The sequence below is a fragment of the Streptomyces sp. NPDC051310 genome, from assembly GCF_044455245.1.
Lineage (GTDB): Bacteria > Actinomycetota > Actinomycetes > Streptomycetales > Streptomycetaceae > Streptomyces.
On record NZ_JBITEO010000015.1, the window covers coordinates 1 to 57,671 of the forward strand.

Annotated in this window: 42 protein-coding genes, 6 tRNA genes and 1 riboswitch; of the genes, 19 read left to right on the forward strand and 29 right to left on the reverse strand. The window is 73.4% G+C overall.

Going from position 1 to position 57,671, the window contains the following annotated elements:
• Positions 1-457 precede the first annotated feature (457 nt).
• Positions 458-997: a MarR family winged helix-turn-helix transcriptional regulator gene (locus ACIA79_RS21760; protein ID WP_031069284.1), complete on the reverse strand. Its 540-nt coding sequence runs from the start codon at positions 995-997 to the stop codon at positions 458-460.
• Positions 998-1,116: 119 nt separating this feature from the next.
• On the opposite strand from ACIA79_RS21760, the gene ACIA79_RS21765 reads away from it, so the two are divergent.
• A complete protein-coding gene (locus ACIA79_RS21765; RefSeq protein WP_399430000.1) occupies positions 1,117-2,400 on the forward strand; it encodes an MFS transporter in 1,284 nt (427 codons plus the stop codon).
• Here the strand turns inward: ACIA79_RS21765 and ACIA79_RS21770 are convergent.
• Both ACIA79_RS21770 and ACIA79_RS21775 read right to left on the reverse strand, forming a co-directional pair.
• On the reverse strand, positions 2,397-4,085 hold the full coding sequence (locus tag ACIA79_RS21770) for a SpoIIE family protein phosphatase (protein ID WP_399430001.1): 1,689 nt from the start codon (positions 4,083-4,085) through the stop codon (positions 2,397-2,399). The genes ACIA79_RS21765 and ACIA79_RS21770 overlap by 4 nt on opposite strands.
• Positions 4,086-4,246: 161 nt before the next feature.
• Positions 4,247-5,647: an NAD(P)/FAD-dependent oxidoreductase gene (locus ACIA79_RS21775; protein WP_399430002.1), complete on the reverse strand. Its 1,401-nt coding sequence runs from the start codon at positions 5,645-5,647 to the stop codon at positions 4,247-4,249.
• 350 nt (positions 5,648-5,997) lie between these two features.
• On the opposite strand from ACIA79_RS21775, the gene ACIA79_RS21780 reads away from it, so the two are divergent.
• Together ACIA79_RS21780 and ACIA79_RS21785 are read left to right on the forward strand one after the other, a co-directional pair.
• Positions 5,998-6,843 carry a TetR/AcrR family transcriptional regulator gene (locus ACIA79_RS21780; RefSeq protein WP_399430003.1) on the forward strand — a complete coding sequence of 282 codons (846 nt, stop codon included), beginning with the start codon at positions 5,998-6,000 and terminating at the stop codon, positions 6,841-6,843.
• Positions 6,844-7,570: 727 nt separating this feature from the next.
• Positions 7,571-9,487, forward strand: a complete 1,917-nt coding sequence (locus tag ACIA79_RS21785; protein ID WP_399430004.1) for a sigma-70 family RNA polymerase sigma factor — start codon at positions 7,571-7,573, stop codon at positions 9,485-9,487.
• A gap of 521 nt (positions 9,488-10,008) precedes the next feature.
• Here the strand turns inward: ACIA79_RS21785 and ACIA79_RS21790 are convergent.
• Complete coding sequence (locus tag ACIA79_RS21790; RefSeq protein WP_399430005.1) at positions 10,009-12,102, reverse strand: asparagine synthase-related protein; 2,094 nt, start codon at positions 12,100-12,102, stop codon at positions 10,009-10,011.
• A gap of 562 nt (positions 12,103-12,664) precedes the next feature.
• On the opposite strand from ACIA79_RS21790, the gene ACIA79_RS21795 reads away from it, so the two are divergent.
• The 4 genes from ACIA79_RS21795 (at position 12,665) to ACIA79_RS21810 (ending at position 17,863) form a co-directional block, all read left to right on the forward strand.
• Entirely contained in the window at positions 12,665-14,095 is a 1,431-nt protein-coding gene (locus ACIA79_RS21795; protein ID WP_399430006.1) for an MFS transporter, read from the forward strand.
• 165 nt (positions 14,096-14,260) lie between these two features.
• On the forward strand, positions 14,261-15,478 hold the full coding sequence (lhgO, locus tag ACIA79_RS21800; RefSeq protein ID WP_399430007.1) for an L-2-hydroxyglutarate oxidase: 1,218 nt from the start codon (positions 14,261-14,263) through the stop codon (positions 15,476-15,478).
• A 247-nt stretch (positions 15,479-15,725) separates the two neighbouring features.
• Positions 15,726-16,499 (forward strand): tRNA (guanosine(46)-N7)-methyltransferase TrmB, encoded by a 774-nt coding sequence (trmB, locus tag ACIA79_RS21805; RefSeq protein WP_399430008.1) that lies wholly within the window; start codon positions 15,726-15,728, stop codon positions 16,497-16,499.
• 44 nt (positions 16,500-16,543) lie between these two features.
• Positions 16,544-17,863, forward strand: a complete 1,320-nt coding sequence (locus ACIA79_RS21810) for a PrsW family intramembrane metalloprotease (RefSeq protein ID WP_399430009.1) — start codon at positions 16,544-16,546, stop codon at positions 17,861-17,863.
• A 19-nt stretch (positions 17,864-17,882) separates the two neighbouring features.
• On the opposite strand, the gene ACIA79_RS21815 is transcribed toward ACIA79_RS21810, so the two are convergent.
• The 5 genes from ACIA79_RS21815 to ACIA79_RS21835 all read right to left on the reverse strand — a co-directional run bounded on the left by ACIA79_RS21815 (position 17,883) and on the right by ACIA79_RS21835 (position 22,568).
• Positions 17,883-18,851, reverse strand: coding sequence for an aldo/keto reductase (locus ACIA79_RS21815; protein WP_399430010.1), 969 nt, complete (start codon positions 18,849-18,851; stop codon positions 17,883-17,885).
• Positions 18,852-19,197: 346 nt separating this feature from the next.
• The gene (locus ACIA79_RS21820; protein ID WP_399430011.1) at positions 19,198-20,292 is read right to left on the reverse strand and encodes a M23 family metallopeptidase; all 1,095 of its coding nucleotides are present in this window, start codon (positions 20,290-20,292) and stop codon (positions 19,198-19,200) included.
• Between the two features lie 11 nt (positions 20,293-20,303).
• Positions 20,304-20,439: riboswitch (cyclic di-AMP (ydaO/yuaA leader) on the reverse strand.
• A gap of 226 nt (positions 20,440-20,665) precedes the next feature.
• Positions 20,666-21,835 carry a PP2C family protein-serine/threonine phosphatase gene (locus tag ACIA79_RS21825; RefSeq protein WP_399430012.1) on the reverse strand — a complete coding sequence of 390 codons (1,170 nt, stop codon included), beginning with the start codon at positions 21,833-21,835 and terminating at the stop codon, positions 20,666-20,668.
• 142 nt (positions 21,836-21,977) lie between these two features.
• Positions 21,978-22,051: transfer RNA gene (locus ACIA79_RS21830), tRNA-Met, on the reverse strand.
• A 58-nt stretch (positions 22,052-22,109) separates the two neighbouring features.
• Positions 22,110-22,568, reverse strand: coding sequence for a carboxymuconolactone decarboxylase family protein (locus ACIA79_RS21835; RefSeq protein ID WP_399430013.1), 459 nt, complete (start codon positions 22,566-22,568; stop codon positions 22,110-22,112).
• A 47-nt stretch (positions 22,569-22,615) separates the two neighbouring features.
• On the opposite strand from ACIA79_RS21835, the gene ACIA79_RS21840 reads away from it, so the two are divergent.
• The gene (locus ACIA79_RS21840) at positions 22,616-24,085 is read left to right on the forward strand and encodes a PLP-dependent aminotransferase family protein (RefSeq protein ID WP_399430014.1); all 1,470 of its coding nucleotides are present in this window, start codon (positions 22,616-22,618) and stop codon (positions 24,083-24,085) included.
• A gap of 47 nt (positions 24,086-24,132) precedes the next feature.
• Here the strand turns inward: ACIA79_RS21840 and ACIA79_RS21845 are convergent.
• From ACIA79_RS21845 to ACIA79_RS21870, 6 genes are all read right to left on the reverse strand, one after another.
• Positions 24,133-24,205 (reverse strand) — tRNA-Lys (locus ACIA79_RS21845).
• Positions 24,206-24,306: 101 nt separating this feature from the next.
• Positions 24,307-27,375 carry an FG-GAP-like repeat-containing protein gene (locus ACIA79_RS21850; RefSeq protein ID WP_399430015.1) on the reverse strand — a complete coding sequence of 1,023 codons (3,069 nt, stop codon included), beginning with the start codon at positions 27,373-27,375 and terminating at the stop codon, positions 24,307-24,309.
• Between the two features lie 277 nt (positions 27,376-27,652).
• Entirely contained in the window at positions 27,653-30,892 is a 3,240-nt protein-coding gene (locus tag ACIA79_RS21855; RefSeq protein ID WP_399430016.1) for an FG-GAP-like repeat-containing protein, read from the reverse strand.
• Positions 30,893-31,197: 305 nt separating this feature from the next.
• Positions 31,198-33,417 carry a DEAD/DEAH box helicase gene (locus tag ACIA79_RS21860; protein WP_399430017.1) on the reverse strand — a complete coding sequence of 740 codons (2,220 nt, stop codon included), beginning with the start codon at positions 33,415-33,417 and terminating at the stop codon, positions 31,198-31,200.
• A 276-nt stretch (positions 33,418-33,693) separates the two neighbouring features.
• Entirely contained in the window at positions 33,694-34,314 is a 621-nt protein-coding gene (locus ACIA79_RS21865) for a hypothetical protein (protein WP_399430018.1), read from the reverse strand.
• 321 nt (positions 34,315-34,635) lie between these two features.
• On the reverse strand, positions 34,636-34,986 hold the full coding sequence (locus ACIA79_RS21870) for a metallopeptidase family protein (protein ID WP_399430019.1): 351 nt from the start codon (positions 34,984-34,986) through the stop codon (positions 34,636-34,638).
• Positions 34,987-35,055: 69 nt separating this feature from the next.
• Between ACIA79_RS21870 and ACIA79_RS21875 the strand changes: the two genes are divergently transcribed.
• From ACIA79_RS21875 to ACIA79_RS21895, 5 genes are all read left to right on the forward strand, one after another.
• Positions 35,056-36,642 (forward strand): metallophosphoesterase, encoded by a 1,587-nt coding sequence (locus tag ACIA79_RS21875; RefSeq protein WP_399430020.1) that lies wholly within the window; start codon positions 35,056-35,058, stop codon positions 36,640-36,642.
• Positions 36,643-36,723: 81 nt separating this feature from the next.
• Positions 36,724-36,796, forward strand: a tRNA-Glu gene (locus ACIA79_RS21880).
• A gap of 39 nt (positions 36,797-36,835) precedes the next feature.
• Positions 36,836-36,910 (forward strand) — tRNA-Asp (locus ACIA79_RS21885).
• Positions 36,911-36,932: 22 nt separating this feature from the next.
• Positions 36,933-37,006: transfer RNA gene (locus tag ACIA79_RS21890), tRNA-Phe, on the forward strand.
• Positions 37,007-37,165: 159 nt separating this feature from the next.
• Positions 37,166-37,486, forward strand: coding sequence for a hypothetical protein (locus ACIA79_RS21895; RefSeq protein ID WP_399430021.1), 321 nt, complete (start codon positions 37,166-37,168; stop codon positions 37,484-37,486).
• Positions 37,487-37,555: 69 nt separating this feature from the next.
• Here the strand turns inward: ACIA79_RS21895 and ACIA79_RS21900 are convergent, their stop codons facing one another.
• Genes ACIA79_RS21900 through ACIA79_RS21910 form a run of 3 tightly spaced genes read right to left on the reverse strand, consistent with a single transcriptional unit; the run spans position 37,556 to position 39,506 of the window.
• A complete protein-coding gene (locus ACIA79_RS21900; RefSeq protein ID WP_399430022.1) occupies positions 37,556-38,383 on the reverse strand; it encodes a cytochrome c biogenesis CcdA family protein in 828 nt (275 codons plus the stop codon).
• The gene (locus ACIA79_RS21905) at positions 38,380-39,081 is read right to left on the reverse strand and encodes a DsbA family protein (protein ID WP_399430023.1); all 702 of its coding nucleotides are present in this window, start codon (positions 39,079-39,081) and stop codon (positions 38,380-38,382) included. Before ACIA79_RS21905 ends, ACIA79_RS21900 begins: the two co-directional genes overlap by 4 nt.
• A 56-nt stretch (positions 39,082-39,137) precedes the next feature.
• Complete coding sequence (locus ACIA79_RS21910; RefSeq protein WP_399430024.1) at positions 39,138-39,506, reverse strand: hypothetical protein; 369 nt, start codon at positions 39,504-39,506, stop codon at positions 39,138-39,140.
• A 95-nt stretch (positions 39,507-39,601) separates the two neighbouring features.
• Between ACIA79_RS21910 and hrpA the strand changes: the two genes are divergently transcribed.
• The 3 genes from hrpA (at position 39,602) to ACIA79_RS21925 (ending at position 44,190) form a co-directional block, all read left to right on the forward strand.
• Entirely contained in the window at positions 39,602-43,576 is a 3,975-nt protein-coding gene (gene hrpA / locus ACIA79_RS21915; RefSeq protein WP_399430025.1) for an ATP-dependent RNA helicase HrpA, read from the forward strand.
• A 111-nt stretch (positions 43,577-43,687) separates the two neighbouring features.
• A tRNA-Asp gene (locus ACIA79_RS21920) sits at positions 43,688-43,762 on the forward strand.
• A 209-nt stretch (positions 43,763-43,971) separates the two neighbouring features.
• Positions 43,972-44,190: a DUF6274 family protein gene (locus ACIA79_RS21925; RefSeq protein WP_399430026.1), complete on the forward strand. Its 219-nt coding sequence runs from the start codon at positions 43,972-43,974 to the stop codon at positions 44,188-44,190.
• Positions 44,191-44,522: 332 nt separating this feature from the next.
• Here ACIA79_RS21925 and bldC read toward each other — a convergent pair whose 3' ends face one another.
• On the reverse strand, positions 44,523-44,729 hold the full coding sequence (gene bldC, locus ACIA79_RS21930) for a developmental transcriptional regulator BldC (RefSeq protein ID WP_003949541.1): 207 nt from the start codon (positions 44,727-44,729) through the stop codon (positions 44,523-44,525).
• A 468-nt stretch (positions 44,730-45,197) separates the two neighbouring features.
• Positions 45,198-46,043 (reverse strand): hypothetical protein, encoded by an 846-nt coding sequence (locus ACIA79_RS21935; RefSeq protein WP_399430027.1) that lies wholly within the window; start codon positions 46,041-46,043, stop codon positions 45,198-45,200.
• Between the two features lie 153 nt (positions 46,044-46,196).
• On the opposite strand from ACIA79_RS21935, the gene ACIA79_RS21940 reads away from it, so the two are divergent.
• Entirely contained in the window at positions 46,197-47,279 is a 1,083-nt protein-coding gene (locus ACIA79_RS21940; RefSeq protein WP_399430028.1) for a Leu/Phe/Val dehydrogenase, read from the forward strand.
• A gap of 325 nt (positions 47,280-47,604) precedes the next feature.
• Positions 47,605-47,856: a DUF3073 domain-containing protein gene (locus ACIA79_RS21945; RefSeq protein WP_031071635.1), complete on the forward strand. Its 252-nt coding sequence runs from the start codon at positions 47,605-47,607 to the stop codon at positions 47,854-47,856.
• A gap of 57 nt (positions 47,857-47,913) precedes the next feature.
• Here ACIA79_RS21945 and purM read toward each other — a convergent pair whose 3' ends face one another.
• The 4 genes from purM to ACIA79_RS21965 all read right to left on the reverse strand — a co-directional run bounded on the left by purM (position 47,914) and on the right by ACIA79_RS21965 (position 52,427).
• Positions 47,914-48,987, reverse strand: a complete 1,074-nt coding sequence (purM, locus tag ACIA79_RS21950; protein WP_399430029.1) for a phosphoribosylformylglycinamidine cyclo-ligase — start codon at positions 48,985-48,987, stop codon at positions 47,914-47,916.
• Positions 48,988-49,031: 44 nt separating this feature from the next.
• Entirely contained in the window at positions 49,032-50,558 is a 1,527-nt protein-coding gene (purF, locus tag ACIA79_RS21955; protein WP_399430030.1) for an amidophosphoribosyltransferase, read from the reverse strand.
• Between the two features lie 160 nt (positions 50,559-50,718).
• Complete coding sequence (locus ACIA79_RS21960) at positions 50,719-51,570, reverse strand: META domain-containing protein (RefSeq protein ID WP_399430031.1); 852 nt, start codon at positions 51,568-51,570, stop codon at positions 50,719-50,721.
• A gap of 50 nt (positions 51,571-51,620) precedes the next feature.
• A complete protein-coding gene (locus ACIA79_RS21965) occupies positions 51,621-52,427 on the reverse strand; it encodes a sterol carrier family protein (protein ID WP_399430032.1) in 807 nt (268 codons plus the stop codon).
• 98 nt (positions 52,428-52,525) lie between these two features.
• On the opposite strand from ACIA79_RS21965, the gene ACIA79_RS21970 reads away from it, so the two are divergent.
• A complete protein-coding gene (locus ACIA79_RS21970) occupies positions 52,526-52,927 on the forward strand; it encodes a nuclear transport factor 2 family protein (protein WP_399430033.1) in 402 nt (133 codons plus the stop codon).
• On the opposite strand, the gene ACIA79_RS21975 is transcribed toward ACIA79_RS21970, so the two are convergent.
• The 5 genes from ACIA79_RS21975 to purS all read right to left on the reverse strand — a co-directional run bounded on the left by ACIA79_RS21975 (position 52,924) and on the right by purS (position 57,643).
• Positions 52,924-53,787, reverse strand: coding sequence for a M23 family metallopeptidase (locus ACIA79_RS21975; protein WP_399430034.1), 864 nt, complete (start codon positions 53,785-53,787; stop codon positions 52,924-52,926). The genes ACIA79_RS21970 and ACIA79_RS21975 overlap by 4 nt on opposite strands.
• A 44-nt stretch (positions 53,788-53,831) precedes the next feature.
• Positions 53,832-54,335, reverse strand: a complete 504-nt coding sequence (locus tag ACIA79_RS21980; RefSeq protein ID WP_399430035.1) for an ArsR/SmtB family transcription factor — start codon at positions 54,333-54,335, stop codon at positions 53,832-53,834.
• A gap of 136 nt (positions 54,336-54,471) precedes the next feature.
• Positions 54,472-56,721, reverse strand: coding sequence for a phosphoribosylformylglycinamidine synthase subunit PurL (gene purL / locus ACIA79_RS21985; protein WP_399430036.1), 2,250 nt, complete (start codon positions 56,719-56,721; stop codon positions 54,472-54,474).
• Positions 56,718-57,398 carry a phosphoribosylformylglycinamidine synthase subunit PurQ gene (purQ, locus tag ACIA79_RS21990; RefSeq protein ID WP_399430037.1) on the reverse strand — a complete coding sequence of 227 codons (681 nt, stop codon included), beginning with the start codon at positions 57,396-57,398 and terminating at the stop codon, positions 56,718-56,720. Before purQ ends, purL begins: the two co-directional genes overlap by 4 nt.
• Complete coding sequence (gene purS / locus ACIA79_RS21995) at positions 57,395-57,643, reverse strand: phosphoribosylformylglycinamidine synthase subunit PurS (RefSeq protein WP_023587565.1); 249 nt, start codon at positions 57,641-57,643, stop codon at positions 57,395-57,397. The genes purQ and purS overlap by 4 nt, the downstream gene beginning before the upstream one ends.
• Positions 57,644-57,671: the final 28 nt, after the last annotated feature.

The following is a 57,671-nucleotide window of genomic DNA, read 5'->3' on the forward strand; positions in this document are numbered from 1 at the left end:
GGACGCTTCCTTTGTACTCACCCTCTCGGGCTTTCCTCCGGGCGCTTCCCTTCGGTCTTTCGTGTTTCCAGCTTAGCAGATCCGTTTTCCGTTTCTGCCACCCGCTGGAGCGGGCTGCCGGGCCGTTCTTCGCTTTCGCGTTTCCCTTTCCGGCGGTTCCGACTCTATCAGATCCTTTCGGGCCTGATTCCCAGTCAGCGGGTTTGTCCTCCCGACCCGTTGGGCCGTTCCGACGTTTCAAACTCTAGCGGATTTCCCGGGAGGCTCATAATCGAGCCTTCGAAATGAATTTCGGCATGCCGAAATTCGTCCCGGTCGGGAGATCGTGCAGGGTTTGGGTGCCGCGTTCGCGGCGGGATGGCTGTCGCAGAACCGTTCCGGCTCCGTGACAACTCGAAGAACCTTACGGATCCCCGGGGGCCGTGTCAAGGCCCTTGGTGACGGGCCGTTCGGCTCGCTAGTCGAGGTCCGTCAGGCGGCCGCCCGCGTCCGGCTGGGCGTGTTCCACCCGGCGCAGGAGGCGGATCAGGAGTTCGCCGAGGACGGCGCGCTCCTCGCTCGACAGGTCCTGGAGGAGGTCCTCCTCGAAGGCGGTCGCCATGCGCATCGCTTCGAGCCACTTGGCGCGGCCCTCGTCCGTCAGCTCCACGATGACCCGTACCCGGTTGTTCTCGTCGCGGTCGCGGGTGACCAGCCCCTCGCCCGCCATGCGGTCGATGCGGTGGGTCATGGCCGCAGGGGTCAGCCCGAGGCGCTTGGCGAGTTCGCCGGGGCCCAGGCGGTACGGGGCGCCGGAGAGGACGAGGTGCTTGAGGACCTCCCACTCGGCGTTGCTGATGCCGAGCTCGGCGACCTGGCGGCCGTACGCCACGTTCATGCGGCGGTTCAGCCGGCCGAGCGCCGAGACGACCTTCTCGACCTGGGGGTCGAGGTCGCGGAACTCGCGCTGGTAGGCGGCGATCTGCTCGTCGAGGCTCGGCTCCTGCGTTGCGGACATGCGCAGGAGTATCCCACGGAAGCCGCTTGGCGTTGAAGTCCTTCGGTGTGTAGAGTTAAGTATCGAACTTTAGGATTGAAGTCTTCTGAGGTAAGACCTCCGAACCGAAGCAGGTGAGTGTGACCGAGGCGATGGGCGCGGCGATGCGCCGGATCCAGGCGGGGAACGTGCTGAGCGCGTTCGGGCTGGGGTTCACCGTTCCGTATCTCTATGTGTACGTGGCTCAGGTGCGGGACCTGGGCGCCGGCACGGCGGGGGCCGTGCTGGCGGTCTTCGCCATGGCCGCTCTCGTGGTCCTGCCCTTCACGGGACGGGCGATCGACCGGCGGGGGCCCCTCCCGGTGCTGGTCGTGGCCGCGCTGCTGGCCTCCGCCGGGGCGCTGGGCATGGGCCTGGCGGACAGCGTGCCCACCGTCGTGCTGGCCGCGGCCCTGCTGGGCGCCGGTACGGCCGTGATGCAGCCCGCGCTCGCGACCATGATCGTCTGGTGCTCGTCCACGGCCACCCGTACGCGTGCCTTCGCCCTCCAGTTCTTCCTGCAGAACCTGGGGCTCGGCATCGGCGGACTCATCGGCGGGCAGCTCGTCGACGAGAGCCGGCCCGGCAGCTTCCTGCTGCTGTTCTCCATCGAAGCCGCGATGTTCCTCGTGCTGGCCGCCATCGCTGCCACCGTGCGCATGCCGCGCACGCCGTCGATCACCGATCCGCGCCCGGAGAGCAAGGGGAGCGTGCGGGCGCTGCTCGGGCACCGGGCGATGGTGCAGCTGTGCGTGCTGGGCTTTGTGCTGTTCTTCGCCTGCTACGGCCAGTTCGAGTCGGGGCTCGCGGCGTACGGCACCGAGGCCGCCGGGATCGAGCCGTCGACTCTCGGCATCGCGCTGGCGGCCAACACGGCGGTCATCGTGGTCGCCCAGTTCCTGGTGCTGCGCTTCGTGGAGCGGCGCCGGCGGAGCCGGGTCATCGCGAGTGTCGGGCTGATCTGGGCCGTGGCGTGGCTCTTCGCGGGGTACGCCGGGCTCGGGCACGGCAGCCAGGCGATGGCCACGGCGGCGTTCGTCACCACGTACGGCCTGTTCGGGCTGGGCGAGGCGATGCTGTCGCCGACCGTGGCGCCGCTGGTCGCCGATCTGGCGCCGGAGTCGATGGTCGGGCAGTACAACTCGGCGTTCGCCCTGGTCAAGCAGCTCGCCCTGGCGGTCGGGCCGGCCGTGGGCGGGCCCATGGGGGCCGCGCTCCACGGGCCGTACATCGTGACCTTCGTGCTGTTCTCGCTGGGCATCACGCTGCTGGCCCTGCGGCTCGGCGCGAAGCTCACGCCGGCGCAGGACCACCCGTACCCGGTGGCGACGTCCCGGGTCGTCGCCCGGCACCGGCCGGAGCAGCCGGTCGAGGCGGCCGCCTAACCGGGCAGGGCGAACTCGCACCAGACCGCTTTGCCGCCGCCCGGCGTGCGGCGGCTGCCCCAGGACGAGGCGATCGTGGCGATGATCGAGATGCCACGACCCGCCTCGTCCTCCGTTTCGGCGCGGCGGCGGCGCGGCAGGTGGTCGTCCCCGTCGGTCACCTCGATGATCAGGCGCCGGTCCGTGCGGCGGAGCCGCAGGCGCATCGGCGGGGTGCCGTGCTGGAGGGAGTTCGCCACGAGTTCGCTGGTGGCCAGCACCCCCAGGTCGCGCAGCTCCACCGGGAAGCGCCAGCTGGACAGGACACCGGAGGCGAAGGCACGCGCGCGGGGCGCCGCCTCCACGCCGCCGAGCAGGTCGAGCGCGGCGTTGTGGAACAGCTCCGCGTCCGGGCCCGTACGGGTGGGGTGCTGCAGGACCAGGACGGCGACGTCGTCGTCGTGCTCGGCGGTGACGCCCAGAGAACGCAGCAGCCGGCCGCAGACGACCTGGGGGCTGCCGGTCGCGCCGGACAGGGCGCGCTCCAGGGCGGCGACGCCTTCGTCGATGTCCTCCCGGCGCCGCTCGACCAGCCCGTCGGTGTAGAGGACGGCGGTCGAGCCGGGCGGCAGGGCGATGGTGCCGGAGGTGTGCAGCCAGCCGCCGGTGCCCAGGGGCGGGCCGGTCGGCTCCTCGGCGCGGCGGACCGTGCCGTCCTCGTCCCTGACGAGGATCGGCAGGTGGCCCGCCGACGCGTAGACGAGACGGCCCTCGTTCGGGTCGTGGACGGCGTAGACGCAGGTGGCGATCTGGCTGGCGTCGATCTCGGCGGCGAGGCCGTCGAGGAGCTGGAGCACCTCGTGGGGCGGCAGGTCCAGGCGGGCGTAGGCCCGTACGGCGGTGCGCAGCTGGCCCATGACGGCCGCCGCCCGCACGCCGCGGCCCATGACGTCGCCGATGACGAGGGCGGTGCGTCCGGCGCCCAGCGTGATCACGTCGTACCAGTCGCCGCCGACGGCCGCGTCCGTGCCGCCCGGCTGGTAGGTGGCGGCTACCCGCAGGTCGTCGGGCTGTTCGAGCTCCTGGGGGAGGAGGGACCGCTGGAGGGTGACGGCGGTCTCGCGGTGGCGGCGCTCGCTGGCGCGCAGCCGCTCGGCGGCGTCGGCGTGGTCGGTGACGTCGGCGGCGTGGACGAGCACCCCGCCGCCCTCGTGCCCGGGCGTGTCGACGGGGAGGCAGGTGACCGTGTACGAGCCGCCGTGCGTGCGCCGGGACTTGACCGTACGGGGCTTCCCGCTGCGCAGCACCTGGTCCATGAGCGGCAGCAGGCCCAGCTCGGAGAGCTCGGGGCAGCCCGCCGCGAGGGCACCGGGCGGGCGGTGACCGAAGGCGGCGGCGTAGGCGTCGTTGACGTACGCGATGCGGTGCTCGGAGCCGTACGTCAGGGCGACCAGCCCGGGGAGGCGGCCGATGATCTCCCGTACGGAGAAGTCCTCCAGGGCGGGGACGTCCTGGGGGACGCCGGCGGGGGCGTCGCCGGGCCGGGGGTCTGGCTGCTGACCGGGCTCACCCCGGCCGGACTCACCTCGCGCCGCGGGGACGGAGCCGTCCCCGCGCTGCGCCGGCGAAGCCCCAGGGTCGGTTCCGCGCGCGGCGGCGCGGCGCTGCGTACCGGGGAGCCGGGCGCTCCAACGCGTGAAGTTCACGGATCTGTATGCCTCGTGGTGTCGTAGCCGTGCGGAGTCGCAGGGTGCTGAGTCGCTGGTTCGCTGGGTCACTCTGTGCAGGTGTGAGCCCACCTATGGTCACACGTCCAGTGTGACCGAGCGCACTGACAAGGGCGTCGGCCGATGCGTCATCCCATACGTCAGTCGGACTTCGGGGCGCCGTCCGCGGTTCCGCCTTCGGCCATGTCCTTGGGGTCGGACGAGGGCGGTGGCCCCGCGGCGAGTTCGAACTCGGCGCGCGGATGCTCCAGCGACCCCAGCGAGACGATCTCGCGTTTGAAGAGCCCGGCCAGCGTCCACTCGGCGAGGACGCGTGCCTTGCGGTTGAACGTCGGCACGCGGCTGAGATGGTACGCGCGGTGCATGAACCAGGCGGGGTAGCCCTTGAGTTTCCGGCCGTAGACGTGGGCGACGCCCTTGTGCAGGCCGAGCGAGGCGACGGACCCCGCGTACCGGTGGGCGTACTGCTCCAGTGGCCTGCCCTCGAGGGCGGCGACGAGGTTCTCGGCGAGGACCTTGGCCTGACGCACGGCGTGCTGGGCGTTGGGGGCGCACTCCTTGCCGCTCTCCGCAGCGGTGACGTCGGGGACGGCTGCCGCGTCCCCGGCCGCCCAGGCGTGTTCGACGCCGTCGACGGTGAGGTACGGGGTGCACACGAGGCGGCCGCGTGCGTTGCGGGGGAGGTCGGTGGAGGCGAGGACGGGCGCCGGTTTGACGCCGGCCGTCCACACGACCGTACGGGTGGGCAGGCGGGTGCCGTCGCTGAGGACGGCGACGCGGTCCTCGCAGGATTCGAGGCGCGTCTCCAGGCGTACGTCGATGTTCCGGGAGCGCAGTTCGCGGACGGTGTACCGGCCCATGTCCTCGCCCACTTCGGGGAGGATCCGGTCGGTGGCCTCCACGAGCACCCACTTGAGGTCCTCGGGCTTGATGTTGCGGTAGTACCGGGCGGTGTAGCGGGCCATGTCCTCCAGCTCGCCGAGGGCCTCCACGCCGGCGTAGCCGCCGCCGACGAAGACGAAGGTGAGGGCGGCGTCGCGGATCGCCGGGTCACGGGTCGAGGAGGCGATGTCCATCTGCTCGATGACGTGGTTGCGCAGCCCGATGGCCTCCTCGACGGTCTTGAAGCCGATGCCGTAGTCGGCGAGCCCGGGCACCGGGAGGGTGCGGGAGATGGATCCGGGCGCGATGACCAGCTCGTCGTAGCGGATCTCCACGGGGACGGCGTCCGTCTCCTCGGTGGCGAGGGTGGCGACGGTCGCGGTGCGCTTGGAGTGGTCGACGGCCTTGGCCTCGCCGATGAGGATGTGGCACTGGTCCAGGACGCGGCGCAGCGGCACGACGACATGGCGGGGCGAGATGTTGCCGGCCGCCGCCTCGGGGAGGAAGGGCTGGTACGTCATGTACGGGTCGGGTGTGACCACGGTGATCTCGGCGGTTCCGCTTCTCAGCCGGTCCTTGAGGCGCCGCTGGAGGTGCAGGGCGGTGTACATCCCGACGTAGCCACCGCCGACAACGAGAATGCGCACAGGTTCGGTCACCCTCCCATGACGCAACGCCCTTCGGGGTTTGTCCACAGGCCCGGCAATTCGTGTGACGGGCGAGTGCAGGGGGCACGGGGTGGCGGTGATGGCGGGGAAGTCAAAAGGTGCGCAGGTCAGGCGGCGGAGAAGGGGTGGCGGGAGGGGTCGGAATCGGGAGTGTTCCGGTCCTTGCTCCGATCGGGGGGCGCACCGTACGGAACTGCCCCTTCTGAATTGACTCCGACTCAACTATGTTCGTATGTCGTCGGGGAGTCCGGGCGTCGCGCATGACCTGAGCGCGGCGGAGCCGGCCCCTGATCGTCAGGGCGGGGAGTCTCCGGGGGGAGACGTCATTACCGGGGGAACACATGCATGTTCAGGATTCGCATTGGCAGACCGTCGTCACGCCGCCGGCCGGCGGGACGGGCGGTAACGGGGTCGGCACGGTGAGCGGCACGGGCACCGGGCTCGCCGGGGCTCACGGCACCATGAGGCCCGTGGCCGGCGCTGCCGGGCGCACCTCGCCGCTGCGCGTGGACGCGCAGCGCAATCTGGAGCACGTCCTGCGGGCGGCCCGTGAGGTGTTCGGCGAGCTGGGGTACGGCGCGCCGATGGAGGACGTGGCGCGCCGGGCGCGCGTCGGCGTCGGCACGGTGTACCGGCGCTTCCCGAGCAAGGACGTACTGGTGCGGCGCATAGCCGAGGAGGAGACCTCCCGGCTGACGGAGCAGGCCCGTACGGCGCTGGGCCAGGAGGAGGAGCCGTGGTCGGCGCTCTCCCGGTTCCTGCGCACCTCGGTGGCCTCGGGTGCGGGGCGGCTGCTGCCGCCGCAGGTGCTGCGGGTCGGCGTGGACGGGGACGACGCTTCCCCGGCCGACGTGCTCGACGCCTCGCGCGTGCCGCAGCAGCGCGGGGTCGCGGCCGCCGCCGAGGGCCTGGCCGCGGGCGAGGCCGGGGCGCGCATGGTCGCGCCGCGGGCGGTGCCGGTGGCCGAGCAGGACGACGCGGGCGCGTCGGAGCTGCTGGAGGTCGTGGGCCGGCTCGTGGACCGGGCCCGGGAGGCGGGCGAGCTGCGCGGTGACGTGACGGTGGCGGACGTGCTGCTGGTCATCGCGACGGCGGCGCCCTCGCTGCCGGACGCGGCGCAGCAGAGTGCGGCGTCGGCACGGCTGCTGGACATCCTCCTGGAGGGCCTCCGCTCCCGTCCCGCGTGACCGCGCCGGCGCGTGAAGGCGTGTGAAGGCGCGTGAAGGCGCGTCGGAGACGCGGAACGACACTCGGCCGGGCCGCCGCCGTCTAACCCGAAAGGGTGATGCGGCGCGCCCGGATCCGGGAAACCTCCCCGGATGAGTGGTTGACGGGCCAACAACCCCGGGCGGACCGGGCCGCTGTGGCACGCTTGCCCGGTGTTCCGGTCCGAGCAGCGATACGGGGGCTTCCGCCATGAGCGGTGAGGGTCGCGACGAGCCGCTCGGCGGTGCCGGGACCGGCGAGACGCGTGGGCTGTCGTCCCGCAGGGTGCCGAGCCAGGGCGGACCCGCCGCGAGCGGCACCGCCCCGGCGGGCAGCCCGTGCGGGGCCCGGGACGCGGGGCCTCCGGAGACAGGAGCCTTGGACCCGAGGGCCTCGGAAGCAGGGGCACGGGACGCGGAGGCTCGGAACGCGGGGGCCCCGTCGGCACGAGCCCCGGGCGCGGCTGCCCAGGACGCAGGAGCCTGGGACGCGGAGATTCAGGGGACAGGAGCCTCAGACCCGGGGGCCTCGGAAGCAGGGGCACGGGACGCGGAGGCCCCGGAAGCAAGGGCGCGGGCCGCAGGAGCCTGGGACGCGGAGGCTCCGGCCGCAGGAGCCCCGGATACGGACGCCCAGGACGCAGGAGCCTGGGGTGCGGGGGCCTGGGGCACAGGGGTTCAGCAGGTCGGGGGCGAGGCCGACGCGGGCGTGCCGGCGCAGCGCACGGGGGGGTCCTCCGGGTCCGTACTGCCCCCGCCGGTCGAGCTGCCGCCCCCGGACGCCGTCCTGGTGCGGCGGATGCGGGACGGCGACGACGACGCCTACGAGGAGCTGTTCCGGCGGCACGCGGAGGCGGTGCGGCGGTACGCGCGCACGTGCTGCCGGGACGGGCACACGGCGGACGACCTGACCGCCGAGGTGTTCGCGCGGACGCTGCAGGCGGTGCGCGGCGGCGCGGGGCCCGAGCACGCCGTACGGGCCTACCTGCTCACCACCGTGCGGCGCGTGGCGGCGGCCTGGGCGCGGACCGCCCGGCGGGAGCATCTGGTCGAGGACTTCGCGGTGTTCGCCGCCCAGGCGACGCGTCCCCCGGAGGTGTCCGGCGAGGGCACGGTCGAGGTGGGCGCCGACGTGCGCGCGATGCACTCGGCCGAGCGGTCGCTGGCCATGCAGGCGTTCCGGTCGCTCCCCGAGCGGTGGCAGGCGGTGCTGTGGCACACGACCGTCGAGGAGGAGTCGCCCAGTGAGGTGGCGCCGCTCTTCGGGCTGACGGCCAACGCCACCGCCGTACTGGCCAGCCGGGCCCGGGAGGGCCTCAAGCAGGCGTACCTGCAGGCGCACGTGAGCCGGGCCCTCACCTCCGGGGGCGATTGCGCGCGGTACGCCGACCGGCTGGGCGCGTACGCCCGGGGCGGGTTGCGCACACGTGCCGAGCGGGGGCTGCGCAAGCACCTGGAGGAGTGCGCCGCGTGCCGGCTGGCGGCGGGCGAGCTGCAGCAGGTCAACGCCGGGATCCCGGCGCTGCTGCCGGTCGCCGTCATCGGCTGGTTCGCGGCCGGGGCCTCGCTCAAGGCGGCCGGCACGGTGGCCGCCGGCGGTGCGGCGGGCGCTGTGGGAGCCGCGGGTGCGGCCGCCGCCGGTTCCGCGGGTGCCGCGGGTGCCGGGGGCGTCGGAGGGTCCGCCGGGGCGGGAGCGGGTTCCGCGGGCGTCGGAGGGTCCGCCGGGGCGGGAGCGGGTTCCGCGGGCGTCGGAGGGTCCGCCGGGGCGGGGGCCGGCGGTGCCGTCACCGAAGGGCTGGGCGTACCGGCGAAGGCCGGGATCGCGGCGGCGGTGGCCGTGGCGGCGACCGCGGGGCTGGTGTGGGCGCTCGCGGGCGACCCCCGGCCCGCATCGCCCGAGCCACAGGCGAGGCCGCCGCGGGCCGAGCCTGCCGTACCGCGGGAGGAGCCGCCCCGGCCCGGCCCGTCCGAGGCGGCCCCGGCCCCGTCGGCCTCCCCGTCACCGACCGCCGCACCGGCCGCCCCGCCGCCCGCCGCAAGCCGCAGCACGGCCCCGTCCCGGACACCGGCGCCCGCGACCACCCCCGCGGATCCGGCGCCTCCGCCCGCGCCCGCCCCCACCCGGAGGCCGGCGCCGCCCCCCGCACCGGCATCCCCCTCCACGCCGGCTCCGCCGCCCCCGGCCAGCACCTACCAGGTCAACACCTTGCGGTACGGGCTGTTCGGCGACCACACCGCTCCGGAGGTGCGGCTGCACGAGTCCGGCTGGCTGTGGCAGCGCTGGGGCATGTCGATCGGCGGCGAGCGGTACGGGCACGGCGTGACCGTGCACGCGAGGTCCTCCGTCACCATCGACCTCAACCGCCGCTGCTCCACGTACGACGCGTTCGTCGGCGTCGACGACATGGCGCTGGGGCTGGGCGGGGCGCGGTTCTCCGTGTACGGGGACGGGGGCGTGCGGCTGTGGCGGTCGCCGGTGGTGCGCGGCGGTGAGGCGGCGGTGCCGGCACACGTGGGGATCGCCGGTCACCGGACGATCCGCCTGGTCGCCGAGCCGCACACGGCGGCGCCCCTCGGACGGGCGGCCCCGGTCGGCTGGGCCGAGTCACGGATCGGCTGCGGCTGAACCGCCGCTCCAGGAGCGCGCAGGTCGCGGGTCGGGGCAGGCCGGGCGCAAGCCGGCAGACCGGGAAGCGCAAGCGGGACCCAGGCTTGCGGCCGCGGAGGCGCCAACCGGGCGCGGGCCGACGGACGGGAAGCGCAGGCGGGCGCAGGTCGCCGGTCCGGGAAGCGCAAGCCGGACCCGGACCAGCAGCCGGGAAGCGCAAGCCGGACCCAGGCCCGGCAGACCCGCAAGCGCAAGCCGGACCCGGACCACCAGACCCGCAAGCGCAAGCCGGACCCGGACCACCAGACCCGCAAGCGCAAGCCGGACCCGGACCACCAGACCCGCAAGCGCAAGCCGAACCCCGACCACCAGACCCGCAAGCGCAAGCCGAACCCCGACCACCAGACCCGCAAGCGCAAGCCGAGCCCCGACCACCAGACCCGCAAGCGCAAGCCGAGCCCCGACCGCCGGACCCGCAAGCGCAAGCCGAGCCCCGACCGCCGGACCCGGACCGCCGGGACCGGGAGCCCAGGCGCCGCCTATGAGGAGCGCAGTGTCGGGCGTGGCGGGACGCCCGCGGCGACCGCGCGCTGGCGCGGGGCCGCGGTGCCGGTCCAGCAGGTGCCCCGGCGGGCGAGCAGGCGCCGCAGCCACAGCTCGGTGGAGACGAGGTCGGCCAGGCCGTCCAGCGGCAGCGGCTCGCCCTCGGACGCGGCGCGCAGGGCCTTGCGGACGACCCGCGCCTCGATCAGCCCGGCGTCGGCGAGGAGCGGCGCGTCGAAAAGGGCCATCAGCTCCGGCAGTGCAAGGCGGAGGCCCGCGCGGGTGGCGGCGGCCGACGACGCGTGGGAGGGCGCGCCCCAGCCGGGCGGGAGGTCGTGGATGCCGGCGCCCGCGAGGACGGCGCGCAGGATCGCGGCCCGAGCCCCGGGCTGGACCCGCAGCGACTCGGGCAGGTCCCGGCAGGCCCGTACGACCTGGTTGTCGAGGAAGGGGGCGTGCAGCCGCTGGCTGCGGATCTCGGCGGCCTGTTCCCGGATGCGGTGGTCCGCCGCGTGCCGGGCCAGGGCGGCACGCGCGCGTGCCTCGCCCGGGCGCTGGACGGACGTCGGGCGGGTCGCCGCCTGGCCCAGGCGAACCGATACTTCGACGAGCGCCTCGCCGGTCAGCCAGCGGGCGGCGGGGCCAGGCCGGGACCAGGTGAGCGCGGAGAGGGAAGCGTCCAGGGGCCCCGGCACCGGCGGGTCCGTGCGGTTGGCCGCCAGCAGCCGGTCGGCGGCCGTCTCCAGGCCGGTCCGGTACGGCGTGCGCGCCAGTCTGCGGGCCGCCCGGTAGACGGTCAGCGGCACCAGCAGGGAGCCCGCCGAGGGGCCGGTGGCCTTGGCGAGGGCGGTGACCGGGCGCAGCAGGTGGCGGCGCCGGCGGTCCATCAGGAGGTCGGCGAGGCGGGCGGGGTGGGCGTCCAGGACCTGCCGGGCGCCGTGCCCGGTGAAGTGGTCGGCGCTGCCCGCGGCGAGGCGCCGCCGGTGGCGCTCGGCGGCCACCAGCGAGGGGCCGGGTTCGTCGGTGAGCGGGCCTTCGAGCGTGGCGTACGGGAGGGCTTCCTCGCCCGCGGCGACCACGACGTGGTGCAGCCGGGGATCCTCGGCGAGGAGCCGCGCCCGCTCCAGTTCGTCGTCCCGGCCGCCGGTGGCCAGGTCGTTGAAGGTGACGGCGAGGAGCCGCTCGCCCGCGCCGGTGCCGTGGCCCAGGACGGTGCCGGGCGCGCCGGGCAGCCCCGCCGCGAGCAGCGCGAGCGTGCTGGACGCGCTGCCGCCGGACAGGTCGGCGCCGATCCCGGGGGCGGGCGCCCCGCGGGCGGCACGGCGTTCGGCAGGGCCCATCCCGGGGACGGGGCCCGGGTCGGGCGGCAGGGTGTCGGGGGCGTGGCGGGGCGCGGTGAGCCGGGCCCGTACCGCCTCGACGAGCGCGTCGCGGACGCCCTCCACCGCCCGGTCCGGGTCGATCTGCGGTCCGGCGACGGCGAGCGAGGCGACCGGTTCGTACCCGGTGATCTCGCGGGAGCCCTCGCGCAGTACGAGAGCGTGCCCGGGCGGGACGCGTTTGACGCCGACGTACGGGGTGGAGTCGCGCAGCGCCTCCGGGGTCTCGGGGCAGGCGAGGAGCGCCGCGAGGTGGCCGATGTCGAGCTGGGCCTCGATGAGGTCGGCGAGCGGCAGGGCGGCGGTCGCGTACGCCGTGCCGTTCGCCCACGGGGTGTGGAAAACCGGCCGCGCCCCGGCCAGGTCACCGGCGACGATGATGCGCCGCCCGGTCTGCACGACGGCGGTGTAACTGCCCGGCCAGGCGGTGAGGTGCCGCATCGCGCCACCGCGCGCCGCGAACAGGCCGACCCTCAGCTCCTCGTCGCTCGCTGCGCAGCAGCCGAGGACCGCGAGGCGGGTGAAGGAGTCCACGGTGACGACGCGCACCTCGTCGGGACGCCAGTCGCCCACCGCCCACAGCGGATCCGGGTCACCCCACAGGAGTTGGGCGCCGACCGGGTGCACGGTGCGTCCGTCGTCGTCGGAACCGACCGCCCCCGCCGTACCGAAGCTCGCGGCGATACTGCTCCATCCCACCAGCCACCGCATCGCCGCCTCCACCGCCTGTGGACAACCTCAGCCTTCGATGAAGGACATGCTGCCACGACAACGGCGCGCAGGAGGGCTCCCGGGACGCGCGCACGAAAGAGGAACGCGCCCCTGGCATTGGCCATATGACGACGGTTCGGCCGGCCGAACGATGGGCATCATTCAGCCAATCTGAACCGTCCGACAGACGTGCACGACCTCCAGCCCGGGAGGCGCCCTTCGCCTCCCGGACCGGTCCGCCGCCCGCGGGGATTGAGGCGGCGGTGTCCCCCAGCCCACTGGTTCCAGTACGCAGTGGGCCGACCCACGCAGGACTCATGGAAGCGCTCCCCCACCGGCCGGGCCAGAGCGCACGGACAGGCGCACGGCCACACGGCCGGAGCACGGGGGCGGGGTGGCGGGCGCGCGCCCGTGGCGCGACATCCACCCGTACGGGCAACAATCTCGCCATACGGAACACCGCCTCTTAACGGTCGGGATCCGGCGAACTACGCTGGGTTTACGAATGCCGCGCGCCTATGCCTGGCGTCGTGGCGGCCGTCTGGGTGTCGAGGGGTGGCGCATGTCCAGGGAGCAACGCGGGCCGAACGAGAAGCTCGGCACCGTTCTCGCCCTCGCGGGAATAAGCAACGCCGGCCTCGCCCGGCGGGTCAACGACCTCGGAGCGCAGCGGGGACTGACGCTCAGGTACGACAAGACGTCGGTGGCCAGGTGGGTTTCGAAGGGCATGGTGCCGCAGGGCGCCGCGCCGCACCTGATCGCGGCCGCCATCGCGCAGAAGCTCGGCCGCCCGGTGCCGCTGCACGAGATCGGCCTGGCGGACGCGGACCCGGCACCGGAGGTGGGACTGGCCTTCCCGCGCGACGTCGGCGAGGCGGTGAAGTCGGCGACGGAGCTGTACCGGCTGGATCTGGCCGGGCGACGGGCGGGCGGCGGCGGGATCTGGCAGTCCCTGGCCGGTTCGTTCGCCGTCAGCGCGTACGCGACGCCCGCGTCCCGCTGGCTCATCACCCCGGCCGACTCGTCGGTGGAGCGCTCGGTGCCCCCCGGGGAGGGGCAGGACGGGGCGGCGCCCGCCCGTGTCGGCCACAGCGACGTGGCGAAGCTGCGCGAGGCCGCCGAGGACGCGCGGCGCTGGGACTCCAAGTACGGCGGCGGCGACTGGCGTTCGTCGATGGTGCCGGAGTGCCTCCGGGTCGACGCGGCGCCGCTGCTGCTGGCGTCGTACTCGGACGAGGTGGGCCGGGCGCTGTTCGGGGCGACCGCCGAACTGACCCGGCTGGCCGGCTGGATGGCGTTCGACACGGGTCAGCAGGAGGCGGCGCAGCGGTACTACATCCAGGCGCTGCGGCTCGCGCGGGCCGCAGCCGACGTGCCGCTCGGCGGGTACGTGCTGGCGTCGATGTCGCTCCAGGCCACCTACCGGGGTTTCGCCGACGAGGGCGTGGACCTGGCGCAGGCGGCGCTGGAGCGCAACCGGGGGCTGGCCACGGCGCGCACCATGTCGTTCTTCCGCCTGGTGGAGGCGCGCGCGCACGCCAAGGCGGGTGACGCGGCGGCCGCCGGGGCGGCGCTCAAGGCGGCGGAGGGGTGGCTGGAGCGGTCGCGGGAGGGCGACGCCGACCCCACCTGGCTGGGCTTCTACTCGTACGACCGGTTCTGCGCGGACGCCGCCGAGTGCTACCGGGACCTGAAGGCGCCGCGGCAGGTGCGCAGATTCACCGAGCAGGCGCTGTCACGGCCGACGGAGGAGTACGTGCGCTCGCACGGCCTGCGGCTGGTGGTGAGCGCCGTGGCCGAGCTGGAGTCCGGGAACCTGGACGCGGCCTGCGCGGCGGGCACGCGCGCGGTGGAGGTGGCCGGGCGCATATCGTCGGCGCGTACGACGGAGTACGTCCGGGACCTGCTGCACCGGCTGGAGGCGTACGGCGACGAGCCGCGCGTGGTGGAGCTGCGCGAGCGCGCGCGACCGCTGCTCATGGCTCCGGCGTGAGCACCGGTGGCGGCGCGGCCCCCGGCGCCCGCGGGGCGTCCGGCGGACGCGCCGGCGCGTCCGCCCGCGGCGGCGTGACCGCCGCGCGCGACGTGACGTTCGCCTCCTCAGGTTTGCGCGCATTGTCAGTGGGCCAGTGCACTATCTGGGGTGGGAGGTGGCACGGTGTCCGCGTACGGCGTTGAGGGTTCGGCCCGGTTCGACTGTGACGTGCTCGTGATCGGCGGCGGGATCGTCGGGCTGTCGACGGCGTACGCGATCACGCGCGCCGCGCCCGGGACGCGGGTGGTGGTGCTGGAGAAGGAGACCGGCCCCGCGCGCCACCAGACCGGGCGGAACAGCGGCGTGATCCACAGCGGCATCTACTACCGCCCCGGCTCGCTCAAGGCGCGGTACGCCGTCCGCGGGGCGGCCGAGATGGTCAAGTTCTGCGCCGAGTACGGCCTGCCGTACGAGGTCACGGGCAAGCTCATCGTCGCCACCGAGCGGGACGAGCTGCCCCGGCTGCACGCCCTGGTCCAGCGCGGCCGGGAGAACGGCATCCCGGTGCGGGAACTGGGCCCGGCACAGATCACCGAGTACGAGCCGCAGGTGCGGGGCCTCGCCGCGATCCACGTCGGCACCACCGGCGTGTGCGACTACGGGGCGGTGGCGGCACAGCTCGCGGAGTCCTCCGGAGCGGAGATCCGTTACGGCGCGGAGGTCGCCGCCGTGGACCGGCGCCCGTGGGGCGTCGCCGTGCGGACGGCGGCCGGGGCGGTCGTCCGCGCCCGGGCGATGGTGAACTGCGCGGGGCTGCACTGCGACCGGGTCGCCCGGCTGGCGGGCGACGAGCCGGGCGTACGGATCGTGCCCTTCCGGGGCGAGTACTACGAGCTGGAGCGCCCGGAGCTGGTGCGGGGCCTGGTGTATCCGGTGCCGGATCCGGCCTTCCCCTTCCTCGGGGTGCACCTGACCCGGGGCATCGACGGCGGCGTCCACGTCGGGCCGAACGCGGTCCCGGCGCTGGCCCGCGAGGGGTACGGCTGGTCCACGGTCCACCCGCGCGAGCTGGCCGGCACCCTGACGTGGCCGGGGTCCTGGCGGATCGCCCGCCGCCACTGGCGCTACGGGGCCGGCGAGCTGCACCGGTCCGCCTCCAAGCGCGCCTTCACGGAGGCGGTGCGGCGCCTGCTCCCCGCCGTCGAGGCGCGCGACCTGCACCGCGCCCCGGCGGGCGTGCGCGCCCAGGCCGTCCTGCGCGACGGCACGCTGGTCGACGACTTCCTGATCCACGAGGCGCCGCGCACCGTCCACGTCCTGAACGCCCCGTCCCCGGCGGCGACCGCCTCCCTGCCGATCGGCCGCGAGGTGGCCCGGCGGGCGCTGGCGCACCTGGAGTAGAGCGGCCGGGCGGGACACCGCCGCGGCGGTCCTGACGGCCGCCCGCCGCGCGGGCCTGGAACCTGCCGCCGCGGCTCTCGAACCCGCCGCCGTGCGGTCCTCGAACCCGCCGCTGCGCGGGCTTGGCCCTGCCGGTGCGCGGGCCTGGCACCGCCCCCGGAGCGCTCGGCTCCGCCCCCGGAGCAGTTTTCGGCTCCGCCGTCGGGCCTGCCGCCGCGCGGGCCGGGGGCCGTAGAATCGGGGCATTGTGTCTGAGATCCGAGAAACCGCCGCGTCCCACCGGCCCAAGGGTGCGCCCCGCTTCCCCGAGGGCCCCGCGCCCGACCCCGCCGGGTCGCACTTCGAGCGGCGGATCCGCAGCTTCCAGCCCCGGCGCAGCCGCGTCACCCCCGGGCAGGCCGACGCCCTGCGGCGGCTGTGGGGCAGCTGGGGGCTGGACATCGACGGGCAGCGCGTCCTCGACACGGACGAGATGTTCGGCGGGCTTCCGGTCGTGCTGGAGATCGGCTTCGGGATGGGCGAGGCCACCGCGCAGATGGCCGCCGACGACCCGGGGACCGGCATCCTCGCGGTCGACGTGCACACGCCGGGCCAGGGCAACCTCCTGGCGCTCGCGGACAAAACCGGCCTGACGAACGTACGGGTGGCCAACGGTGACGCGATCATCCTGCTGCGCGAGATGCTGGCGCCCGACGCCCTCGACGGCGTCCGCGTCTACTTCCCGGACCCCTGGCCCAAGAAGCGGCACCACAAGCGGCGGCTGATCCAGCCCGAGTTCCTGACCCTGGTCGCGTCCCGCATGAAGCCCGGGGCGGTCCTGCACTGCGCGACCGACTGGGAGCCGTACGCCGAGCAGATGCTGGACGTGCTGAGCGCCCACCCCGACTTCGAGAACACCCAGCCCGACGGCGGATACGCGCCACGGCCCGCGTTCCGGCCGCTGACCCGGTTCGAGGGCCAGGGCCTGGACAAGGGGCACGTGGTGCACGACCTGCTGTTCCGGCGCCTGTCCCGAGCGTGACCATCCCGTCGCGTGCTGTCAGTGGTCCTCGTTAGTGTCATGGTGTGACCCACTCGTTCCCGCGCCCCGCACCGCAGCCGCCCGTCCCGGCGTACCGCAGCGACCCGGCGTTCGATGCCGTGCCGGAGCGCGCCCGGCACCGCTACCGGCCCCGGCGGCTGTGGCGCAGCCGGGTGGTGCGGCTGGGCACGGTGTCCACCCTGCTCGCGCTGTGCGGGCTGGTGATCCTCGCACTGGTGCGGGAGCAGACCGGCACCGAGGGGTTCCTCGTGGGCCTCGGGCTCGCCATGCTGCCCGTGCCGCTGCTGCTGGGGGCGTTCCGCTGGCTGGACCGGGTGGACCCGGGCCCATGGCGGAACCTGATCTTCGCCTTCTCCTGGGGCGCCTGCGCCGCCGCGCTCGTCGCGATCATCGCGAACACCTTCGCGCACCGGTGGATAGCCACCGCCACCGCCGACCCCTCGGCGGCGGACACGCTCGGGGCGACCGTCATAGCCCCGGTCGTGGAGGAGAGCGCCAAGGCGGCGGGCGTGCTGCTGCTCTTCCTCTTCCGCCGGCGGGACTTCGGCGGGATCGTCGACGGGGTGGTCGTCGCCGGCTTCACCGCGACCGGCTTCGCCTTCACCGAGAACATCCTGTACCTGGGCAACGCCTTCGGTGAGGACCAGGAGATCGGGACGTCGGGCTTCGCGTCCGTCACCGCGGCGACCTTCTTCGTACGGATCGTGATGTCGCCCTTCGCGCATCCGCTGTTCACCGTCCTGACGGGGATCGGGTGCGGCATCGCGGCGCTCACCGCGCGCCGCAAGCGTGTCCGCCGCGCCGTGCTGCCGCTGCTCGGGCTGGTGCTGGCGATGGGCGTGCACGCGCTGTGGAACGGCTCGGCGGCCCTGGGCCCGTGGGGGTTCTACGCGGTGTACGGGGCGTTCATGGTGCCCGCGTTCGGGCTGCTGACCTGGCTGGCGATCTGGACGCGCCAGCGGGAGCTGCGCACCATATCCGGCGAGCTGCCCGCGTACGCGGCGGCGGGCTGGATCTCGCCCGCCGAGCCGCTCGCGCTGTCCTCGATGCGGGCGCGCGGCCTGGCCCGGTCGTACGCGGCACGCTCCTTCGGCTCGCCGGCGGCCCGCGCGGTGGGCGAGTACGAGTCGTTCGCGACGTCGCTGGCGTTCCTGCGGCACCGGGCCCGCCGGGGGGCGGCCGACCCGGACTTCGCGGCCCGTGAGCAGGAACTGCTGTACCACCTGTGGCAGCGCAAGGAGGTGGCCGGCCCGGCCCTCACGTACGCGGCGCGGGCGACGGGCCGGGTGTGGACACCGCCTCCGCACCGGGACTACGCGGGCTACAACCCGTACCGGTCGTAGCCGGTCCCGGTCCCGGTCCCTAAAGGCTGCCGGCGGGCTCCTCCGTGGCGGAGGCGTCGGTGAGCGCGGCCAGCTCCTCCTGCGTCAGCTCCACGCCGGCGACCGCGAGCAGCGGGGGCAGCTGCTCGGCGGTGCGCGCGGAGGCGAGCGGCGCGGCGACGGTCGGCCGTGCGAGCAGCCACGCCAGGGCCACCGTCGCGACCTCGACGCCGCGCCCCTCGGCGACGGCGTCCAGGGCGGCGAGCACCGCACGGCCGCGTGCGGTCTCCAGGTGCTTGCCCGCGCCCGCGGCCCGGGCGCTGTCGACGTCCGCGCCCGGACGGTACTTGCCGGTGAGGAACCCGGAGGCGAGCGCCCAGTAGGGCACGGCGGACAGACCCGCCCGCTCGGCGGTGTCCCTCAGCGGTCCCTCGTAGGTGTCGCGGGAGACGAGGCTGTAGTGCGGCTGGAGCGCGACGTACGAGGCGAGGCCCTCGCGGGCGGAGAAGTCCAGGGCCTCCTGGAGCCGCTCGGCGGAGATGTTGGACGCGGCGATGGCACGGACCTTGCCGTCCCTGACGAGCTGGTCCAGCGCGGGGACGAACTCCTCGACCGGCACGCTCGGGTCGTCGTAGTGCGTGTAGTAGAGGTCGATGTAGTCGGTGCGCAGCCGGCGCAGGGACTCCTCGGCCGCCGCCTTGATGTTCGACGCGGCGAGACCCTTGTACCGAGGGTGGGAGCCGACCTTGGTGGCGATGAGGACGTCGGACCGGTTCGCGCGGGCGGCCAGCCAGTCGCCGATGACCGTTTCGGACTCGCCGCCCTGGTGGCCCGGGGCCCAGGACGAGTACGTGTCGGCGGTGTCGATGAAGTTGCCGCCGGCGGCCGTGTAGGCGTCGAGGACGGCGAAGGACTGCGCGGCGTCCGCGGTCCAGCCGAAGACGTTACCTCCGAGCCCGAGGGGGAAGACGTGGAGGTCGGAGGTGCCCAGCGTGCGGAGTGAGGTCATGCGTGGCTCAACGCCCCTCGAGGAGGCGGCTATTCCGGCCGTCGCACGCCCGGACGCGGGCAGTCTGCCGCAGCGGCACAGGGGCAGCCGGCAGCCCTGGCGTCGGGGGGTGCACCGCCAGGACTGCCGGGGTCTTCGCGGACGGCCGGCTCCACGGAGCCTCGGCCTCCCGATGCCCGCGCGGACGGCGCCTCTGCGGACGGCGCCCGCGGGGAAGGTGTCCGCGGGCAGGGTGTCCGCGCGGAAGCTCCCCGGCCGGACAGCGCCCGGCCGGGCCGTTCCCGCGCCACGAGCTCCCTGGCAGCTGGGCCCCGCGCAACGAGCTGCCGCGCCGACGCGGTCGGCATCAGACGGTCAGGCCCTTGCCGCGCAGCCATGCCAGCGGGTCGATGCCTTCGCCGCTCGCGGTGTGCACTTCCAGGTGCAGGTGCGGACCGGTCACGTTGCCGGTGGCGCCGACACGGCCGATCGTCTCGCCGGTGGCGACCTTCTGGCCGGCGCCGACCGTCATGGAGGAGAGGTGGCAGTACCAGACCTCGGTGCCGTCCTCGAGCTCCAGGACGATCCGGTAGCCGTACGAACCGGACCAGCCGGCCGACTTGACGGTGCCGCCGTGCACGGCCTTGGCCGGCGTACCCGTCGGGGCCGCGAGGTCGAGCCCGGTGTGGTAGCCGGAGGACCACATCGAGCCGGCCTGGCCGTAGGTCGAGGTGATCGTGTACGAGGAGGTCGGCAGCGCGTAGCTCGCGGCGAGCTTCGCCAGCCGCTCGGCCTCCGCCTTGGCGGCGGCTTCGGCCTCGGCCTTCGCCTGCGCTTCGGCGGCTTCCTTCTCCGCGGCGGTCTGCTGGGCCTTGGCCGCGGTGGCGGCCTGCTCGGCGGCTGCCTTCTCGGCCGCGGCCTTCGCCGCGGCGTCGGCGGACGCCTGCTGCTGCTCGGCCTGCTGGAGGATGCGGGCGCGCAGCGCCTCGCCGGCGTTCGCTCCGCTGTCGGCCTGGTCACCGGTGCCGTCGCCGGCGGTGAGGGAGGCGGCGGTGAGCGGCGCCGCGTTCACGGGAGCGTCGCCCGGGGTGTCGCCGTCGTCGGACATCAGGGTGCCGATACCGGGCATGGACTCGGCGTCCGGCAGGCTGTCGGCGATCGCGCCCGGCAGGTCGGGCAGGGATATCGAGACCGGGGGCTTGTCCTGCGCGGTGGCCATGCCGCCCGCGCCGACCGCCGCGATCACGCCCACGCCGAGGACGGTGGAGCTGCGGGCCAGCCCGCCGCGCTGCTTGACGACCCGGTGGCGGCCCCGGACCGGACGGACGGTGTCCTCGGTCGGGTTCCACTCCTCCCACGGACCGTCCGCGGGAGCACCGGAACCGAACGAAGCGGCGGCGTAGGGAGCCGAGGGGGCCGAGGGAGCCGACGGCGCTTCGGGGGCAGGCCTGTTGGACGCCACGGGGGCGCACTCCTTTCCTTCCTTCTCGCCTACCGGGTTAGCTGACGGGTTCGGAGCAGGAAGGTCTCCTACGGGCCGGCGATGCGGCCCGATTCACCCCAAGTGGTGGTTCCCCGGTTCCCATGCGGAATTCGGCGCGCGCGCACGGTGCCGTCGCTCTTGCGTCGGCTGGGACGACCGCGCTGCGTTATCGAACGTTAATAGACGCGGGGCCGCGTTTCCAAGCTGTTCCTACTGATCATTAACTTCCACCGGCCGGACGTACCGCCCCACAGGCGGGCAGATGCGGCAACTTGACGGCCCCTCAGGCCCCGCGCGCCTCATCACACTTTCCGACTCCACGTCAAATGCTTTGCGGAGCGGTATGCACCGGTCACGCTCGGTGCTCGGCGGCGTGCGCCGACGGCCTGTTCACGGCCAGCAGGGCCAGGTCGTCGGTGGCCCCGCCGCCGGTGTGCCGCCGTACGTCCTCGACGAGCGCGTCCAGCAGCTCCTCCGGCCCCTCGAAGTCCCGCCCCGCCAGCCCCACGGCCGGGTCGTAGAAGGCACCGGTGGCGTCCCTCGCCTCCGACAGCCCGTCCGTGTAGAAGAGGAGCGTCGCTCCGGGCGGGTACGGCACCTGCTCCGCGCGGTCGGGCCAGGCCCCCAGGTCGGCCATGCCCAGCGGCAGCGCCGGCTCGGCCGGCTCCAGCGGCTCCAGGCTCCCGCCGGCGTACAGCAGCAGCGGGTCCGGGTGGCCGCGGTTGACCATGCGCACCACCCCCTCGCCGCGCGGCACCTCGGCCAGGACGGCGGTGGTGAACCCCTCGAAGGCGTCCAGCCCGTCCCGCCGCGTGCCCTCCCGGGCGAGCGCCCGCTCCAGCCGCTGCGTCACGCCCTCCAGGGAGCTCTCCTGCTCTGCCGCCTCCCGGAAGGCCCCCAGCACGACCGCCACCGCCTCGACCGCGCCCATGCCCTTCCCCCGTACGTCCCCGACCACCAGCCGCACCCCGTAGGGCGTGTCCTGCACGGCGAACAGGTCGCCGCCGATGAACGCGTCCGCCTGCGCCGCCTCGTACCGCGCCGCCACGCGCAGTCCGCCGATCCGCTCGGCCGGCGTGGGCAGCACCGCCCGCTGCGCGGTCTCGGCGATGCCGCGGGCGGAGGCGAGCCGCTCACCGCTGCGCCGGACGACCCGGTTGATGAGCAGCGCGAGCCCCGAGACCGTGATCAGGGTGACGGTCTCGGTGATCGCCGGGGCCTCGTGCAGCACGCCGCTGTGGAGCCGCGGCCCGACGACGGCCAGGACGGCGGCGAGCCCCGCCACCAGGGTCGTACGCGCGGTGAAGAAGGGCGCGGCGACGAGCGGGGCGGCGGCGAACAGCGGCACGGCGGTGAACGCGGGCGGCGTGGCCAGGTCGTACCCGATCCCGCCGACGATCATGAGGGCGGGGACCGCCCGGAGGAAGCGGCGCACCCGTGCCCGCCGGGGGTTGCGCACCCAGGTGGAGTCCGCGGTCGCGCCCCTCGTGCCGGTACCCCCGGTGCCGCCGTTGTCGCCCACGGCTACGGACGGTAGGCGGGGCCCGCGCACGCCGTCCGGAGCCGCGCCGCACCGCCGTACGCCATCGGCCGACCGGGCGAGCGCACTCGGCCCGGGAACGACGAAGACCCGGTGCGCAAGGCACCGGGTCTTCGTCGATCAGTAGCGGGGACAGGATTTGAACCTGCGACCTCTGGGTTATGAGCCCAGCGAGCTACCGAGCTGCTCCACCCCGCGTCGGTGAACACCACCTTACGCCATCGGAGCGGAGATCATCACCACGGACCGCCGGGCGCTACGCGGCGCCCGGGATCTTGGCCGTGCTGAGGGCGATCCGGTTCCAGGTGTTGATCGTGAGGATGAGGGCCAGGAGCCGCGCCAGCTCCTCCTGCGCGAAGTGGGCCGCAGCGCGCGCGTAGACGTCGTCCGGCACCCCGGACGACGCGACCAGCGTGACGGCCTCGGTCAGCGCGAGGGCCGCCCGCTCGCGCTCGGTGAAGAAGTGCGCGGCGTCCTCCCAGACGGCGACCATGTGCAGCCGCTCCTCGCTCTCACCGGCCTTGCGGGCGTCGCGGGTGTGCATGTGCAGGCAGTACGCACAGCCGTTGAGCTGCGAGGACCGGATCTGGACGAGCTCCACCAGGGTGGGGTCGAGGCCCTCGCGGGCGGCGGTGTCGAATCCGATCAGGGCCTTGAAGGCCTTCGGGGCGGCCTGGGCGAAGTCGAGCCGGGAAACCGTGTCCGTGTTCGTCATGCCGTCGAATCTAAGGACCGGAAAGACCGGCTGTAGGGTGCACTTCCATGCCGGAATCATGGGTCAATTCCGCCGAGCGCACCGGGTCCGACCTGCATCTGGAGCTGCCGGCGGGCGGTAGCCGCCGGGCCGCGGTGAGCGCCGCGCTGCGCGACGCCGTCCGCAGCGGCAGGCTCACCCCCGGCACGCGCCTGCCGCCGTACCGCTCGCTCGCCGCCGACCTCGGGCTCGCCCGCAACACGGTCGCGGACGCGTACGCCGAGCTCGTCGCCGAGGGGTGGCTCACCGCCCGCCAGGGGTCCGGCACCCGCGTCGCCGGACGGGCGGCCGTACCGGCGGGAACGGCCAGGACCACGGGAGCGGCCACAGCGGCCGCCGGACCGGCGGGACCCGGGCGGACGATGGGCGAGGCCGGCCCGCCCGTCCGCCACGACCTGCGCCAGGGATCCCCCGACGCCTCGTCCTTCCCCCGCACCGCCTGGCTCGCCTCCGCCCGCCGCGCCCTGAACGCCGCTCCGCACTCCGCCTACGGCCCCGGCGACCCCCGGGGCCGCATCGAGCTGCGCACGGCGCTCGCCGCCTACCTGGCCCGCGCGCGGGGCGTGCACACCTCGCCCGAGCACATCGTCATCTGCTCGGGGTTCGCCCACGCGCTGCGCCTGCTGTTCGGCGACCGGGTGCTGCGCGGCCCGCTGGCCGTCGAGTCGTACGGACTCGGCTTCCACCGCTCGCTGCTGGAGGCCGCCGGGACGCCCACCGTCCCCCTCGCGCTGGACCAGGACGGCGCCCGCACGGAGGAGCTGGCGGACCGCCCCGGCGTACGGGCCGTACTGCTCACGCCCGCCCACCAGTTCCCCACCGGCGGCCCGCTGCACGCGCGGCGCCGCGCGGCGGTGGTCGACTGGGCCCGCGCGCGCGGCGCCCTGGTCCTGGAGGACGACTACGACGGCGAGTTCCGCTACGACCGCGAACCGGTCGGCGCCGTCCAGGGCCTCGACCCGGACCACGTCCTCTACTGCGGCTCCGTCAGCAAGAGCCTCTCCCCCGCCGTGCGGCTCGGCTGGATGGTCCTGCCCCCGCACCTCGTCGGGGCCGTGCTCGCCGCCAAGGGCGAACGGGAGGCGTGGGCAAGCGTCCTGGACCAGCTCACCCTCGCGGACTTCATCGCGTCGGGCGCGTACGACCGCCACGTGCGCCGCATGCGCCAGCGGTACCGCCGCCGCCGCGACCGGCTCGTCACCGCCCTCGCCGCCCACGCGCCGCACCTCGTCCCCACCGGCATCGCGGCCGGCCTCCACGCCGTCCTGCGCCTCCCGCCGGGCACCGAGGCCTCCGCGGTACGGGCGGCCGGGCGCCGGGGCATCGCCCTCGACGGTCTCGCCGCCTTCCGCCACCCGGCCGCCACCATGCCCGCCCCGGACGGCCTGGTCGTCGGCTACGCCACCCCGCCGGACCATGCCTACGGCCCCGCCCTGGAGGCCCTGTGCGCGGCGCTGCGGCCGGCGGGTGGGCGGTGAGGCACGAAGAAGCCCCGGACCGGGGATGCCGGTCCGGGGCTGCGCGGTAGGCCGTGTGGGACTCGAACCCACAACCAACGGATTAAAAGTCCGCTGCTCTGCCAATTGAGCTAACGGCCCGCGACCCGCAGCATATCCGGGCGCCTCGCGTTGTGCCGAGCATAGCCCTCCCGGGTCCGGGAGCCGATCGAGTATCGGCCCCCGGGCCCGGGCAGGCGGTGTCAGAACAGCGTCCTGTGCGAGGTCCATCCGCTGCCGGCCAGGCGCGAACCGCCGAACGAACCCGCGCCGTTGCCGTCGTTGCGCCAGAGGTTGCCGGAGGTGTCCCGGGACAGGAGGTCCGCCTTGCCGTCACCGGACAGGTCGCCGATGCCGAGGACGGTGTCGCGGTTGGCCCCCCAGTCGCTGAAGACGAGGACCCGGCTCCTGACGGTGCCGTCGCCGCGGCCCTCGACGCGCCACAGCTCGTTGGAGGCGTCCTGGAGGAGCAGATCGCCGTGGCCGTCGCCGTTGAGGTCGCCCGCGCCGACGACCTTCTTGTACGCGGACCAGTTCGAGCTGATCCGCACGCCCGGCTGCAGCCGGCCGTCGGCCCTGCCCGCGTACAGCCAGATGTCACCGGTGGCCGCGGCCCGCCCGATCACGTCGTCCACGCCGTCACCGGTGAGGTCGCCGGGGGAGGCGATCACGTTGTGGACGTCCCAGCCGGTGCCGAGGGACACCCGGACGGTGCCCACCTGGCGGTCCGGCAGCCGGCAGGCCCCGTCGAACGAGCCCTCCGCGCGGTACAGCACGCCCGAGGAGTGACGCAGCAGCAGGTCGTTGCAGCCGTCGCCCAGCGGGTCGCCGATGGCCACGGCGGCGTCCACGTCGTCCCACGGCAACGGCGACGTCTCGGCGGGCTTGTCGGAGAGCGTGCCGTCCGGCCTGCCCTTGATCAGCTCCATCCCGGCGTACTTGTTGATCGCCAGCAGGTCCGGGGTGCCGTCCAGCCCGAAGTCGTGCCGCGGCGCCCTGCCGTGGTACAGCGCGACCGTCCCGGACCGGACGAGGTCCCCGCCCCTGCCGTCGGCGGGGGTGATGCGGACGGTCCAGGTGTACGCGCCGGACAGCGCCGGGGCGCCCTGGGCGTCCACGCCGTCCCAGGCGGCCGTCACCGCGGTGCGGTCGCCGGTGCCCTTCGTCGTCGCGACCAGCGCGCCGGTCGCCCGGTGGCGGAACTCCGCGGTCCAGGAGGCGGCCGGACCGGTGAGCTCCCACCGCGTCTGCCACGGGTCGCTGCGGCGCGGCCGGACCGACGGGTCGTCGGCGGCGGGCCGCAGCGCCGCCAGACCGGAACCCGTGGCGCCGGTCGGCGCGATGTGCGTCGCACCCGCGGCGTCCGTGTACGCGATGTGGCCCCGGTACCGGTCCACGGTCCACGTCACCCGCCGGTCGTGGCCGCCCGCCTCGCGGTGCGGCAGGGCCGCGACGGTGCGCGTGCGCGCCGTGCCGGAGGTGACGTCGGTCAGGCGCAGCTCACCGGCCGCGTGGCGCACGGTGAAGCCGTCACCGAGCAGGACGTCACCGCCGTCGACGCGGACGGACTTCTTCGCGGTGCGGTCGTACACGCCGGCCGGGCCGTCGGCGCCGCACGACCAGTACAGCCAGCGGTGCACGGCCTGGATCTCCGTGGGAACGCACGGCACGTCGGTGGTGACACTCCCCGTCTCCTCGGCCTCGGCCAGGTCGTACGCGGTGAACGTGCCCGCCGTCGCGGTGGCGCTCCACAATGTGGTGTCGTACACGGCGGCGGCCACCTCGGGCCGCTCCAGCAGGGTGCCGCCGCCGACCGTGTCGAGCACGAGCTGCTTGTCCTGCGTACCGCTGTCGTACACGGCCCAGCGGCGGTCGGCGTCGACGATCCGGCCGCCGCGGTGGCCCTCGAGGACGTCCCGGTGGTGCTGGTGCGCGATCACGTCGTCGCCCTGGCCGGTCAGGTACGTCACCTCGCCGCCCTCCGCGGCGAAGAGACCGGAGGCGGTGGTGCCCAGCGCGTACCGCTCCGTCCGGTCGCCCGCGACCGGTGCCGGGCCCGTGCCGCCCTCGTACTGGTGGAGGCTGCCCTTCATGATGCCGCCGGTACGGGACGTCATCCCCTCGGCGATGCCGAGGCGCCCGCGGTCCAGGCTCAGGCCGTAGCGCACCGGCTTCGTCGTGCCGACCGGCAGCAGCGCGGCCGGTACCGCGGCACCGGGCGCCAGGCGCCGGACGGCCCAGTCGGCGCCGCCGGCGCCGCCGCCGAACAGCAGGGCGCCGCCGTCGCCCGACTGGATCAGGGAGGCGGCCTCGGGCAGGACCGTCCGCACCTCGGCGCCGTCCGCCAGGCCCACCGCGTACAGCGGGTCGGCCACGCCGTCGTCCGGCTTGGCGGCCGTGCGGACCGCGTAGACGGCGTCGCCCACCAGGGCGATGCGGTAGTCCGCGGTGCCCTGCGCGGGCGCCGGGAGCGCCACGGTCCGCTCGGGCGCGCCCGGTTCGGTACGGGACCGCAGGTGCACGGAGCCGCCCGCGAACCAGGCGACGTGCCGCTCGTCGAAGGCGAGCCGGGCCGCGTTGGCCAGGGAGGTGGTCCACACGACGGCGCCCGAGGCGAAGTCGACGTACCCGAGCCCCGGGCCCGAGGGCGTCGACCAGGACAGCACGCCGCCCCTGCCGTCGGCCGCGCGCAGCAGGTATCCGGTCGACCCGGCGGGGAGCCCGGTGACCTCCCTGGCCGACCAGCCGTCGCCGGACGGCGCCAGCAGGTGCACGCCGAAGCCGGTCCCGCCGGCCCTGCGGAACACGCTCGCGGTCAGGAGCCCGTCCGGTGTGCCGACGGCGCCGAGGAACGTCTCGCCCTCCGGCAGCGCCCGCTCGGTGACCTCGCCGGTCACGGTGTCCAGCACGCGCTGCGTGCCGTACCGCCCCTGCTGCGCGTACGTGACGACCTCGCGGCCGTCCGCCGCCCGGGTCACCCGCGCGTAGACCGGGGCGGTGTCGGGCAGGGGGTGGACGACCGTGCCGTCGTACGAGCGCCACACGGGGGACGTCGCGTCCTCGGCCTTGTGGACGTAGCCGGTCGCTCCGCCGACGCCGATGGTGTCGGCGAACCGCCGCTCCGTGCCGTACGGCTGGATGACCGCCTCCGGCGGCAGGTCGGCCGCACGCGCGGGCGCGGCGCCCAGCGGCGCGAGGCCGAGGGCGAGGCCGCAGGCGGTGGCGACGGCCGTGGCGGCGGTGGCGCCGCGGGTCAGGGCGTTTCTGCCCAAGGTGATGCTCCTCCATCGAGTGCGTCGGATACGGAGAGAGTTGCGGGGGCCGCCCGGGTGCTGCGCATGCGCCGGACGCATGCGCCGGGAATCGGGCGGCGGACGCGGGCGGCGGACGCGGGCGGCGAACGCGGGCGGCGGAACCGCGACCGCCGTGGCATCGGGCGGACCGGCGACCCGTGCGGCGGTCGCGGTCGCCGGTGCCACGGCGGATCGCACAGGGCGGAGAGGCCCGTCAGGCCGTGTCAGGCCGTCAGCCCGTCAGCCCGTCAGCCCGTCAGAACAGGCCTTTGTAGCCCTGGTAACCGGAGCCGACCTTCACGGTCGACGACAGCGACCCGGATGCGGTGCCCGCGTTGCGCAGCAGGTTGCCGGCGGTGTCGCGGGAGATGAGGTCCGGCCGGCCGTCACCGGTCATGTCGCCGGCGCCGACGATGGCGTTGCGTCCGGCGCCCCAGTTCTGGAAGAGCAGCACCCGGCTGCGGAACGGACCGGTGGTCCTGCCGTCCACCCGGTAGAGGGTGTTCGCGCCGTCGAGCAGCAGCAGGTCGCCGATGCCGTCGCCGGTGAGGTCCCCGGCACCGATGATCCGCTGGTAGCCGGACCAGTTGGTGTGGATCACGCGGCCCGCGGTGAGCTTGCCGTCGGCTGTGCCCTCGAAGAGGTACATGTCGCCGTTGGACGCGCGGCGGCCCACCAGGTCGGGACGCCCGTCCCCGGTCTGGTCCCCTGCGGACACCAGGACGTTGTACGCGCCCCAGCCGGTGCCGAGCGCCACGCGCGGGCTGGTGCTCTTCACGACGCCCTGGCAGTCGCCGTCGTACCGGAAGAGCTCCCCGGCCGTGGTGCGCACGAGCACGTCGTTGCACGCGTCACCGCTGAGGTCGCCGAACGGCACGACGTGCTGGGCGGCGCTCCACCCGGCCGCGGCGGTGTAGGTACGGGTCGTGCCGGCGTACTCGTTGGCGGAGAGCGTGCCGGAGGTGGTGAGCGCGAACAGCTCGCCGGCCTTGTCGCCGTCGTAGTCGCGGAACGCCGGGCGCACGGGCGCGGGGGCCGGGGTGCTGCCGGTCACGGTCACCGTGCCGGTCACCGCCAGGTCGGCGCCCAGCCCGTCGGCGGCCTTGCCCGTCAGGGTCCAGGTGTACGACCCGTTCCGTACGGGCTCGCCGGCCGTGTTCTTCCCGTCCCAGGCGGCGTCGATCCGGCCGCGGCCCTCGGCCCCGGAGATCGTGCGCACCACGGTGCCGGTCGCGGCCTCCTTCACCGTGATCTGCCAGGCGCCGGTGGGCTTGGAGGTCCACCAGGTGCCGGAGAAGCGCTGACCGGTCCGGGCCAGGTCCAGCGCCGTGCCGGTGACGGAGGTGTCGATCACCGTGACGGCGGGCGCGGGGATTCCGGTGCGGACGATGCGGACGCGCTCGTCGTCACCCGCGTACGCGACGTGGCCGCCGAAGCGGTCGACGGTCCAGCCGGTACGCCGCTGCGTGGACGACCCGAGGTCGGCCGCGCTCACCAGGGTGCGCTGCGGCAGGTCGGCCACCGCGCCCGAGGCGGGCAGCCCGTTGTGCAGGTCGAAGAGGGTCAGACCGGTGTTCTTGTCCCGGTCCTGGTGGACCAGGTAGCCGTCGCCGAGCAGCACGTTGCGGCCGGGCGCGGTCACGGTCCGCTTGGTCTGCCGGTCGTACACGCCCGAGCCCTTGACCCACCCGACGGTGTCGACGCACGCCCAGTACACCCAGCGGCCCGCGGCCTGGAGCTCGCTCGGGACGCAGTTGTTGGGGGTCGTGAAGGACTCGCCGGCCGTGCCGGCCGGGAGGCTCTTCGCGGTGATCGTGCCGCTGTCCTTGGCGGCGCTCCAGAGCGTGGAACCCCACACGGCGGACGCGCCGCCGCTGAGGGGGAGCAGCGCCCCGGAGTCGGGTGCCTTGAACTCGGCGGCGTAGTGCGTGCCGCCCGTGCCGTTGGCGATCACGCCGAACCTGCCGGAGAGGTCGGCGAGCACGGGGCTGTGCATGCCGGTGGTGAGGCGCGGGCCCCACGCCAGCTCGCCGTTCTTGAAGAGCAGCGTCACGCCGCTCCCGGTGGCGTTCGCGCGGCCGTGGTGGCCGTCACCGCCGGCGAACATCGAGACGCAGCGCTCGTCGTCGTACCCCTCGTCGCCGACGCAGTCGCCGTCCCGGCCGCTCACCATCCAGTCCACGGTCGAGCGGACCGGCTGCGGCTGCCCGGAGGTGCTGAGCCAGGTGCTGCGGTACGCGCCGAGGTACGTGTGCGGCTGGTAGATCGTGCTGCTGTCGGCCGTGGTGAGGATGCCGCTGCCGAGGGAGAGCCCGTAGATGTGGGCGGGCGCGGGCTCGATGGTCGTCAGGCGGCGCACCTCCACCCCGCCGCCGTCCTTGGGCACGATGCGGTGGATGGCCCAGTCGATGTCGCCCTGCGGCGGGGGGTTGGTCGCGCCGGCGACGAGGACGGAGCCGTCGGGGGCGGTGACCATCCCGCGCGCCAGCTCCAGCACCGCCTGGCTGGCGCCCTCCTCGTCCAGCAGGCGGAAGAGCGGGTTGCCGCGGTACTCGTTGTTCCCGGAGTTCTGGTGGGCCAGACCGAGCACCGAGGTGCCGGCCATCGCGAACTCCCCTCCGCCCACGGGGTTGGTGCCGACGCTGCGGACGACCGTGTGCGGGGCGGCGCGGTCCAGGACGTCGACCATGCCGCGGCCGGTGCGCAGCCGCAGGATCGATTCACCACCGAGCCGGAAGCCGTCCACCTCCCCCGGGTTCTCGGGGTCCGCGAGGTCCGGCAGCGGCTTCGCCACGCCGTCGGCCAGGTCCACGAGGGACCAGCTCGCGCTCGTCGCCTCGGCGGACGCCCGGTAGCGCAGGATGAGCGACCGCGCGTCGCCGTGCTCGACACCCTGGAGGGCCGCGCCCTCGGGGAGCCCGGTGACGGGCGTGTCGGTCGTCGTGCCCGCCTCGTGGCGCAGCACGTGGTAACCGGTGGGCGCGTCGGCCGCGCCCGTGCGGGTGAGGACCGCGTCGCCGAACGTGCTGACGTACGCCTGGCCCTGCGGCAGCACGATGTCCGCGAACGGCGCGCCCGCGCCCTTCTGGAGGGTGACGTGCGGCGCGGGGGAGGCGGAGTAGAGGGCGACCGTGTCGGAGCCCTGGCCGTAGTGGCCGCCCTGGGCGATCGGGAGCCGCTGCCGGCGGTCCCAGCTGCCCGAGTCGATGTCGAAGCGCGGCTTCTCCGGCAGCCGGGTGGCGAGCGGGGTCGCCGAGCCGGTCGCGTAATCGATCCACAGAAGGCGGTCGTCGCCTTCCTGCGCCAGCAGGTAGCCGGTCTCGCCGGCGTTGAGGATCGACGTGCCGCGCGGCGCGAAACGCGGGGCCGGCGGCAGGACGGTCACGTCCGACGCCTCGGCGGCGGTGGCGGGCAGCGCGGTGACGGCGGATCCCGCCGCCGTCGCGGTCGCCAGCGCCAGGATGAGAGCGGCACGGGCGCGGGCGTTTCCGCGCACACGGCCATTGCTCGTACGAGCCAAGTGAGTGTCCCTCCCCAGGACATGAGGGCAGGGGTTTCGGCATCGGCCGGAACCGGCGACGCGAGTGCGAGCGGAAGAGCCCCCCAGCCGATCCCCCCATGCGATGGCGCTGACCATAACAGCACCCTCGTGGCTGAAGAAAGCCGGTTTCGAACCCGTTCAAAGGGCGGACGGGACAAGGGAAACGGCCCGGGCAGCACGAAGCGGGCCCGCACGGCACCGGAGTGCTGTGCGGGCCCGCAGGGTCCTGCTGCCGGACGTCAGCCGTCGGGCGTCAGCCGTCAGCCGTTGCGCTTCCAGCGCGGCTTGTCGTCACGACGGCCGTGGGCGCGGTCGGACGTGCCACCGGCGCGGAAGCCGCCGGAGGGGCGGTCGTCACGGCGGTCGCGGTTGAACGGGCGGTCGCTGCCCCGGTGACCACCGGAGGGGCGGTCGTCACGGCGGAAGCCACCGGAGGGACGGTCGTCGCGGCGGAAGCCACCGGACGGACGGTCGTCACGGCGCTGGAAACCACCGGAGGGGCGGTCGTCGCGGCGGAAGCCACCGGAGGGACGGTCGTCGCGGTCACGGCGCTCGAAGGAACGGCCGCCCCGGTCGTCACGGTCGCGGTTGAACCCGCCGCGGTCGTCACGGTCACGGCGCTGGAAACCACCGGAGGGGCGGTCGTCGCGGCGGAAGCCCCCGCGGTCGTCGCGGTCACGGCGCTCGAAGGAACGGCCGCCCCGGTCGTCACGGTCGCGGTTGAAGCCGCCGCGGTCGCCCCGGTCGTCGCGGTCGCGGTTGAACCCGCCGCGGTCGTCACGGTCACGGCGCTGGAAACCACCCGACGGACGCTCGTCACGGTCACGGCGGAAGCCGCCGCGGTCGTCACGGTCACGGCGCTGGAAGTTCCCTCGGTCGTCCCGCCGGTCGTCCCGCCGGTCGTCACGACGCTCGTCCCGCGGCTGCTCCGGCAGGGAGACGGCGGCAGCCGCGGCCGCCTCCGCGACCTCGGCCTCGGCGGCCTCCGTCACCTCGGCGACGGCGGCCTGCGGGTCGTCGCCGCGCTCGCGCGCCGCACGGGCCACCAGACGGTCGGCCTCCTCGCGCAGCTCGGCGGCCCGGCGCTGGAGACGCTCCAGCTCCTTGGTCAGCTCGGCGACCTCGCGCTCGGCCTGCTTGGCCGCGTTGTTCGCGGAGTCCGCCTGCACCTCGGTCAGGGACCGGGCGCCGGTGATCTCGGCGACCTCCGGGTCGAACGCCCCGGCACCGCCCACGATGTGGCGCGAGGCGTCGACGCCCGCGTCCTCCATGAGGCGGAAGATCTGGCGGCGCTGGTGCGGCAGGGCCAGCGAGACGACGACGCCGGACTTGCCCGCACGGGCGGTACGGCCCGAACGGTGCAGGTAGTCCTTGTGGTCGCCGGCCGGGTCGACGTTCAGGACCAGGTCGATGCCGTCGACGTGGATGCCGCGGGCGGCGACGTCGGTGGCGACGAGGGCGTTGACGTAGCCCTTCTTGAAGTCTTCCAGGACCCGCGTACGGGCGCCCTGGGTCATGCCGCCGTGCAGCGCGTCGGCCTTGACGCCGGAGTCCTGCAGCTGCTCGGCGATGCGGTCCGCGCCCAGCTGGGTGCGGACGAAGATGATGGTGCGGCCCTTGCGGGCGGCGATCGCGGCGGTGACCGGCGCCTTGTCCTTGGGCTTCACGACCAGGACGTGGTGGGTCATGGTGGTGACGTTGCCCTGGGCGCTGTCGACCTCGTGGACGACCGGGTCGGTCAGGTAGCGCTTGACCAGCGTCGCGATCTCGTTCTCCATCGTGGCGGAGAAGAGCAGGCGCTGGCCGCCCGCCGGCACCTGGTCGAGCAGCTCGGTGACCTCGGGCAGGAAGCCCAGGTCGGCCATCTGGTCGGCCTCGTCGAGGACGGCGACCTGGACGGCCTCCAGCGAGCAGGCGCCGCGGTTGATGATGTCTCGCAGACGGCCCGGGGTGGCGACGAGGATGTCGACGCCGCGCTCCAGGGCGTAGATCTGGTTGCCCATCGACGTGCCGCCGCAGACGACCTTCATCTTCAGGCCGAGGACGTCGCCGTACGGCTGGAGGGCGTCCGCGACCTGCATCGCGAGCTCACGGGTCGGGGTGAGGATGACGCCGCGGGGCTTCTTCTTCTCGGTGTGGCCGCCGGCCAGGGTGGCGAGCAGCGGCAGGCCGAAGGAGAGCGTCTTGCCGGAGCCGGTGCGGCCGCGGCCGAGGATGTCCTTGCCGGCCAGGGCGTCCGGGATGGTCGCGGCCTGGATCGGGAAGGGGGCGGTCACGCCGTTCTGGGCGAGCTTGCGGACGATGCCCTCGGGCAGACCGAGGTCCCCGAAGGTCATGGTCGGCTCGTCGTCGGCCACAGCGGCGTCGTCGGCGGCGTCGTCGGACTCGACGGCCGCGTCGGTCACGGCGTCTTCGACGGCCTCGACGAGCGCCTCGTCGGCCTCGGGCAGGACAGCGTGGTCAGAACTGAAAATGGACATGCGAAATGCGAAACCTTCCGGAGTCTCGGCACGCGCCCGTCAACTCCGTGTTTCGCAATTCGACCGCCTCGATGCGGTCAGCCACGGCTGGGGAGAGAGTACGCGCCACACGCGGCGCAGCTTCTGTCGGCGCCGGGCAAATGGGAAATGGGATCAAACGATCTACCACCATACGCACCCACCCCCACTCGACGCAAACCGGGCTGCGTCACACCGGGCCGGCGACCCCGCTCCGGCCCCGTCCGTACGGGGGCTTCCGCGCGCTCCACGCTGCGCTCAGGCGGGCGCGACCTGCGGCGATGCATGCGGCACGGCGAAGTCGGGAGCACCGCGCATCGCCTCCGTCCGGGTGGTGTCCGCCGCCGGGGAGGCGGACGGCGAGTCCGAGGGCTTCGGGTCCGGGTCGGTGGGCGGGTCCGTCGGAGTGGGCGTGGGCTCCGGCGGCGTGGTGGCCGGCGGCGTCGGCTCCTGGCTCGGCGAGGCGTCACCGCCGCCGGCACCGCCGCCCGCGGGGCCGCCGTGCCCGCCGCCGCTCGGCGACGGCTTCTGCGGGCGCCCGGGGCGCTCGCCGCCGGGGCCGCCCGCTCCCGGCTCTCCGGGCTTCCCGGAGGGCGCCGCGGTGCCGCTGGGCTCCGCGGAGGACCCGGCCCCGCGACCCTCCGCGCCGCCGGGCCGGCCGCCCGGGCCGGCGACGGAGCTCGGGTCGTGCCAGCGGCCCGGTCCGGCGGCTCCGCCGTCCGGGTCTGCCGCCGCCGCGTCCGAGGGCCCGGCCGAGCCGGACGGCGCCGGCCGGGCGCTCTCGTCGGTGACGCTCATGCAGCCGCTGAGGGAGCCTGCGGACGCCGCGACCGCCAGTGCGGTGACGGCCCATCGGACAGGGGCGGGCAACTGGCGCACGCGGGCACCTCCACAGGCACGGGACGGGGTTTCCCTGCCCAACTCCCCACGCCCCACAAGGACACGCCCGGACGCAGGGGCCACCGCATCCGCCACCCCTGTCCCGCCGCCCCGGCCCGGCCCGCGGGGCACCCGGCACGGGCCCCGCACGGCCCGGGGCGCGGACGGCACACGGGCAGGGCACGCCGGGCCGCGCACCGCAGCCGGCCCGCGGCCCACCACCCGCCACCGGCCAGCCGGCACCCGGCACCCGCAACACGCCGCCCGTCAGGCGCCGGCCGCCACCCGTCGGCCGCCACCCGCACCCGTCAGCCCCACCCGTCAGCCGTACCCCAGCTCGTGCAGCCGGTCGTCGTCGATGCCGAAGTGGTGGGCGATCTCGTGCACCACCGTGACCTCGGTCTCCGCGACCACGTCCTCGCGCGAGTCGCACATCCGCAGCGTCGGCCCCCGGTAGATCGTGATCCGGTCCGGCAGCACGCCCGCGTACCACTCGCCCCGGTCCGTCAGCGGGGTCCCCTCGTACAGGCCCAGCAGATCGGGATCGTCGGGCGACGGCTCGTCCTCCACGAACACCGCGACGTTGTCCATCAGCCGCGTCAGCTCCGGCGGGATCCTGTCCAGCGCCTCGGCGACCAGTTCCTCGAACTCCTCGCGCGTCATCTCCAGCACCCGGCCATTGTCACGGATGACCCGCATGTACGGGCATAGCCGCCGGTCCGCACGGGCATACGTGCGCCCATGGCTGCCCGAGCTGCCCTGCGCACCACGTACGCCCGACTGCTCCGCCACTACCGCTCACGCCACACCGGTCCCACCTCCGCGCTGGTGCACGCTCCGCACCCGTACGTCCGCGCCGTCGGCCTGGTCGTCGTCGTCCTCTTCGGCGCGTGGCTCGGCCTGCTGATCGTCGGGAGCGTCCGCACGCCGGTCGGGCCCATGGACACGAGCATGACCCTCCGTCCGTCACTTTCCGGCGGCACGAAGATCAACGTCTCGCCGCTCGGCGCCCTCACCCTGGACTCGCACCACGCCCCCATCCGCCTCGACGTGGACGTCGACCAGCTCGACCCCGTACGCGCCCAGGCACTGGTGGAGCACCCCGAACGCCTGTCCGGCCTGCAGGAGGAGATCTCCCAGGACGTCGCCGACGGCACGCGCGAGCTGGCGGTGCGCTCCTGCGTCGCCGTCGTCTCCGGCGCCACCGCGCTCGGCCTCGCCGTCTACCGCCGCCCGCGCCGCGCCCTGGCCGCGGGGGGCCTCGCGCTGGCGCTGCTCGCCGCGTCGGGCGCCACGGCCTTCGCCACGTGGAACCCCAAGTCCGTCCTGGAACCGAAGTTCTCGGGGCTGCTCTCCTCCGCGCCCTCCGTCGTCGGCAACGCCCGTTCCATCGTCAGCGAGTTCGACGTCTACCAGAAGGAACTGGCGCGCCTTGTCACCAATGTGACCAAGCTGTACGAGGCCACCTCGACGCTCCCGACGTACCAGCCGGACCCGGCGACGATGCGCGTGCTGCACGTCTCCGACATCCACCTCAACCCCGCCGCCTGGGAGATCATCCGGTCGCTCGTCGAGCAGTACCGGATCGACGTGATCATCGACTCGGGCGACACCATGGACCACGGCACCGCCGCCGAGAACGGCTTCCTCGACCCGATCGCCGACCTCGGCGCGCCGTACGTCTGGGTCCGCGGCAACCACGACTCCCGGGCGACCCAGGAGTACCTGGAGGGCCTCGACAACGTCCACGTCCTCGACGAGGGCCGGGCCGTCACGGTGGCGGGACTGCGGGTGGCGGGGACCGGGGACCCGCAGTTCACGCCGGACCGCTCCGTCGCGGCCGCCGGCGACGACGCCGAGCGGGCGGCCGGGGCCCTGCTGGCGGCGTCGCTGCGCGCGCAGCGGAGCGCGGGCACGCCGGTGGACATCGCGGTCGCCCACAACCCCGTGGCGGCGCAGGGCACCGACGGCGAGGTGCCGCTGGTCCTGGCGGGCCACGTCCACCGCCGCGAGACCAAGCTCCTCCCGGAGGGCACCCGCCTGAAGATCGAGGGCTCCACGGGCGGCGGCGGGCTGCGCGCCCTGGAGCGCGACGAGCCGGAGAAGGTCCGCGCGTCCGTCCTCTACCTGGACCGCACCGAGCGGCGCCTGCAGGCCTGGGACGAGATCACGCTGGGCGGCCTCGGCCTGACGACGGCCGAGGTCAGCCGCCACCTCCCGGAGGAGAACCGCCCGGGCGCCCCGGCGCCCTCCTCCCCCTCGCTCCCGGTGACCCCGGCGCCCTCCCCGGACCGGTCCCGCGCCCCCTCGCCGACGGCCTCGCCGTAAAGCGTTTTGGCGAACCGTCCCCACATCCCATATGCTTCTCACGTCCCCGACGCGCTGATGAAGCGCCCAGGCGGGCCATCAGCCCTCATCGTCTAGTGGCCCAGGACGCCGCCCTTTCAAGGCGGTAGCACGGGTTCGAATCCCGTTGGGGGCACGCATCACCGTGTGCGAGACTGAGTCTCGCACCAAGCTTGGTCCTGTGGAGCAGTTTGGAGTGCTCGCCACCCTGTCAAGGTGGAGGCCGCGGGTTCAAATCCCGTCAGGACCGCTGCGGCTCGCAAGAGCCGCGTGGCTGGGTAGCTCAGTTGGTACGAGCGTCCGCCTGAAAAGCGGAAGGTCGCCGGTTCGACCCCGGCCCCAGCCACCGCAGCCCTACCAGGGCGAACACCCCCGTCGAGGATTCTCGGCGGGGGTGTTCTCGTACCGCCACGCCGATGCCCTGCCCCCCCTCGTCCGGCGACGCACGGCGCCCCCGGGCCGGGCAGGGGGGCGGCCGAAGGGGCGGGCCGGTACGGTCCCGGCCATGACGACACCCCCGACGGACTCCCGGACAGCCCCCCGCCCGACCGCGCTGTGGGGGGTCTGCCTCGCCTCCTCGGGCGTCTTCCTCGTCAGCTGGGCGCTGTGCTGGGTGAACGCGTACGTCGTCCATGACGACCTGCCGAACACCTGCGGCGACCTGCGGCGGCAGAGCTTCCCGCCGGAGGTGGCGTGCGCGTCCGCGGACGGCACGCTCACCGGGGCGAACGCCGGCTGGACCGAGGCGCTGTTCTTCGCGTCGCTCGTGGTGTCCGTGCTGCTCACGGGCATGGCGCTGGCGCTGGCGGCCGTCCGCAGGAAGTGACGCCCACGGGATCGGCCCGCCATCCGGAACCCGGCACGCGAGGAGGCGGAGGGCCAAGCCCCCCGCCGCTCACGCCCGCTCGCTCCGGTGCCGCCATCCCCGCGCACCCAGGGTGATCGCGGTCAGGGCCACCACGCCCAGCAGCAGCGCCCAGTCCGGCACCGCCCGCCCCAGCGCCGCCACCCGGGACTCCAGCGCGTACGAGTCGTCCACCGTCAGCAGACCCGGCAGGGCCGTGGTGCCGTCGAAGACCAGGAAGAGCGCGCCCAGCAGCACGAAGAAGACGCCCGACAGCACCGATGTGCTGTGCAGCCGCAGCCGGCCCAGCCGCAGCGCCCGGCCCCGCAGCCAGCCGCGCCGCCCCAGGTCGTAACGGTCCCAGAGGAGCGCCAGCAGGAACAGCGGCACCGCCATGCCGAGGGCGTACACCGCCAGCAGCAGCCCTCCGTACACCGGGCTCCCGCTGACCGCGGCCACCGTCAGCACGCTGCCCAGGATCGGTCCCGCGCAGAAGCCGGCGAGGCCGTACACCAGGCCCAGCGCGAACACCGAGAGCGCCGACGTCGGGCGGATCCGGCCGCTCGCCTCCGCGATGCGGCGCGAGGCGAAACCCAGGCCCAGGATCTGCGCCACGCCCAGCGTGATGATGAGCCAGCCGCCCGCGGTCACGAGCAGGTCCCGGTGGCCGTAGAAGACCCGGCCCGCGAAGGAGCCGGCCGCGCCCAGCGGGGCCAGCGTGGTCACGAGCCCCGCGTAGAGGATGCCGGTGCGAGCCAGCAGCCGGGCCGGGCTGTCCACTGAGTACGCGAAGAACGCCGGCAGCAGCAGCGCGCTGCACGGGCTCAGCAGCGCGAGCAGACCCCCGAGGAACGCCGCCAGATAGCCGATGCCGCTCACCGCCCGGCCTCGCGCTTCGCCGCCTCGATCGCGTCCGTGAAGGTCTCCATGGGCTGGGCGCCGGCGATCGGCCGGCCGTTCACCAGGAAGGACGGCGTCGACGTCGCGCCCAGCGCGTACGCCTGCTCCTGGTCCTTCGCGACGGCCCGCCGGGCCGCCTCGCTCTCCAGGTCCCGTCCGAAGCGGTCGAGGTCCGGCACCCCCGCCTCCCGCCCGAGCGCGAGGAGCCGCTCCTTGCCGAAGCCCTTCTCCTTGGCGCCCTCGGCGTACGCGGCCTTGTGGAACTGCCAGAACCGGCCCTGCTGCCCCGCCGCCCACGAGGCACGCGCCGCGCCCTCGGAGGGCTCCCCGAAGATCGGGAAGTTGCGCCACTCGATGCGCAGCGTGCCGTCGCGGACGTACTTGTCGATCAGCGCGGGCTCGGTGTCCCGGGCGAACTTCCCGCAGTAGCCGCACTGGAAGTCCGCGTACTCGATGAGGACGACGGGCGCGTCCGCGCGCCCCACCGCCAGCGGGTCCTTCGCGTCGCGCCGGGCGTACGCCTCCAGTTCGGGGTGGACGCCGCCCGCGCTCCGCTGCTCGGCGACGACGGACGTACCGGGTTCGGCGGGCTTGGTCGCGGTGTACGAGGCGAGGGCGGCCAGCGCGGCGGCGACGGCGACACCCGCACCGATGAGGTAGGGCTTGGACGTGGGCATGGGGCAACTCCTGAGCGCGGGAAGAACGGGACCGTACGGAGGGATCGCGTACGCCCCTATACGCGCAGGACCGACAGATCCACCGGGGACGGCCCCGAGAGCCACGGCGGGGCCCGCTCCGGCCGGACGGCCGCGACCGCCGGGTCGTCGCGGTCCGCGGGCAGCCGCGTGCCGGTGTGCGGCGGGGGAAGCAGCTCGGCCGCGGTCACGGGCCGCGGGGGCACCGCGGGCGCCAGGCCGCCTTCGTCGTCCAGCGGGTCGCATCCGGGGGCCTGCTCCCCGGGGCCGGCGGTCACCGCGGCACCGGCGGTCGCCACGGGCCCGCCCTGCGCCACCGCCGCGCCCGGGCCGCACACCAGCAGTGCGCCCATCAGCAGGAGGACGGCGGCGGCCGCACGGCACCACCGGCTGCCGGTGCAACGCATGCGACACCGCCTCCCAAGATCGTTCGACTCGCCGGAAATGGTACGGGGAAATCGGTTCGCCACTCCGTCGCCGCGAGTGAGATCCTGGGTCAGGTATGTCTACTTCCTTCGCCGACCTCCAGACCCTGCTGACCGAGGTCTCGCTGCGCGACGCGCACCGGCTCGGCCGCCGTCTCGAAGGCTCCCGCCGCATCCGCAAACCCGAGGCCCGGCAGGCCGTCCTGGACGAGATCGCCGCCGAGGCGGGGAAGGCCGCCGCCCGCATCGCGGAGCGCGCGGCCCGCGTGCCGGACGTCACGTACCCCGAGCAGCTCCCGGTCAGCCAGAAGAAGGACGAGATCGCGGAGGCGATACGCGACCACCAGGTCGTGATCGTCGCCGGTGAGACCGGGTCCGGCAAGACCACCCAGATCCCCAAGATCTGCCTGGAGCTGGGCCGGGGCGTGCGCGGCATGATCGGCCACACGCAGCCGCGGCGCATCGCCGCCCGCACGGTCGCCGAGCGGGTCGCGGAGGAGCTGAAAACGCCGCTGGGCGAGGCGGTCGGCTGGAAGGTCCGGTTCACCGACCAGGTGAACCAGGACGCCACCTTCGTCAAGCTGATGACCGACGGCATCCTGCTCGCCGAGATCCAGACGGACCGCGAGCTGCGCGCCTACGACACGATCATCATCGACGAGGCGCACGAGCGGTCGCTGAACATCGACTTTCTCCTCGGCTACCTCGCCCAGCTGCTCCCCCGGCGCCCCGACCTCAAGGTCGTGATCACCTCCGCGACCATCGACCCGGAGCGCTTCTCCCGCCACTTCGGCGACGCGCCGATCGTCGAGGTCTCCGGCCGTACGTATCCGGTCGAGGTGCGCTACCGCCCCCTCCTGGAGGAGGACTCCGAGGACTCCGACCGCGACCAGATCACCGCCATCTGCGACGCCGTGGACGAGCTCCAGGCGGAGGGCCCCGGCGACATCCTCGTCTTCCTCTCGGGCGAGCGCGAGATCCGCGACACGGCGGACGCCCTGGTCAAGAAGAAGCTCCGCAACACCGAGGTCCTCCCCCTCTACGCGCGCCTCTCGCACGCCGAGCAGCACCGCGTCTTCCAGCCGCACTCCGGGCGCCGCATCGTCCTCGCGACGAACGTCGCCGAGACGTCGCTGACGGTCCCCGGCATCAAGTACGTCATCGATCCGGGCACCGCCCGGATCTCCCGCTACAGCCACCGCACCAAGGTGCAGCGCCTGCCGATCGAGCCGGTCAGCCAGGCCAGCGCCAACCAGCGCAAGGGGCGCTGCGGCCGCACGTCGGACGGCATCTGCATCCGCCTGTACTCGGAGGACGACTTCCTCGCCCGCCCCGAGTTCACGGACGCCGAGATCCTGCGGACGAACCTGGCGTCGGTCATCCTCCAGATGACGGCGGCCGGGCTCGGCGACATCGAGAAGTTCCCCTTCATCGACCCGCCGGACCACCGCAACATCCGCGACGGCGTGCAGCTCCTCCAGGAGCTCGGCGCGATCGACCCGGCGCAGAAGGACCCGAAGAAGCGCCTCACGCAGGAGGGCCGCAAGCTGGCCCAGCTCCCGGTGGACCCGCGCCTGGCCCGCATGGTGCTGGAGGCCGACAAGAACGGCTGCGTCCGCGAGGTCATGGTCATCGCGGCCGCGCTGTCCATCCAGGACCCCCGCGAGCGGCCGGCGGAGAAGCAGGCGCAGGCCGACCAGCAGCACGCCCGGTTCAAGGACGAGACGTCCGACTTCCTCTCCTTCCTCAACCTCTGGCGCTACCTCCGCGAGCAGCAGAAGGAACTGTCGTCGTCCGCGTTCCGCCGGATGTGCAAGTCGGAGTACCTGAACTACCTGCGCATCCGGGAATGGCAGGACATCTACACACAGCTGCGCACGGTCGCCAAGCAGATGGGCCTGCACCTCGAGGAGTCCTCGGCTGACTGGTCCGCGCCCGAGGACCGGGTGCACGTGTCGCTGCTGGCGGGCCTGCTGTCCCACATCGGGATGAAGGACGTGAAGGACGCCGGGGGCGAGGGCGGGAGGAACACGGGCAAGAACGAGTACCTGGGCGCCCGCAACGCCAAGTTCGCGATCTTCCCCGGTTCGGCGCTGTTCAAGAAGCCCCCGCGGTTCGTGATGTCCGCCGAGCTCGTCGAGACCTCCCGCCTGTGGGCGCGGGTCAACGCGAAGATCGAGCCCGAGTGGATCGAACCGCTCGCCGGGCACCTGCTGAAGCGCACGTACTCCGAGCCGCACTGGGAGAAGGACCAGGCGGCCGTCATGGCGTACGAGAAGGTCACGCTGTACGGCGTGCCGATCGTCGCCCAGCGGAAGGTGAACTACGGGCGCATCGACCCCGAGGTCTCGCGCGAGCTGTTCATCCGCCACGCCCTGGTGGAGGGCGACTGGCGTACGCACCACAAGTTCTTCGCGGACAACCGCAAGCTGCTCACCGAGGTCGAGGAGCTGGAGCACCGGGCCCGTCGCCGGGACATCCTCGTGGACGACGAGACGCTGTTCGACTTCTACGACCAGCGGGTGCCCGAGCACGTCGTGTCGGGCGCGCACTTCGACTCGTGGTGGAAGCACAAGCGGCACGAGGCGCCCGACCTGCTCGACTTCGAGCGCGAGATGCTCATCAACGAGAAGGCGGGCGCGGTCACCAAGGCCGACTACCCCGACTCGTGGCGGCAGGGCGCGCTGAAGTTCCGGGTCACCTACCAGTTCGAGCCGGGCGCGGACGCGGACGGTGTCACCGTGCACATCCCGCTCCACGTGCTGAACCAGGTCACCGGCGAGGGCTTCGACTGGCAGATCCCGGGCCTGCGCGAGGAGGTCGTCACCGAGCTGATCCGCTCCCTGCCGAAGCCGATCCGCCGCAACTACGTCCCGGCGCCGAACTTCGCGAAGCGGTTCCTGGCGCAGGCGGTCCCCTTGCAGGAGCCGCTGGACGTGACGCTCGCCCGCGAGCTGCGGCGGATGGTCGGCGTCCCGGTCGACGCCGGCGACTTCGACTGGTCGAAGGTCCCCGACCACCTGCGCATCACCTTCCGGATCGTCGACGAGCGGCGCCGCAAGCTGGCCGAGGACAAGGACCTGGAGGCGCTGAAGCTCCAGCTGAAACCGAAGGCCCGTCAGGCGCTGTCCAAGGCGGCCGCGGCCGCCACGGCCGGTCCCTCCGGCTCGGGGCAGTCCCTGGAGCGCACGGGCCTGACGGACTGGACGATCGGCACCCTCGTACGGGTCTTCGAGACACGGCGGGCCGGCCAGCCGGTCAAGGCGTATCCGGCGCTGGTCGACCAGGGCGAGACCGTCGCCGTGCGGCTCTTCGACACGGAGGCCGAGCAGACCCAGGCGATGTGGCGCGGCACGCGGAAGCTGATCATGCTGAACATCCCGGTGAACCCGGCGAAGTTCGCGTCCGACAAGCTGACGAACCAGCAGAAGCTCGCCCTGTCCCGCAATCCGCACGGCTCGGTGCAGGCACTGTTCGAGGACTGCGCGACCGCCGCCGCGGACCGGCTGATCGCCGACCACGGCGGGCCGGCGTGGGACGAGGAGTCCTTCCGCAAGCTCTACGACCGGGTCCGCGCCGACCTCGTCGAACTGACGATCCGTACGGTGGACCAGGTGCAGCAGATCCTGGCCGCCTGGCAGTCCTGTGAGCGCCGCCTGAAGGCCACGAACAGCCTGACCCTGGTGAACAACGTCCAGGACGTGCGCGAGCAGCTCGCGGCGCTCATGCCGGCCGGCTTCGTCACCAGGACGGGGCTGCGGCGCCTGCCGGACCTGATGCGCTACCTCGTGGCGGTCGACCGGCGGCTGCAGCAGATGCCGACGGCGGTCCAGCGCGACACCACGCGCATGGAGAAGGTCCACGAGATGCAGGACGAGTACGCCTGGCTGCTGGAGCAGATGCCCAAGGGCCGGCCGGTCCCCCAGGAGGTCCTGGACATCCGCTGGATGATCGAGGAACTGCGCGTCAGCTACTTCGCCCACGCCCTGGGCACCGCCCACCCGGTCTCCGACAAGCGGATCCTGAAGGCGATCGACGCGGCCGTGCCGTAGGCGGTGGCAGGTGACGGCCCCGTCGCCTTGAGTGAGGTCGACCGGACCGTCTGACCTGCTGTACAGTTCTTCTCGCAGCCAAGCGCAGAATGCAAACCGGCTGCGACTCCTGGTCCTGTGGAGCAGTTTGGAGTGCTCGCCACCCTGTCAAGGTGGAGGCCGCGGGTTCAAATCCCGTCAGGACCGCATCGATCGAAGCCCGCATCCTCAAGGATGCGGGCTTCGCTGTCGTACGGGCGCCTCCGGGTGCCCGAGCCGCACCCGCAGGGGCCGGCGTACGGACCGAAAGGCCCGGATCCTCAGGGTCCGGGCCTTTCCGTCGTATTGACGGGCGCACCGGCCGGGGGTACCCAAGCAACAGGGGACGCGGGGACCCTTCTGCGGAGGTGGGGTGGATGGCGGCGGCAGCCACGGTCCGACCGGTCAGGCACGAGACACGCGCCCTGCTGCGCGCCCATCTGGCGGCCGCTTCCGGCTACCGCCACCTCACCCGGCACTGCGTCGTCTGCCATCGCCTCCTGCGGCTCGCCATGGAGCTCCCGGACCTCCCCGACCTCCCGGAGGCCCCGGAGGAGGGCGCCGAGGGGCCGGACGATCCGCCTTCCGCCATGTGACGCGAGTCACGAAAACAGTTTTTGAAGGTGCATAACTTAGCCCCTCCCTACAACGGACCAATTTAATATGTGCAATTGCACCGCTGCGGAGGGGCGCCGGACGGTTCCCGAGAACGGTGCCGCGCGGCCGTCCGGCGCCGGCCCGCCGCCGCCCCGCACGCCCCTGAGCTGCGCTCCCGGGACTTCCGCCCGGACATGAAAAGATCGCGCTGGACCCGGCGGAGTCCAGCGCGATCGATGACGAAGGCCCGTTGGGGCGGGCGCCCGTCGGTGGAGCTATGGGCGGGCGATCCGGGTTGGGGGACCCGGAAAAGCCCGGTTCATCGGGGTGTTCAGGCCTCGCTGCGCTGCTGCGGAATGCCCGCAAGCAGTGCGCGGACCTCAGCCTCGCGGTACCGACGGTGTCCACCCAGCGTGCGGATGGACGTGAGCTTGCCCGCCTTCGCCCAGCGGGTCACCGTCTTCGGGTCCACGCGGAACATCGTGGCAACCTCAGCGGGGGTCAGCAGCGGCTCGGCATCAGGGGTGCGAGCGGTCATGAGCGGCCTCCTCGGGAGAACCGAACCTTCTCGGTTCTTTCCTCTAAATTCTGCACCTTGACCCGCGTTGCCCGAAATGGCGGACGCGAGCCGAGTCGGTTATAGGACGAACGGCTTGTCCTCGGCACTACAACTACACCATCTGTCCAGCCACGTTCGGCCAAACCGACGGAATTGCCCTCTCAGGTGTTCATCAGCGGCGGAAGCCGATGGACCATGCCATAACGGACAGTCACGTCACAGTGACGATCAGTCACAGAGCGATCAGGAGCCACCAGACCCCCCATAGCGTGCAATGCTTAGCCTTCCGCCCATAGTTGGACGGAAGGAGCCCCTCCCGGACTCCTTGTCCTATTTTGGCATGAGGTTGGGTGATGGACGCAAGGGCCCGGTTAGTGCTGTCCATCACGCTTGACACAAAGGCCCGGATCGGGGTGCAGGTCCCGCCCGGCCGGGAGCGAGATCATCTCAGTTGGCGTACTGGAGGTTCCGCACCGCGCGCCACCGCTCCGTGAGCCGCTCGTACGCCGCGCCCGCGCCCTCGTCGTCGCCCGCCCGCAGCGCCTCGATCCCCTCCGCCACGTCCGCCGCCGACCGGTCCGCGGCGAGGTCGTCCGCGGACAGGGCGTACACCAGGCCGCCGTAGTCCAGCTCCACGAGCGAGCGCGGGTGGAACTCCTCCAGCCAGCGCCCCACGTCCACCAGACCCTCGGTGAGCGGACCCTCCTCCAGCGACTCCCGCAGGGCCTTCAGCGCCCGGGCCACCCGCCGCCGCGCCTGCACCATCGGCGTCCGGTAGCGCAGCACCGGCGCCTTGTCGGGGCCGTCGGCCGCGGCGTGCTCCCGCTCCTCGTCGGCGAAGAGCGCGAACCAGCGCACCGGCACCTGCCACACCGCCGTTCGGATCCACGGCCGGGCGTCCGGGTTCACCTCCCGCCACCGCTCGTGGTCCGCCTCGGCCTGCTCCCGCACCACGGGTGGCAGCGCCGCGTCCAGCACGGCCGGCGGCAGCAGCTCCGGCAGCTCCCGCAGGGCCAGCCAGCCGCGCAGCCGCGTGCGCCACGGGCACACGCACACCACGCCGTCCACCTCCGTCACGAAGGCGTCCCCGCTCTCGTGCACCGGCACCGGCACCGGCGGCGTCCCCACCAGGCCCGCCAGCGAGCGGCGCAGCTCGTCCTGCGCGGTCGGGGCGTCGCCGCGGCGCGCGTAGCGGGCCCAGTGGGCGCGCTCGGGCTCCGGGAAGGCCGCCAGCGGCTCGTACACACGCAGGTAGGACGCGTACGGGACGGGGGCCGTGAAATCCGCAGGCATGTCGCAAATCCTTCCACGCCCGTACTCCGGGAGGGGGTGATCCTCCGCACTGTCTCCCGGCTACGCGCAGGTAGGACTTACTCTCATGCCGTCAAGGTCCTCCCCCACCCGCAGGGGGGCCTCACCGCCGCTTCGTACTTGGGAGTCACCACCGTGACCGATGTGACCGACGGCGTCCTGCACACCCTGTTCCAGTCGGAGCAGGGGGGCCACGAACAAGTCGTGCTCTGCCAGGACCGCGCCACCGGCCTGAAGGCCGTCATCGCCATCCACTCGACCGCCCTGGGCCCGGCCCTCGGCGGCACCCGTTTCTACCCGTACGCCTCCGAGGCCGAGGCCGTCGCCGACGCGCTGAACCTCTCCCGGGGGATGTCGTACAAGAACGCCATGGCCGGCCTGGAGCACGGCGGGGGCAAGGCCGTGATCATCGGCGACCCGGAGAAGATCAAGACCGAGCAGCTGCTGCTGGCCTACGGCCGGTTCGTCGCCTCGCTCGGCGGGCGGTACGTGACGGCCTGCGACGTCGGCACCTACGTCGCCGACATGGACGTCGTCGCCCGGGAGTGCCGCTGGACCACCGGCCGCTCGCCCGAGAACGGCGGCGCCGGCGACTCCTCGGTCCTCACCGCGTACGGCGTCTTCCAGGGCATGCGCGCCTCGGCCCAGCACCTGTGGGGCGACCCGACGCTGCGCGGCCGGAAGGTCGGCGTCGCCGGTGTCGGCAAGGTGGGCCACTACCTGGTGGAGCACCTGCTCACCGATGGCGCCGAGGTCGTCATCACGGACGTCCGGGAGGAGTCGGTGCGCCGGATCACCGACAAGTTCCCGCAGGTCAAGGTGGTCGCGGACACCGACGCGCTGGTCCGCACCGAGGGCCTGGACGTCTACGCGCCGTGTGCCCTCGGCGGTGCGCTGAACGACGACACCGTGCCCGCCCTGACGGCGAAGGTGGTGTGCGGCGCGGCCAACAACCAGCTCGCGCACCCGGGTGTCGAGAAGGACCTCGCCGACCGCGGGATCCTCTACGCGCCCGACTACGTCGTCAACGCGGGCGGTGTCATCCAGGTCGCCGACGAGCTGCACGGCTTCGACTTCGACCGGTGCAAGGCGAAGGCCACCAAGATCTTCGACACCACGCTGGCCATATTCGCACGTGCGAAGGAAGACGGCATTCCGCCGGCCGCCGCGGCCGACCGGATCGCCGAGCAGCGGATGGCCGAGGCCCGTCGGCGGTGACCCCGCCCGGCCCCGCGGGGGCGACGCGCGGTTGACAGGGGGCGCCCGTCGGCGGGGGGTGAGTCTTCGCCGAGAGAGAGAAGACTCACGCCGGTCGGCGGGTCGCCCCGCGAGAAGAGGTTAAAATCGCAGCTGACCAGCGAGGACAGGGCACCTCGTCGGTCCGGCTCCGAGGCACGTCATGCGGGCGGCGTACCGTATGGCGGCGGAAGCAGGTACCGTTGAAGCCCTACGGGCCGGTCTCTCCACGGGGAGTCCGTTCCGCATCATGAACGCGTGTCAAGACTCTGGGGCCGTCGAGCCCCGTCACCGAGGGGGTCGAGCCATGGGGCGCGGCCGGGCCAAGGCCAAGCAGACGAAGGTCGCCCGCCAGCTGAAGTACAACAGCGGTGGGACGGACCTCGCACGCCTGGCCAGCGAGCTGGGCGCTTCGACTTCGAGTCAGCCACCGAACGGCGAGCCGTTCGAGGATGACGACGAGGAAGACGACCCGTACGCCCGCTACGCGGAGTTGTACAACGACGACGAGGACGAGGACGAAGAGTCCGGTCCGTCGTCTCAGCGTCGCGGCGCTTGACGCCTGCACTCTTCCGACCCGGTCCGGGGCCCTGCCCCGGACCGGGTTCTGTGCTGCTCAGACGGCGTAGTCGTTCACCAGCTCGGCACCGGTGGTGTGCTCACCGCGCTCGGTGATCTCACCGGCGACCCAGGCGTCCACCCCGCGGTCGGCCAGGGTGGTCAGCGCCACGTCGACCGACGCGGCGGGGACCACGGCCATCATGCCGACACCCATGTTGAGGGTCTTCTCCAGCTCCAGCCGCTCCACCCGGCCGGCCGTGCCGACCAGGTCGAAGACGGCGCCGGGCGCCCAGGTCGAGCGGTCGACCGTGGCGTGCAGACCGTCCGGGATCACCCGGGCCAGGTTCGCGGCCAGGCCGCCGCCGGTGATGTGGCTGAACGCGTGCACCTCGGTGGTCCGGGTGAGCGCGAGGCAGTCCAGGGAGTAGATCTTGGTGGGCTCCAGCAGCTCCTCGCCGAGCGTCCGGCCGAACTCCTCGACCTGCTGGTCCAGGCTCATGCCCGCGCGGTCGAACAGCACGTGGCGTACGAGCGAGTACCCGTTGGAGTGAAGGCCGGAGGACGCCATGGCGATCACCGCGTCACCCGTACGGATGCGATCGGCGCCCAGCAGCCGGTCCGCCTCCACCACACCCGTACCGGCGCCGGCGACGTCGAAGTCGTCGGGGCCCAGCAGGCCGGGGTGCTCGGCGGTCTCGCCGCCGACCAGGGCGCAGCCGGCGAGGACGCAGCCCTCGGCGATGCCCTTGACGATCGCGGCGACCCGCTCGGGGTGGACCTTGCCGACGCAGATGTAGTCGGTCATGAACAGCGGCTCGGCGCCGCAGACGACGATGTCGTCCATGACCATGGCGACCAGGTCGTGGCCGATGGTGTCGTACACGCCCATCTGGCGGGCGATGTCGACCTTCGTGCCGACGCCGTCGGTGGCGGAGGCCAGGAGCGGCCGCTCGTAGCGCTTGAGGGCGGAGGCGTCGAAGAGGCCGGCGAAGCCGCCCAGGCCGCCGAGGACCTCGGGGCGCTGCGTCTTCTTCACCCACTCCTTCATCAGCTCGACGGCGCGGTCGCCCGCTTCGATGTCGACGCCCGCGGCTGCGTAGCTGGCACCGGTGGTCTCAGTCTCAGACATGACTGTGAGAGCTTTCGTGTCGTACTGCAGGGATTGCGGGGGTCCTACGGGCGGCGCAGCGCGTCGGCCGCGGCAGTGGCGGCGGGTCCGGCGGCCAGCTCGGTCTCCAGCAGCTGCTTGCCGAGCAGCTCCGGGTCCGGCAGCTCCATCGGGTACTCGCCGTCGAAGCAGGCGCGGCAGAGCTTCTGCTTGTCGATGGTCGTGGCCTCGATCATGCCGTCGAGGGAGATGTACGAGAGGGAGTCGGCGCCCAGCGACTTGCCGATCTCCTCGACCGACATGCCGTTGGCGATCAGCTCGGCGCGGGTGGCGAAGTCGATGCCGAAGAAGCACGGCCACTTCACCGGCGGGGACGAGATCCGGATGTGGACCTCGGCGGCGCCGGCCTCGCGGAGCATCCGGACGAGCGCGCGCTGGGTGTTGCCGCGGACGATCGAGTCGTCCACGACCACCAGGCGCTTGCCCTTGATGACTTCCTTCAGCGGGTTCAGCTTCAGGCGGATGCCGAGCTGGCGGATGGTCTGCGACGGCTGGATGAAGGTCCGGCCCACGTACGCGTTCTTGACCAGTCCGGCGCCGAAGGGGATGCCGCTGGCCTCCGCGTACCCGATCGCGGCGGGGGTGCCGGATTCCGGCGTCGCTATGACCAGGTCGGCGTCGACCGGGGCTTCCTTGGCCAGTTTCCGGCCCATCTCCACGCGGGAGAGGTACACGTTCCGGCCGGCGATGTCGGTGTCGGGGCGCGCCAGGTAGACGTACTCGAAGACACAGCCCTTGGGCTTCGCTTCCGCGAATCGCGAGGTGCGGATGCCGTTCTCGTCGATCGCGATCAGCTCGCCCGGCTCGACCTCGCGGACGTAGGCGGCACCGCAGATGTCGAGGGCGGCGGACTCCGAGGCGACGACCCAGCCGCGCTCCAGGCGGCCCAGCACCAGCGGGCGGATGCCCTGCGGGTCGCGGGCGGCGTAGAGGGTGTGCTCGTCCATGAAGACCAGCGAGAAGGCGCCCTGGACCTCGGGGAGGACCTTGGCGGCCGCTTCCTCGATGGTCAGCGGCTTGCCGTCGTCGTCGACCTGGCCCGCGAGGAGCGCGGTGACGAGGTCGGTGTCGTTGGTGGCCGCCACCTGCGTGGCGCGGCCGTCCTTCTTCGGGAGGTCGGCGACCATCCCGGCGAGCTGGGCCGTGTTGACCAGGTTGCCGTTGTGGCCGAGCGCGATGGAGCCGTGGGCGGTGGCCCGGAAGGTCGGCTGCGCGTTCTCCCACACGGAGGCGCCGGTGGTCGAGTAGCGGGCGTGACCGACCGCGATGTGACCCTGGAGGGAACCGAGCGAAGTCTCGTCGAAGACCTGGGAAACGAGGCCCATGTCCTTGAAGACGAGGATCTGGGAGCCGTTGCTGACCGCGATTCCCGCGGATTCCTGGCCCCGATGCTGGAGGGCGTAGAGCCCGAAGTACGTGAGCTTTGCGACCTCTTCACCCGGAGCCCAGACACCGAAGACGCCGCAAGCGTCCTGGGGGCCCTTCTCGCCGGGAAGCAGATCGTGATTGAGTCGACCGTCACCACGTGGCACGCCACCGAGTGTAGGCGAGGTCGACCACTGGTCCGAATTGGCTACGGACCGCCGGGCGGCCGCGGACGCGCCTCACGTCCTCGGCCGCCTCGCTGACCAGGGGGCTTTGTCGCACGACGAGGTGTACGGGGTGTGACGGACCTCGCAGTGGCCCCCGATGTTACTTGTCGGTCGCGGTCCCGGCCCCGGGGACTTTCCCCTCGTCGGAGGCGGTGGCCGCGAAGCCCGCCCCGTCCGCGCCGGTCAGGGTGAGACTACCGTCCGTGATCTTGTACGTGGTCCTGCCCTTCATCGCCTTGAGCAGGGCGCGCTCCACGTCCATCCCGGGGCCGGGGCACAGCTTGCGGGTGGAGGCGACCGGGCCGAAGGTGATCGCCGGGCCCTCGGCGGTGGCCTTGGCGCTGAAGCTGTTGCAGCCGAGGTTGCCGCGGGCCGAACCGTCCTTGCCGAAGACGACGTACGCCTTGCCCTGCGCCGCGGCGGGCAGCGACGAGGCCGTCCGGTCCGAGATGAGCGACTCGACCGTCCACTTCGTGCCCACCAGGGGCGCGTCGGGCCGTTCGGTGAGCCGTACGGAGTCGCCGTCGGCGGTCGTGAGCGTGAGCGTGCCGTCCGCGAGCTCGGCCCGGACCTTGCCCTTCAGGGCGTCCTTCAGGGCGTTCTCGAAGCTCTGGACCGGCTTCTCGCAGGCCATCTCCGTCGTCACGGCCCGGCCGAAGGTGATGGTGTCGCCCTCGACGGTCGTGTCGGCGCCGAAGTGGTTGCAGCCGAGGTTGCCCCCGGCCCGCCCCTTGCTGTCGATCGACAGGTGCGCGTCGGCCGGTGCCGCGGTCTTCTTGCCGTCGACGGTGACGCTGTCCACGCTCCAGCGGACTCCGGCGACCGGCAGGTCCGGACGTACGGTGCCGCCGTCGCCCGCGCCGGGCCCCGGGCTGGTGCCGCAGGCGGAGAGGGCGAGGAACGCCACGAGAGCGGCGGACGCGGTCAGGTGGTGCTTGTGCATGGTCGGCATGCCCATGAGACGGCTCGTCCCGGGGCTCGGTTCCCTCGGTGCTTCCCCGGTCAGCCCAGGACGGGCAGCAGGGTCGACAGGTCCGCGCGCTCGCCGCCGGCGGAGACCGCGGCCGTGGCGAGCGCGTCCTGCCAGGACGTACGGCCCGTGGCGAGGCGGATCCAGGTCAGCGGGTCGGTCTCGACGACGTTCGGCGGGGTGCCGCGGGTGTGCCGGGGCCCCTCGACGCACTGCACGACCGCGTACGGCGGCACCCGGACCTCCACCGAACCGCCCGGCGCCTTCACCGCGAGGGCGTCGGCGAGCAGCCGCGTGCAGGCGGCCAGCGCCTGCCGGTCGTACGGGACGGCGAGCCCGGTCGCGTGGTGCAGGTCGTCGGTGTGGACGACCAGTTCGACCGTGCGGGTCACCAGGAAGTCCCCGAGCCGGGCGCCGCCGAAGCGGGTGGTGATCAGCCGGTCGTCGGAGGCCGACTCCAGGGCGTCGGCCAGTGCCCGCCCGGTCTCCTCGTACAGCGCGGCGAGCGCCGGCAGGTCCTCCGCGTCCGCCTCGGCGATCTCGCGGGTGTCGTGGTCGACGTCCCCGGCGTACTTCCGGGTCGCGAGCGGCCAGTCGAGCAGCTCCAGGTCCCGGGAGGCGGGCTCCGGGGCGGCCACGCCGCGGATGACGGAGCGCAGCGCCATGGTGATGTGGGCCGCCAGTTCCCGGACCGTCCACTCCCCGAGCCGGGTCGGCAGCGCCAGCTGCTCGGGCGTCAGGGCCAGGACCGCCTCCCGGGCGTGCCCGAACTGGGCGAGCACGGCGGCGCGGGTCTTCACGGGGTCGTACTTCCGGGTGCGCTTCCTGGCCGGTGGCATGGACCGAAGGGTAGCCCCCCACCGCATGGCAGGGAACGGGGTCCGGGAGGACGATGGAAGAGGGCGGCAGACGACGGGTACGAAAGGCGGGAAAGACCATGAGCCAGCACCCGGACAGCGCCCTGGTCCGCCGGGGGTACGACGCCTTCGCCAAGGGCGACATGGAAGCCCTGGGCTCCCTGATGGTGTCGGACTGCGTCTACCACGCGCCGGGATCGAGCCGGATCTCCGGCCACTACAAGGGCCGTGACAACGTCCTCGCCCTGTTCGGCGAGCTCTTCCGGCTGACCGGCGGCTCCCTGCGCGTCGACCTCCACCACGTCTCGGTGGACGGCCGCGGGCACGCCATGACCTCCCACAAGTGGTTCGCCGAACGCGGCGACCGCGGCATCGAGATGCGGGGCGGGCTGTTCTTCACGATCGTGGGCGGGAAGATCTCCGACATCGACGAGTGCGTCGAGGACATCGACGAGGCGGACGCCTTCTGGGGCCAGGCTTAGGAAGACTCCGCACCGGCCGGTGCCGCCCCGCCGACCGGTCCGGCGGCGGGCGTCTGCGCCGTGAACGTCTCGCCGCCCGCCGGGACGCCGACCCCCCGCCAGGTGAACGGCACGCCCCGCGCCACCGCCGGGTCCGGGCCGTCCATCAGCTGGAAGTGCAGGTGCGGCTCGGTGGAGTTGCCGGAGTTCCCGCAGCGGGCGACCGGCTGCCCGGCCACGACCCGGTCCCCCGGGCGGACGGCCAGCGAACCGCGCCGGAGGTGGGCGTAGAGCGCGTACGTACCGCCGCCGAGGTCCAGCACGAGGTGGTTGCCCGTGATCCGGCGCCAGCCGCCCAGCGAGCGGAACACGCCCTCGACGACCACCAGGTAGAGCAGGCCGGGCAGGGAGGTGCGGCTGAGGTGGTCGCGCTGGCCGTCCTCGGCGCGCACGACCGTCCCGTCGGCGACCGCGAGCAGGGGTGCGCCGAAGGCGGGGAAGGCCGCGGCGGGGCGGGCGGGCGGCCACAGCAGGACGCCTCGCGGGCGGGGCCGCTCCTCGGACTCGGCCACGATGTCGATGGCGTACGTCTGGCCGAGCGCGTGCGTCCCGTGGCTCGGCGCCTTGTCCGCCGGGCTGTTCTGCGCGGTCCAGGTGCCGCTCACGGGCGGGCCCACCTCCACCGCCTCCGGGGCCGCGGCCATGATGCCGCGGTGCTCGGTGCGGTGGAGGACCACGCGGAGGGAGACGGCGGCCACCAGGGGCAGCCAGCCGGCCCAGTACGGGTAGGGCAGGTCGACGAGCGGCGAGGCGAGGGCCTGGACGACGAAGACGAGCCAGAGCAGCCGCACGAGAAGCGCGGCAAACGTGCGGACGGACATGGTCGTTCCCCCTGGATGTGTGTACGGGTGCTGCGGGCGGCGGCCTAGGGTTGCCGGGCCGCGGCCAGCGCCGCGAGCAGCGGCACCACGCGCCCCGGCGGGACCTCGTAGCGGCCGCGCCCCGCGGTGTGGAGCCAGCCGGCGCCGGTCAGTTGGCGCAGGTGGTGGTAGATCTGGCCGGTCGTGCCGATCTCCTCCAGCGCGGCCAGCTCGGCGGCGGTGCGCCGGCCGCCGGCGATCTCGCGCAGGAGCCGCAGGCGGACGGGGTGCCCGAGCGCCGCGAAGGACTCCGCGGCCTCGGACCAGTCGTCGGCGAACTGCCGCTCGGTGGGGACGCCGTACTGCCACTCGTACCGCTCGCCCGTGGGCAGGCGTACGGCTCCGGTGAACAGGACGCCGCCGTCCGCCGCCCCGGCCTCGGCGAGCCGCGCCTTGAGGCCCTCCAGCGCCCAGAAGTCGCCTTCGCCGGCGGGCGGGACGTCCCGGCCCCCGGCCTCCAGCGCCGCCATGCGCCGTTCCAGCTCCCGCACGCGCTCCTCCAGCTCCATGGAGCTAGAGAATACGTAATTACGTAATAGCGTGCAAGCGCTCCGGTGCGGGGAGGACCCGGTGCGGAAAGTTCCGGGGAACGACGAAGCCCCCGCCCGGACCGTGTGGGTCCGGACGGGGGCGTCGGGAGGTGCGTCAGGCCAGCAGGCCCGGAATCGTCGCCTCGTGCGCCGTGCGCAGCTCGCTCAGCGGGATGCTGAACTCGCCCTGGACGTCGATCTCGTCGCCGTCCACGACACCGATGCGGGTCGCGGGCAGGCCACGGGCACCGCACATGTCGGTGAAGCGGAGCTCCTCGCTGCGCGGGACGGACACGACCGCGCGGCCGGCCGACTCGCTGAAGAGGAACGTGAAGGCGTCCAGGCCGTCCGGGACGATCAGGCGCGCGCCCTTCCCGCCGCGCAGGCAGGACTCGACGACCGCCTGGACGAGACCGCCGTCCGACAGGTCGTGCGCCGCGTCGATCATGCCGTCGCGGGAGCCGGCGATCAGGATCTCGCCGAGCAGCTTCTCGCGGTCCAGGTCGACCTGCGGGGGCAGACCGCCGAGGTGCCCGTGGACCACCTCGGACCAGGCAGAGCCGCCGAACTCCTCACGCGTGTCGCCCAGCAGGTAGAGGAGCTGGCCCTCTTCCGCGAAGGCGATCGGCGTACGGCGGGTCACGTCGTCGATCACGCCGAGGACGGCGACGACCGGCGTCGGGTGGATCGCCACCTCGCCCGTCTGGTTGTACAGCGACACGTTGCCACCGGTGACCGGGGTCCCCAGCTTCAGGCAGCCGTCCGCCAGGCCGCGCGTGGCCTCGGCGAACTGCCACATGACCGCCGGGTCCTCGGGCGAACCGAAGTTCAGGCAGTCGGAGATCGCCAGCGGCCTGGCGCCGGAGGCGGCGACATTGCGGTACGACTCCGCCAGCGCGAGCTGCGCGCCCGTGTACGGGTCGAGCTTCGCGTACCGGCCGTTGCCGTCCGTCGCGATGGCCACGCCGAGGTTGGTCTTCTCGTCGATCCGGATCATGCCGGAGTCCTCGGGCTGGGCGAGGACGGTGTTGCCCTGCACGAACCGGTCGTACTGGTCCGTGATCCACGCCTTGGAGGCCTGATTGGGGTGCGTGACCAGCCGGAGGACCTGCTCGCGCAGCTCGTCACCGGAGGACGGCCGGGGCAGCTTGCCGGCGTCGTCGGCCTGGAGCGCGTCCTGCCACTCCGGGCGCTCGAACGGCCGGTGGTAAACCGGGCCCTCGTGCGCGACGGTGCGCGGCGGCACGTCCACGATCTGCTCGCCGTGCCAGAAGATCTCCAGCCGCTCGCCGTCCGTCACCTCACCGATGACGGTGGCGATGACGTCCCACTTCTCGCAGATCTCCATGAAGCGGTCGACGTGCTGCGGCTCGACGATCGCGCACATCCGCTCCTGCGACTCGCTCATGAGGATCTCCTCCGGCGAGAGGGAGGAGTCGCGCAGCGGCACGGTGTCCAGCTCCACGCGCATGCCGCCGGTGCCGGCGGAGGCGAGCTCGCTGGTCGCGCAGGACAGGCCCGCGCCACCGAGGTCCTGGATGCCCGCGACGAGCTTCTCCTTGAAGATCTCAAGGGTGCACTCGATCAGCAGCTTCTCCTGGAACGGGTCGCCGACCTGCACGGCGGGGCGCTTGGTGGGCTTCGTGTCGTCGAAGGTCTCCGAGGCCAGCACGGACACGCCGCCGATGCCGTCGCCACCGGTGCGGGCGCCGTACAGGATCACCTTGTTGCCGGGGCCGGACGCCTTGGCGAGGTGGATGTCCTCGTGCTTCATCACGCCGATGCAGCCGGCGTTGACCAGCGGGTTGCCCTGGTAGCAGGAGTCGAAGACGACCTCGCCGCCGATGTTGGGCAGGCCCAGGCAGTTGCCGTAGCCGCCGATGCCCGCGACCACGCCGGGCAGGACCCGCTTGGTGTCGGGGTGGTCGGCCGCGCCGAAGCGCAGCGGGTCGACCACGGCGACCGGGCGGGCGCCCATGGCGAGGATGTCGCGGACGATGCCGCCGACGCCGGTGGCCGCGCCCTGGTAGGGCTCGATGTAGCTGGGGTGGTTGTGCGACTCGACCTTGAAGGTGACCGCGTACCCCTGGCCGACGTCGACCACGCCGGCGTTCTCGCCGATGCCGACGAGCAGGGCGTCGTTCTCGGGGGCCTTCTCGCCGAACTGCTTCAGGTGGACCTTGCTGCTCTTGTACGAGCAGTGCTCGGACCACATGACGGAGTACATGGCGAGCTCGGCGCCGGTCGGGCGGCGGCCCAGGATCTCGCGGATGCGCTCGTACTCGTCCTGCTTCAGGCCCAGCTCGGCCCACGGCTGCTCGACGTCCGGCGTCTCGCCCGCGTGCTTGACGGTGTCGAGAGTCATGCGCTGACCAACTTCTTGAGGATCGAGGTGAAGAAACCGAGGCCGTCGGTGCGGCCGGTACCGACCAGCGGCTCGACGGCGTGCTCGGGGTGCGGCATGAGGCCGACGACATTGCCGGCGGCGTTGGTGATGCCGGCGATGTCCCGCAGCGAGCCGTTGGGGTTGTAGCCGACGTACCGGAACGCGACCCGGCCCTCGGCCTCCAGCTCGTCGAGCACGCGCTCGTCGGCGACGTACCGCCCGTCCATGTTCTTGAGCGGGACGGAGATCTCCTGGCCCTGCTCGTAGTCGGCGGTCCAGGCGGTGCCGGCGTTCTCCACCCGCAGCTTCTGGTCGCGGCAGATGAAGTGCAGGTGGTCGTTCTGCAGCATCGCGCCGGGCAGCAGATGGGCCTCGGTGAGGATCTGGAAGCCGTTGCAGATGCCGAGGACCGGCATGCCGGCCTTCGCCTGCTCGATGATCGTCTCCATCACCGGGGAGAAGCGGGAGATGGCTCCGGCGCGCAGGTAATCGCCGTAACTGAAGCCGCCCGCGAGAACGACCGCGTCGACCTGCTTCAGGTCCTTGTCGCGGTGCCAGAGCGAAACGGGCTCGGCGCCCGCCAGCCGGGCGGCGCGCAGGGCGTCCCGGTCGTCCAGCGTGCCGGGGAAGGTGACGACTCCGATACGAGCGGTCACGCCTCTTCCACCTTTACGACGAAGTCCTCGATGACGGTGTTGGCGAGGAAGGTTTCGGCCATCTCGTGGATGCGGGCGAGGGCGGCGTCATCGACCGGCCCCTCCACATCGAGCTCGAAGCGCTTTCCCTGACGGACGTCCGCGATCCCCTCGAATCCGAGGCGGGGCAGTGCACGCTGCACCGCCTGTCCCTGCGGGTCGAGGATCTCCGGCTTGAGCATGACGTCGACTACGACGCGTGCCACTGGCACTCCCGGTGGTGTGTTGCGTGGG

Bases quoted from the DNA above. Each gene is read 5' to 3' on its own strand.
- ACIA79_RS21760 (WP_031069284.1), bottom strand. From the start codon at position 997: ATGTCCGCAACGCAGGAGCCGAGCCTCGACGAGCAGATCGCCGCCTAC.
- ACIA79_RS21780 (WP_399430003.1), top strand. From the start codon at position 5,998: ATGCATGTTCAGGATTCGCATTGGCAGACCGTCGTCACGCCGCCGGCC.
- ACIA79_RS21790 (WP_399430005.1), bottom strand. From the start codon at position 12,102: ATGCGGTGGCTGGTGGGATGGAGCAGTATCGCCGCGAGCTTCGGTACG.
- ACIA79_RS21795 (WP_399430006.1), top strand. From the start codon at position 12,665: ATGTCCAGGGAGCAACGCGGGCCGAACGAGAAGCTCGGCACCGTTCTC.
- ACIA79_RS21815 (WP_399430010.1), bottom strand. From the start codon at position 18,851: ATGACCTCACTCCGCACGCTGGGCACCTCCGACCTCCACGTCTTCCCC.
- ACIA79_RS21835 (WP_399430013.1), bottom strand. From the start codon at position 22,568: ATGACGAACACGGACACGGTTTCCCGGCTCGACTTCGCCCAGGCCGCC.
- ACIA79_RS21840 (WP_399430014.1), top strand. From the start codon at position 22,616: ATGCCGGAATCATGGGTCAATTCCGCCGAGCGCACCGGGTCCGACCTG.
- ACIA79_RS21860 (WP_399430017.1), bottom strand. From the start codon at position 33,417: ATGTCCATTTTCAGTTCTGACCACGCTGTCCTGCCCGAGGCCGACGAG.
- ACIA79_RS21875 (WP_399430020.1), top strand. From the start codon at position 35,056: ATGGCTGCCCGAGCTGCCCTGCGCACCACGTACGCCCGACTGCTCCGC.
- ACIA79_RS21895 (WP_399430021.1), top strand. From the start codon at position 37,166: ATGACGACACCCCCGACGGACTCCCGGACAGCCCCCCGCCCGACCGCG.
- ACIA79_RS21905 (WP_399430023.1), bottom strand. From the start codon at position 39,081: ATGCCCACGTCCAAGCCCTACCTCATCGGTGCGGGTGTCGCCGTCGCC.
- ACIA79_RS21910 (WP_399430024.1), bottom strand. From the start codon at position 39,506: ATGCGTTGCACCGGCAGCCGGTGGTGCCGTGCGGCCGCCGCCGTCCTC.
- hrpA (WP_399430025.1), top strand. From the start codon at position 39,602: ATGTCTACTTCCTTCGCCGACCTCCAGACCCTGCTGACCGAGGTCTCG.
- ACIA79_RS21925 (WP_399430026.1), top strand. From the start codon at position 43,972: ATGGCGGCGGCAGCCACGGTCCGACCGGTCAGGCACGAGACACGCGCC.
- bldC (WP_003949541.1), bottom strand. From the start codon at position 44,729: ATGACCGCTCGCACCCCTGATGCCGAGCCGCTGCTGACCCCCGCTGAG.
- ACIA79_RS21935 (WP_399430027.1), bottom strand. From the start codon at position 46,043: ATGCCTGCGGATTTCACGGCCCCCGTCCCGTACGCGTCCTACCTGCGT.
- ACIA79_RS21945 (WP_031071635.1), top strand. From the start codon at position 47,605: ATGGGGCGCGGCCGGGCCAAGGCCAAGCAGACGAAGGTCGCCCGCCAG.
- purM (WP_399430029.1), bottom strand. From the start codon at position 48,987: ATGTCTGAGACTGAGACCACCGGTGCCAGCTACGCAGCCGCGGGCGTC.
- ACIA79_RS21960 (WP_399430031.1), bottom strand. From the start codon at position 51,570: ATGCCGACCATGCACAAGCACCACCTGACCGCGTCCGCCGCTCTCGTG.
- ACIA79_RS21965 (WP_399430032.1), bottom strand. From the start codon at position 52,427: ATGCCACCGGCCAGGAAGCGCACCCGGAAGTACGACCCCGTGAAGACC.
- ACIA79_RS21970 (WP_399430033.1), top strand. From the start codon at position 52,526: ATGAGCCAGCACCCGGACAGCGCCCTGGTCCGCCGGGGGTACGACGCC.
- ACIA79_RS21975 (WP_399430034.1), bottom strand. From the start codon at position 53,787: ATGTCCGTCCGCACGTTTGCCGCGCTTCTCGTGCGGCTGCTCTGGCTC.
- ACIA79_RS21980 (WP_399430035.1), bottom strand. From the start codon at position 54,335: ATGGAGCTGGAGGAGCGCGTGCGGGAGCTGGAACGGCGCATGGCGGCG.
- purL (WP_399430036.1), bottom strand. From the start codon at position 56,721: ATGACTCTCGACACCGTCAAGCACGCGGGCGAGACGCCGGACGTCGAG.